The sequence below is a fragment of the Gracilibacillus ureilyticus genome (assembly GCF_900111195.1).
Lineage (GTDB): Bacteria > Bacillota > Bacilli > Bacillales > Amphibacillaceae > Gracilibacillus > Gracilibacillus ureilyticus.
Map to the genome: position 1 here is coordinate 57672 of NZ_FOGL01000004.1, position 57671 is coordinate 115342.

41 protein-coding genes (2 of these 41 cut by a window edge) are annotated in these 57671 nt (G+C 37.2%); 7 read left to right on the forward strand and 34 right to left on the reverse strand.

Features of this window, described 5'->3' with window-relative positions:
• From narH to BMW36_RS06090, 12 genes are all read right to left on the reverse strand, one after another.
• On the reverse strand, positions 1-1411 hold the 5' portion of the coding sequence (narH, locus tag BMW36_RS06035; protein ID WP_089739963.1) for a nitrate reductase subunit beta. It extends 65 nt beyond the left edge of the window; the window shows 1411 of its 1476 coding nt (coding positions 1-1411); it begins with the start codon at positions 1409-1411; the stop codon falls past the left edge of the window.
• Entirely contained in the window at positions 1401-5084 is a 3684-nt protein-coding gene (locus BMW36_RS06040) for a nitrate reductase subunit alpha (protein ID WP_089739964.1), read from the reverse strand. The genes narH and BMW36_RS06040 overlap by 11 nt, the downstream gene beginning before the upstream one ends.
• Before the next feature lie 158 nt (positions 5085-5242).
• On the reverse strand, positions 5243-7594 hold the full coding sequence (locus tag BMW36_RS06045; protein ID WP_089739965.1) for a bifunctional diguanylate cyclase/phosphodiesterase: 2352 nt from the start codon (positions 7592-7594) through the stop codon (positions 5243-5245).
• Between the two features lie 263 nt (positions 7595-7857).
• Positions 7858-10407, reverse strand: coding sequence for a PEP/pyruvate-binding domain-containing protein (locus BMW36_RS06050; RefSeq protein WP_089739966.1), 2550 nt, complete (start codon positions 10405-10407; stop codon positions 7858-7860).
• Between the two features lie 142 nt (positions 10408-10549).
• On the reverse strand, positions 10550-11824 hold the full coding sequence (locus BMW36_RS06055) for an ABC transporter substrate-binding protein (protein ID WP_089739967.1): 1275 nt from the start codon (positions 11822-11824) through the stop codon (positions 10550-10552).
• Entirely contained in the window at positions 11821-13677 is a 1857-nt protein-coding gene (locus tag BMW36_RS06060; protein ID WP_089739968.1) for a GGDEF domain-containing protein, read from the reverse strand. Before BMW36_RS06060 ends, BMW36_RS06055 begins: the two co-directional genes overlap by 4 nt.
• A 126-nt stretch (positions 13678-13803) precedes the next feature.
• Positions 13804-16584, reverse strand: coding sequence for an EAL domain-containing protein (locus BMW36_RS06065; RefSeq protein WP_089739969.1), 2781 nt, complete (start codon positions 16582-16584; stop codon positions 13804-13806).
• 102 nt (positions 16585-16686) lie between these two features.
• A complete protein-coding gene (locus BMW36_RS06070; protein WP_089739970.1) occupies positions 16687-18342 on the reverse strand; it encodes a PAS domain S-box protein in 1656 nt (551 codons plus the stop codon).
• Between the two features lie 288 nt (positions 18343-18630).
• Complete coding sequence (locus BMW36_RS06075; RefSeq protein WP_089739971.1) at positions 18631-19047, reverse strand: universal stress protein; 417 nt, start codon at positions 19045-19047, stop codon at positions 18631-18633.
• Positions 19048-19065: 18 nt separating this feature from the next.
• Complete coding sequence (locus BMW36_RS06080; RefSeq protein ID WP_089739972.1) at positions 19066-20526, reverse strand: SulP family inorganic anion transporter; 1461 nt, start codon at positions 20524-20526, stop codon at positions 19066-19068.
• A 302-nt stretch (positions 20527-20828) separates the two neighbouring features.
• A complete protein-coding gene (locus tag BMW36_RS06085; protein ID WP_089739973.1) occupies positions 20829-21710 on the reverse strand; it encodes a peptidoglycan-binding protein in 882 nt (293 codons plus the stop codon).
• Positions 21711-21722: 12 nt separating this feature from the next.
• Positions 21723-21989: a phage holin family protein gene (locus BMW36_RS06090; protein ID WP_089739974.1), complete on the reverse strand. Its 267-nt coding sequence runs from the start codon at positions 21987-21989 to the stop codon at positions 21723-21725.
• A gap of 312 nt (positions 21990-22301) precedes the next feature.
• On the opposite strand from BMW36_RS06090, the gene BMW36_RS06095 reads away from it, so the two are divergent.
• From BMW36_RS06095 to BMW36_RS06105, 3 genes are all read left to right on the forward strand, one after another.
• Positions 22302-24044, forward strand: coding sequence for a BCCT family transporter (locus BMW36_RS06095; RefSeq protein WP_089739975.1), 1743 nt, complete (start codon positions 22302-22304; stop codon positions 24042-24044).
• Between the two features lie 91 nt (positions 24045-24135).
• Positions 24136-24837 carry a DsbA family oxidoreductase gene (locus tag BMW36_RS06100; protein WP_089739976.1) on the forward strand — a complete coding sequence of 234 codons (702 nt, stop codon included), beginning with the start codon at positions 24136-24138 and terminating at the stop codon, positions 24835-24837.
• 231 nt (positions 24838-25068) lie between these two features.
• Positions 25069-27213, forward strand: coding sequence for a methyl-accepting chemotaxis protein (locus BMW36_RS06105; RefSeq protein ID WP_089739977.1), 2145 nt, complete (start codon positions 25069-25071; stop codon positions 27211-27213).
• 861 nt (positions 27214-28074) lie between these two features.
• On the opposite strand, the gene BMW36_RS06115 is transcribed toward BMW36_RS06105, so the two are convergent.
• From BMW36_RS06115 to BMW36_RS06175, 13 genes are all read right to left on the reverse strand, one after another.
• Entirely contained in the window at positions 28075-29343 is a 1269-nt protein-coding gene (locus tag BMW36_RS06115) for a PQQ-binding-like beta-propeller repeat protein (protein WP_089739979.1), read from the reverse strand.
• A 45-nt stretch (positions 29344-29388) separates the two neighbouring features.
• Positions 29389-30030, reverse strand: coding sequence for a YesL family protein (locus BMW36_RS06120; protein WP_089739980.1), 642 nt, complete (start codon positions 30028-30030; stop codon positions 29389-29391).
• Between the two features lie 18 nt (positions 30031-30048).
• Positions 30049-30741 (reverse strand): DUF1961 family protein, encoded by a 693-nt coding sequence (locus BMW36_RS06125; protein ID WP_089739981.1) that lies wholly within the window; start codon positions 30739-30741, stop codon positions 30049-30051.
• A gap of 170 nt (positions 30742-30911) precedes the next feature.
• Entirely contained in the window at positions 30912-31790 is an 879-nt protein-coding gene (locus tag BMW36_RS06130) for a carbohydrate ABC transporter permease (RefSeq protein WP_089739982.1), read from the reverse strand.
• 37 nt (positions 31791-31827) lie between these two features.
• The gene (locus tag BMW36_RS06135; RefSeq protein ID WP_089739983.1) at positions 31828-32781 is read right to left on the reverse strand and encodes an ABC transporter permease; all 954 of its coding nucleotides are present in this window, start codon (positions 32779-32781) and stop codon (positions 31828-31830) included.
• Between the two features lie 162 nt (positions 32782-32943).
• Positions 32944-34479 carry an extracellular solute-binding protein gene (locus BMW36_RS06140; RefSeq protein WP_089739984.1) on the reverse strand — a complete coding sequence of 512 codons (1536 nt, stop codon included), beginning with the start codon at positions 34477-34479 and terminating at the stop codon, positions 32944-32946.
• Between the two features lie 241 nt (positions 34480-34720).
• The gene (locus tag BMW36_RS06145; protein ID WP_089739985.1) at positions 34721-37291 is read right to left on the reverse strand and encodes an exo-rhamnogalacturonan lyase family protein; all 2571 of its coding nucleotides are present in this window, start codon (positions 37289-37291) and stop codon (positions 34721-34723) included.
• A 100-nt stretch (positions 37292-37391) separates the two neighbouring features.
• Entirely contained in the window at positions 37392-38012 is a 621-nt protein-coding gene (locus tag BMW36_RS06150; protein WP_089739986.1) for a rhamnogalacturonan acetylesterase, read from the reverse strand.
• A gap of 15 nt (positions 38013-38027) precedes the next feature.
• The gene (locus BMW36_RS06155) at positions 38028-40547 is read right to left on the reverse strand and encodes a hypothetical protein (protein ID WP_089739987.1); all 2520 of its coding nucleotides are present in this window, start codon (positions 40545-40547) and stop codon (positions 38028-38030) included.
• A gap of 15 nt (positions 40548-40562) precedes the next feature.
• Positions 40563-42908 carry a helix-turn-helix domain-containing protein gene (locus tag BMW36_RS06160; RefSeq protein WP_089739988.1) on the reverse strand — a complete coding sequence of 782 codons (2346 nt, stop codon included), beginning with the start codon at positions 42906-42908 and terminating at the stop codon, positions 40563-40565.
• A gap of 304 nt (positions 42909-43212) precedes the next feature.
• Positions 43213-44376 carry a Gfo/Idh/MocA family protein gene (locus BMW36_RS06165; RefSeq protein ID WP_089739989.1) on the reverse strand — a complete coding sequence of 388 codons (1164 nt, stop codon included), beginning with the start codon at positions 44374-44376 and terminating at the stop codon, positions 43213-43215.
• A gap of 19 nt (positions 44377-44395) precedes the next feature.
• Entirely contained in the window at positions 44396-45181 is a 786-nt protein-coding gene (locus BMW36_RS06170; RefSeq protein ID WP_089739990.1) for a sugar phosphate isomerase/epimerase family protein, read from the reverse strand.
• A 223-nt stretch (positions 45182-45404) separates the two neighbouring features.
• Positions 45405-46250 carry an AraC family transcriptional regulator gene (locus BMW36_RS06175; RefSeq protein ID WP_139180295.1) on the reverse strand — a complete coding sequence of 282 codons (846 nt, stop codon included), beginning with the start codon at positions 46248-46250 and terminating at the stop codon, positions 45405-45407.
• Between the two features lie 203 nt (positions 46251-46453).
• Here BMW36_RS06175 and BMW36_RS20285 point away from each other — a divergent pair, with 203 nt between their 5' ends.
• Complete coding sequence (locus tag BMW36_RS20285; protein ID WP_017186665.1) at positions 46454-46603, forward strand: hypothetical protein; 150 nt, start codon at positions 46454-46456, stop codon at positions 46601-46603.
• A 1-nt stretch (position 46604) separates the two neighbouring features.
• Positions 46605-47918 carry an ISL3 family transposase gene (locus tag BMW36_RS06180; protein WP_089739992.1) on the forward strand — a complete coding sequence of 438 codons (1314 nt, stop codon included), beginning with the start codon at positions 46605-46607 and terminating at the stop codon, positions 47916-47918.
• Between the two features lie 86 nt (positions 47919-48004).
• On the opposite strand, the gene BMW36_RS06185 is transcribed toward BMW36_RS06180, so the two are convergent.
• The 9 genes from BMW36_RS06185 to BMW36_RS06225 all read right to left on the reverse strand — a co-directional run bounded on the left by BMW36_RS06185 (position 48005) and on the right by BMW36_RS06225 (position 56765).
• Complete coding sequence (locus BMW36_RS06185; RefSeq protein WP_054789290.1) at positions 48005-48730, reverse strand: hypothetical protein; 726 nt, start codon at positions 48728-48730, stop codon at positions 48005-48007.
• Positions 48731-49675: 945 nt separating this feature from the next.
• Entirely contained in the window at positions 49676-50893 is a 1218-nt protein-coding gene (locus BMW36_RS06190) for an EAL domain-containing protein (RefSeq protein ID WP_089739993.1), read from the reverse strand.
• 137 nt (positions 50894-51030) lie between these two features.
• Positions 51031-52401 carry a type I glutamate--ammonia ligase gene (gene glnA / locus BMW36_RS06195; RefSeq protein ID WP_089739994.1) on the reverse strand — a complete coding sequence of 457 codons (1371 nt, stop codon included), beginning with the start codon at positions 52399-52401 and terminating at the stop codon, positions 51031-51033.
• Positions 52402-52590: 189 nt separating this feature from the next.
• Complete coding sequence (locus tag BMW36_RS06200) at positions 52591-52806, reverse strand: YdbC family protein (RefSeq protein ID WP_089739995.1); 216 nt, start codon at positions 52804-52806, stop codon at positions 52591-52593.
• Positions 52807-52974: 168 nt separating this feature from the next.
• Positions 52975-54435, reverse strand: a complete 1461-nt coding sequence (locus BMW36_RS06205; RefSeq protein ID WP_089739996.1) for a sodium:solute symporter family protein — start codon at positions 54433-54435, stop codon at positions 52975-52977.
• A complete protein-coding gene (locus tag BMW36_RS06210; protein WP_089739997.1) occupies positions 54432-54620 on the reverse strand; it encodes a hypothetical protein in 189 nt (62 codons plus the stop codon). Before BMW36_RS06210 ends, BMW36_RS06205 begins: the two co-directional genes overlap by 4 nt.
• 203 nt (positions 54621-54823) lie before the next feature.
• Positions 54824-55003 carry a hypothetical protein gene (locus BMW36_RS06215; protein ID WP_089739998.1) on the reverse strand — a complete coding sequence of 60 codons (180 nt, stop codon included), beginning with the start codon at positions 55001-55003 and terminating at the stop codon, positions 54824-54826.
• 223 nt (positions 55004-55226) lie between these two features.
• Positions 55227-56249, reverse strand: a complete 1023-nt coding sequence (locus BMW36_RS06220; protein WP_089739999.1) for an LLM class flavin-dependent oxidoreductase — start codon at positions 56247-56249, stop codon at positions 55227-55229.
• A 120-nt stretch (positions 56250-56369) separates the two neighbouring features.
• Positions 56370-56765, reverse strand: a complete 396-nt coding sequence (locus BMW36_RS06225) for a cupredoxin domain-containing protein (protein WP_089740000.1) — start codon at positions 56763-56765, stop codon at positions 56370-56372.
• 248 nt (positions 56766-57013) lie between these two features.
• Here BMW36_RS06225 and BMW36_RS06230 point away from each other — a divergent pair, with 248 nt between their 5' ends.
• Both BMW36_RS06230 and BMW36_RS06235 read left to right on the forward strand, forming a co-directional pair.
• Entirely contained in the window at positions 57014-57124 is a 111-nt protein-coding gene (locus BMW36_RS06230) for a cytochrome c oxidase subunit 2A (protein WP_089740001.1), read from the forward strand.
• Positions 57125-57221: 97 nt separating this feature from the next.
• Positions 57222-57671, forward strand: partial view of a cytochrome c oxidase subunit II gene (locus BMW36_RS06235; RefSeq protein ID WP_089740002.1) — the 5' portion only. The gene runs 12 nt beyond the window's last position; 450 of the gene's 462 nt are visible here — the first part of the coding sequence; the start codon lies at positions 57222-57224; its stop codon lies beyond the right edge, outside the window.

The window sequence follows — 57671 nt, forward strand, 5'->3', positions numbered from 1 at the left end:
CATACAGATCTCTAACTTCTTCACGGTGACTTTTCGGTATAACAAAACGGTCATCGTATTTAGCGATTGCGAGCAAGCGGTACATTTTCCTGATCTCCTCTTTATTTAGACCAAGTTCATGAATGATTTCTTCATCATAAGATTTTCCAGTTGTCTCTGCACGCATAAAACTTCTCATTACTGCCATTTTCTTTAACACTGTTCGAATGTGATCCTTATTTCCTGCTGTCAGCAAATTTGCAAGATATTCAACAGGTATCCTCATATCATCAATCGCAGGAAAAATATCGTCAACATCTGCATTGCTGCCTTTTCCTTCAATCATATTCATCACAGGACTTAGTGGCGGTATATACCACACCATTGGCATTGTGCGGTATTCCGGGTGTAATGGCAACGCGATCTTCCAGTCAATGATCATCCGGTAAATAGGTGATTGCTGAGCTGCTTCAATCCAGTCATCATGGATGCCGTCTTTTTTAGCCTGTTTAATTACTTCAGGGTCCTTTGGATCAAGGAATATTTTTAATTGCTCTTCATATAATTTATCCTCATCTTCTACTGAGGCAGCCTCAAGTACACGATCAGCATCATATAGCATGACACCAATATAACGAATCCGGCCGACACATGTTTCCGAACAGATTGTCGGTTGGCCATTTTCTATCCTTGGATAACACATGGTACACTTTTCTGCTTTATTTGTTTTCCAGTTAAAATATACTTTTTTGTATGGGCATGATGTGACACAATGGCGCCATGCCCGACATGCATTTTGATCAACTAGTACAATACCGTCTTCGTCCCGTTTGTACATTGCCCCAGATGGACAAGAAGAAACACATGGAGCATTTATACAATGTTCACAAATTCTCGGCAAGTACATCATAAACACTTCTTCAAATTCTGTCTTGATCGATTCTTCCATCTGCTCCACATTTGGATCTCTTAATCCTGTAATATGACCGCCCGCTAAGTCATCTTCCCAGTTTGGACCCCACTCCAGATCCATAAAATCTCCGGTAATAGCTGATTTTGCTCTTGCGACAGGCTGATGTTTTCTTTCTTCACTGTTTGTCAGCTTTTCATAATCATAATTCCATGGCTCATAATAATCTTCCAGTGTCGGCTGATAAGGGTTATAAAACAGATTCATTAATCGCTTCATTTTGGATCCGGATTTCAGTTTTAATTTCCCGTTGCTGTCAAGTTCCCAGCCGCCTTTATAATGTTCCTGATCTTCCCACCGTTTCGGATAACCGATACCTGGTTTAGTTTCCACGTTGTTAAAATACATATATTCGGCACCCGGACGGTTTGTCCAGGTGTTTTTACAAGTAACACTGCATGTATGACAGCCAATACATTTATCCAAGTTCATGACCATTCCGATCTGTGCTTTAATCTTCAAGCCAATCAACCTCCTCTAGTTTGCGGATAACAACATGTAAGTCCCGTTGATTTCCTGTTGGTCCATAATAGTTAAAACCATAGCTTAACTGCGCATAACCGCCGATCATATGGGTTGGTTTCATATGAATTCTTGTTGGACTGTTATGTGTCCCGCCGCGATTTTTCGTTAGGTTTGTTCCAGGCACATGGATATGCCGATCCTGTGCATGATGCATAAATGCCATTGTTCTTGGAATCCGGTGAGATACCACTGCTCTTGCAACGACCACTCCATTACGGTTAAAGCACTCAATCCAGTCATTATCTTCAATTCCAGCCTCTGCAGCATCATCTTTGTTTAACCAGATTGTCGGACCACCACGGAAAAGTGTCAACATCGGCTGTGCATCATAATACATACTGTGAATGGACCATTTGTTATGTGGGGTCAGGTAATTTAATGTTATTTCCTTCCCTTCCACTGGCGGCCGGTCTTTTTTGAATGGTGTGTGATGCAACATTGGCTTGAATGTCGCCATTTCTTCACCAAACTCTTTCATCATTTCATGATCCAGGAAATAAGATTGTCTTCCTGTAATTGTCCGGAATGGGATAAGGCGTTCAATATTTGTTGTAAACGGCGAATACCTTCTGCCACCTTTTTCTGAGCCGCTGAATGCCGGTGAAGTAATTACCGTTTTCGGCTGTGCATTTATTTGTTCAAAGGTAAACAATTCCTCTTCTCTCTCTTCCGCTAAATCTCTTAATTCAAGGTTTGTTTGTTTTTCCAGTGCCTCCCATGCTTTTACAGCAATTTTCCCATTGGTTGTTGAAGACAATCTTAAAATTGCTTCACAGGCACTTTTAGCATCTGTAATATTTGGCATTCCTTTAGAAATACCTTCCTCTTCCACCTGACCAATTGCATGCTTTGTTTGTTCATATTCTTTTTCCATTGACCAGCTGATACCTTTACCGCCATATGGATTTGTCGCAATGTTAGGTCCAAGTGATGTGAATTTCTTGTACAGTTGCTTATAGTCTCTTGTAACAACGTGAACATTCGGCATCGTTTTACCAGGCACAGGCTCACATTCCCCTTTTGACCAATCCTTTATCTCACCAAGAGGTTGAGCAATTTCCTGTGGTGTGTCATGTTGCAGGGGCGTTGTGACAACTTCTTTGATCTCATCTAAATCAATCTGTTCTGCCAGATCAGAAATCCCTTTCGCTAATGCTTTAAAAATATCCCAATCCGACTTGGCTTCCCATGGTGAGGAGATTGCCGGATTAAACGGATGGACAAACGGGTGCATATCTGTACTGGACAGATCATGTTTTTCATACCATGTGGAAGCAGGCAAGATTACATCAGAGTATAATCCTGTTCCTGCCATTCGAAAGTCCAGGTCTACTAATAAATCAAGCTTCCCTTCAGGGGCTTTATCCCGCCATTTAATTTCTGCTGGGCGAATACTGTCAGTATCATCATTTAACAATCCATGGCTTGCACCAAGTAAATGTTTTAAGAAGTACTCATGCCCTTTTCCGGAACTTGAGATTAAGTTTGCACGCCAGACAAACAGAGTTCTAGGATAATTTACAGGGTTATCTGGATCCTCAATTGAAAACTCCAGCTTTTTATCTTTTAATTGATTGGCAACATATTTACCGATTTCATCCACAGACTGGTTACCTGCCTGAACTGCTTCCTTGTAAACATCGATACCGTTTTTACTAAAAGTTGGGTATGATGGCAGCCAGCCTAATCGTGCTGCCATGACATTATAATCTGCCGGATGCTCATATCTTGCTTTATCTACCGTCTTCGCAGTTAGCTCATTAATCGATGTTTCTTCATAACGCCATTGGTCTGTAGCAAAATAGAAGAACGATGTCCCATTTTGTAATTTAGGCGGTCCTTGCCAGTCTTTTGCAGTAGCGATTGTATTCCAGCCTTCTGCAGGGCGGAGTTTTTCCTGTCCTACATAGTGAGCCCATCCGCCACCGTTAACACCCTGGGCACCTACCATGATTACTAGATTGACTACTGCACGGTAAATTGCATCAGAGTGGAACCAGTGATTAATTCCTGCTCCAACAATAATCATGGAACGTCCATTTGTATCAATTGCATTCTGCGCAAATTCTCTCGCAATTTTTATAACAAGACTGCGGTCCACTCCTGTAATCTGTTCCTGCCATGCTGGTGTAAATGCTTCGATTTCATCATAAGATTTCGCTACATCCCCGCCAATTCCTCTGTCAATACCATAATTAGCAAGCATTAAATCATACACTGTTGTTACATATTCTGTTTTTCCATTGATTTCGATTTTTTTCGCCGGAACGGCACGCTTCATCGTTGCACGGGTAGTTGCATCAAAATAAGCAATATCGACTGTTTTCACCACATCTTCCATTCCTAAAAATCCAAGTACTGGTTCGATTTTCTCCCCTGTTTGTTCATCTATTAATTTCAAATTCCATTTACCTTGTTTATCCCACCGCGAACCCATTGTACCTTGCGGAATTGCAAACTTCTGGGTTATTGCATTGTACATTAACGGTTTCCATTCACTGTTCGTTGTTTCCATCCCCAGATCTTTTGCCTGTAAGAATCGATCTGCTACCAGTTGATCACCTTTTTGTTTCAGTAATACAGTAAACGGAAAGTCCGTATACGTTTTGGCATATTGTTCAAAGTAAGCAGTTGACTGTTTTTGATAAAATTCGTTTAGTATAACATGTCCCATTGCCATTGCAACTGCTCCATCCGTACCTTGTTTGACAGACATCCAATCATCCGAAAACTTGGTTGATTCAGCATAATCGGGACTGACTGAGACAACTTTCGTTCCCTTGTATCTTGCTTCTGCCAAAAAATGAGCATCAGGGGTACGAGTTAGCGGTACATTGGATCCCCATGTCATGATATAGCCCGAATTGTACCAGTCTGAACTTTCCGGTACATCCGTCTGATCTCCCCATATTTGCGGGGATGCCGGAGGCAAATCTGCATACCAGTCATAGAAACTTAGCATTGGACCACCTAGTAGTGACATAAACCGGCTTCCTGCTGCATGACTGACCATCGACATTGCAGGAATTGGTGAAAAGCCAATATTACGGTCTGACCCATATTTCATTGTTGTGTAGAGAACAGAGGCTGCTACTAGTTGTGTAACCTCCTGCCAATCAGAACGAACAAGGCCGCCTTTTCCTCTTGCTTGTTTATAGCTCCGTGCTTTTTCCGGATCTTCGACAATGCTTTTCCATGCTTCCATAGGATTTGAATAATGCTTTAATGCTTCACGCCACAGATACAGCAGTTTTTTTCTTACATATGGGTACTTCACGCGGAGCGGGCTGTAGATATACCATGAAAAACTCGCACCTCTCGGACAGCCTCTCGGTTCAAAATCCGGCATATCCGGGCCTGTAGAAGGATAGTCCAATGATTGACCTTCCCATGTTACTATTCCGTCCTTCACATATATATTCCAGCTGCATGAACCGGTACAGTTTACGCCATGTGTAGAGCGGATTACCTTATCATGCTGCCACCTTCTTCTGTACACATTTTCCCAATCACGGTCCCCTTCCTGCAGCTGACTGTGATTGTTCGAATATTTTTCTTTTGGTTTCAAGTAATTCATTCTTTGCCATAATGGAGATTTTTTCTTTGGCATGTGTCATCCCTCCATGTTCCCAATCTGATTTCTTATGTTCATTAAATCACGAACTGCAAAAGTTTGTTGTGAACTAAATCACACATACCATTACATGACTCCATCCAAAAATGAAACATAATATGCAACATAAAAAAACCGCTAATCCATTGTATTGATTAGCGGTTCTGATTTGATACATATTCGGTTAATTTCTTTGGTTCCAACGGTTTGGAATAATAATAACCCTGAATCAGATCACACTGATTTTGTTCCAGCCACCCCAGCTGCTCTTCCTGTTCTACTCCCTCCATCAGTACTTTCATATTGAGGTTATGACCTAACTGAATAATAGAACGCAGAATTGCCTGCTGATTCGAATCACTTAATAAGTCATTAATAAAAGAACGGTCAATTTTCAGCTTATTAACAGGCAATTCTTTTAAATGCTCAAAAGAGGAATACCCTGTGCCGAAGTCATCCAAAGATAAACTGATTCCCATTTCAGACAATGTATCAAGTTTATCTTTAAGCGATTTATGATAATTTAGTGACGAAGATTCCGTTATTTCCAGTTCCAGATAATGTGCATTCATCTCTGTTTCGGAAAGTATCTTTTTAACTGTAGAAATAAAAAGGTCATGAGCTAATTGGACGGCAGAAACGTTGATAGCGATTCTTGTCAATGGTTGATCATTCTCTTTCCATTCTCCCCATTGCAGACATGCTTCTCGCACAACCCAAGCTCCCAGTTCATTGATAAAACCAGTTTCCTCAGCAATCGGGATAAACTCTGCCGGGGAAATAAACCCATACTTCTTGCTATTCCAGCGTATTAATGTCTCAACACTGGCCACCTTGCCGGTTTGAACGCAAATAATTGGTTGATAAACCAGGTAAAATTCTTGATCTTTCATTGCTTGCATCATTGCATTTTCGAGCAGAATTTTTCGATTCGTATTTTCGAGCATCGATTTTTCGAAGATGGTATATTGATTTTTGCTTCTTTGACTAGATTCCAGCATCGCTAAGTTTGCAAAATAAACCAGTGTTCCCATCCTGTCTGTATGAACCGGATAGTTACTGATCCCTATATTTACGGCAAGACTAAAGGTTCCCTGCCTCATTTGAAAAGGTAAGGTTAGCCGATGCAGCAGACTTTCAGCTAGTTCGAGTATATCATTTTTTTTCGCATGAAGAACAAATACAAGAAAACTGCGATTTTCATAATGGATGATAGTGTTCTGTGCCGAACACTCCATCTTTATTCTGTTTGCGATTAGGCGAATAAAGTTATCTCCCTCAAATGCACCCGAATCTCCTGCAGAAAACCGCAAACGGTGTGTATGCACATATAGGCAGGTAATATTACTCTGCTGCTCGTTTTTCCATTGTTTCATTTGATCTTCCAGTATATTCCTGTTTGGCAGGTTCGTTATCTGATTATAATAAGCCATTTTATGTATAAGCAGCTCTGCCTCTTTCTTTTCCGTATTATTCCGGAAATACCATAGATACTGTATTTCATCATCTAGTTGAACAAGCACTTTGCTTACCTCAATAAAATACTTTTTATATTCAAATTCACGGACTTCAAAAGACTCCATCTGATCCAGCGGGAAAGGGAAGTTTTTATGCAGCTGTTTATTACTGACAGTCAATTGCAATAAGTCAACTAACTTTTTAAAAGTCAGATTTGCCTTTATTATATTGTTATAAGGATCTGTTAAGACGATGCCGACAATGCTCGAATGAATCAAGGTTTCCTGTAGATTCAATGTCTTGCGGATAGCTTTCTGATAGAAGATAAAAACGAATACAATAAAGAATAGGATAAAGGTAAATATGATAACGAACCATTGAAAAACATCAATGTTTACTAAACTATCATTATCCGTAAGTACATTAGAAGAGTCATAGTGAAAAGTTGCCGCTGCCATGCCAGTATAGTGCATACTTGTTATTGCCACTGCCATTAAAATGGAGAACCCCCATCGTCTCCTGTTGATGACAGTTGCTGACACGTCCGGTATAATAAAACCAGTCAATAATGCGAAGATCGAAGCAGTAATCGCAATAACTGCCGAAAAGCTCACAAAAAGCGGATCATAAGTGATATGAACTAATTTCAATGCCTCCATACCGATATAGTGCATCCCCGCAATTCCCGCACCCATCAGTATTCCAGCAGAAAACAGTGCTGCAATTCTTACCTTCATAAAAGTAATCAGATAAAAACCGGCTATACAGGAAGCAATGGCAATAATAACTGAATAAAATACAATCCATGTATCGTAATATACTGGCTCTGCAAATTGATAGGAAATCATGGCAATAAAGTGCATGGACCAGATTCCAATACCTAATACCGCCCCGCCCGTCAGTAACCAGACATGTTTGATAAAACCGGTTGTTGATTTAATCTGTTGTGCCAGATCAATAGAAGCAAAAGATGCTATAAATGCAATAAGAAATGATAGAACAACAAAAAATATATTATGATCTGTATGAAAGAAATGAGCTATATTCATACTCTCCCCACCTGTTAATTAATTTAAAAAGGTTAATAGACCCGTAAATCCGGAATGCGGACTTTCTAATATATGTTAGACTTTAGCTCAGTGAGGATTTACGATTCCGCAAAAAGCATTAGCGAAACTTATAAGAGATGAACATACCTGCTTTAGACAGGATCCAAAAGGGTCTTTTCTACTATATTACATAATTAATTTTTTGTCGAATTTGATAGAGAAATAGCAGACAGTCCCGATTTTTGATGAACTGTCTGCCAATGTTATTTACATAACAATCTTTGATTGACTATTTCTGATAATAATTCCATATCCGGCGTTTTACATATATGGATCGTTTCACTCCAGTTTTCTGTGTTAACGGCAAAATTCCCCAATAAATTTTCGTTGTTCATAATATAATCAGGATGGAACCTGACATTTTTATCCCCATCAAATAATGCAGCATAGAATATATCAGACTCAACAATATCCTGAAAGAAGTGGCTGCCATAAGATAGCTCCGGCATGAACCCTTTTGCCTGGGAGGCTATTTCACAGATGGCACTAACATGCTGGATTTCCGAGAAGTGAACCGGAACACCTAATGAAGGAGTAGATGTTCCCCATCTGCCAGGTCCGACAAGGAAAATATTCTTATCTTTCAGCTGTCTTGTGACTTTACCAATTATTCTTGCAACACTATATTTATTCTTCTCGTTTAATGCTAAATATTGATCCATATCCACATAGATAACATAATCAACTGGTAATCGAATGTTGCCACCCATAAAGTTTCCATTCGTTTGAATAAAACACGGTTCCTCTTTTGGCAGTATGGGAATATCCACTGATTTACCAAGACCCTTTGTTTGCAATGGACGGCATTGTACGATGTTAATCTTAAAATCATCCTTCGAGCGAAAATTAGCAGTAAATTCCACATCGACCGGATAATCATACACTCTGGAAATTTCAGCAAGCATATCTTTCATCACTTTCGGAAAAGCAGTATGTTTCAATAAATTTTTAAAATCAAGAATATATGGTGTCGGCATATTCCGGTAACCAAGCTCCTTTAATCGAAAGGCGGTTTCCGTATCAATTGACGCAAACAGATTTCGTTCAACGTCCCAAACATGCGAAATGGCTTCATCAAGCTTTACACTTGTTAATTTGTTTGCAGAAATCGATAAAACATCCACTCCATGCTGGGAGAATTTTTTCTCATCTTCCATATGCATTAATGGCTTTCTTGTCGGCTGATCTAATGTAATGATTTTTGCATAATCATCCACTGTTCTGTCTACAGCTCTTGTACCTAACCCAAAAACTAAACGAATCATTCCAGCATCCATATCCACATTTTTATCCCATACATACAAATTAGAAGAATTCCCCACACCTGCAACGTGTGGAAAGAAATTATCAGAATAATGGTCACCAGAAACCCGCTGAATTAATATTGCCATTTGCTCATCTTTCTCAAACAGTCCTCTGTTCATTCTGTATTCCAGTGCATCCTCATTCATTGTACTTGCATAAACCGTACGAATGGCATTCTCCAATTGTTCATACCGCTCCTCAGGACTTCCCTGGTTGACACAAAAAACACTATCATACTTACCAGCAAATGCATTACCAAAGTTATCTTCTAACAAAGAACTCGACCTGACAATAATTGGCGATTGACCGAAATATTCCAATACCTGAATAAACTGTTCTTTAATATTGGCTGGAAATTTCCCTGTTAAAATCTTTTCTTTTAATTCTTTTGCATACTGGTAATACCCTTCCTTAGTTTTTTGCTTCACCCGTAATTTCCACCAGCCATTTTGAACAATATATGTGTAGAAAATATCTGACCCTATATAAAAAGAATCGTGGGTCTCCATATACTTACTGAACCGGTTGCCTCTATCACAACTTAATATCTTTCTAGCTAGCAGCATTCCAACACTTTTCCCACCGATAAAACCAGTTCCAACTTCCCTTGAGGCAATTCTTAGAATATCTTCCAAAGTAAAATACTGGTTACACAGGTCATACATTTTAGATTTTTCGCCTATAAGAAGTGACATTAGTTTCTGTTTAATATCTTCCTGTTCTTCGATACTTTCGTTTAATGCATCTTTTGCTTTTGCAAAAATAACATCCCAATTGTCCATTCTTTCTTCTACAAGATTAACATTTGCAAAAAGGCTGGATGCTTCCGAACTGGCGGTTATACTCTTTACATTGCTACCTTCAATCAAATGTGGAAAAAACATTGTCGGGGAATATCGCTGCCATACTTTTAATGGGTGAATATACCTTTTCCCTTCCACTTCATATAAATCAAGCAACACCTGTGTTGTTTCCCGAATTCCAGCAATGGTACTGTATGTATGAACATTGCGAGTAATAGCAAAATAGGCTACCGTGTCCAGCTCGAACAAATACGGACAGCAAACTTTGAAAAAGTTACCGATCATTAAATCTGAATTCCAACTTGATAAAAGATCTGTTAAGTTATCGAAAATATAGAATGTTTTATAACCTTCCTTTTCAATCAGACGATGGATCTCAGTTGCAAAGCTTTCAAATCCCTTCTTTGCATCAACTTCGTAAACCTTAATATTGTTGTTAGTTTCGATGAGTTTTCTATGCTGCCCAAAACGGACATATATAATCTTCCGGTTGTCTTTTATTGCTTTATTTACGAATGGGGTAATAATTCCCTTGTAGGAATCCACATCTTCGACTTGCCACACGACATTATCACCTAAACGCAGTGAATCGATCGTTTCATCAAATCCGCTCATACCTGTCGAGACTTTCAGTTGCATCTCCATTTGAATCACCAGCCTAAAGGAATAGTATATATATAATTATAACATCATTTATTGATAAACCTATTCCATTTTGATATTGTTGTTATATTTCATTGACATAAAAAACAGCACAACGGAAAATTCCGTCATGCTGGTGATCTTCTTAATTATCAGCAATATAATTTTGTAATGCTTTTTGATCTTGCCTTATTTGTTCGATAACATTCTCATGAACAGATTGGACGGAATAGTCAGTAATTTTCTCACCGTTTTGAAAATTTTTCAGTGCTAATTCCCATAATTGACGGATTTCCTGATCAATCATGCTTGGTTTACCCGGGATTTCTTTTTCTACCTGATTCCATAATACTGGCTGTAAATCATCATTAGCAAAAAACGGATCATTTAATGGATACTGATACATGCCCAGCATATCATTTGAAACCTGTTTTGCAAATTCCCACGCAATTTCTTTATTAGTACTGTATGAAGAAACAGCAATAGACATACTTGACTTACGATCAATACCGGTTAAATTAAATGGTAAAGCTGCTACAGCCCACTTTCCTTTTTGTTCAGGTACCCAATTTGCCAGCTGTTCACTTAAATAACTAGCATGATATATCATAACCAATTCATTATTTCGAAGTGCTTCTTTTCCACGCTCATCCCAAATATTTAAGTATGGACTTAAGTTTTCTTCAGAAATACTAACTGCTGCTGAAATAACATCATCAAAAGGCGGCTGTTCACCAATATAATTATATTCTTCGTTAACAAAATTAGATGTTCTTAAAGCAAGCTCAACCAGCATTGGATCAGATTCAGCAATATAATGTCCTTCATTTGCTAATGTTCTCGCCATTCTCAGCCAATGTTCAGGCTTTTTCATATAATTGCTTAATGACGCCGGTTCAGACGGATAGCCATGTTGACTCAATATGTCACTACGGTAATAGGTTACATATGGAAAAAACAAAAGCGGTACTGCGTGCATTTTGTCCTCATGGATATATTCATTTATTAATCCTTCCGGCCTTTTCGAAAGAAAATCTTCATCGAAATAAGGCTCATCAAGTAAGTTCTCCAGACCGCCAATTCCCTGGAATGCTCCTAACTGGTCATCAGGTATCACGAACAAATCGGGCGTTTTTTCAGCAATAAGGCTATCAAGATACATACTGACAGCTCGATTTTTATCAATAACCTCTATCTCAATCTCAATGTCTGGATATTTCTCCTGAAATGCTGGTAAAGAATTTTGAAAAATATCACTTACTGTCCATATGACTAATTGATCACTTGCTTTGCCCGGCTCCTCATTTATAACAGGTTCTTTATATAAATCGGATTCATCTAACAACTGAATATCAGGAGAAGCGCAGCTTACCAGTAAAAATATGCTAATAAAGAGAGGTATATAATATATTTTTTTCATTCTTTTTCCCCCTCATAGACAGTAGTACTTTGGCTCTGGTGGTGACTGCTTTTTTGATTATACATTAATGTATCTGCCTGATGGAGTAATGTATCAATCGTTTTCCCATCTTCCGGAAATACACTAACTCCCATACTTGCACTAAACTCTACCGTTTTATTCTGAATTTTGATTGGATAATTTATAACTTCCAGTAATTTCTGGCGTACATCATTAATCTCGTTACAGGATGCTAAGTCTACAATAGAGACAAACTCGTCACCAGCAAGCCGGAACATTTTTGCATAAGGATTTTCTATCTCGAAATTACGTAAACGTTCGGCAAATGTACGAAGCAAATCGTCCCCGCCACTGTGACCAAATGTATCATTAATATGTTTGAAGTTATCCAGGTCCAGAAATATTACAGCAAACTTAGTTGGTGTATTTACTCTTTTCTCTAACTGTTCTTCCATAGTCTTGTAGAAATAATGTCTGTTTGGTAAGTTAGTCAATACATCATAATGTGCCAGATGAAATAATTTCGCTTCAGATTCCATTAACCTGTTTGTTCGCTCTATCAACAACTGATTTTGGACTTCTGTCTGATAGAACATGGAACGGAGCTTTTCCGCAACAATTCTCACATTACCGATCAATTGTGAGAATTCCATTATACTAGTATCTTTCCAATCAATGGTTTGTTCGTTTCCAACTTTATTTGGAATATCGCTAGTAATATTTGTTAATGTACCTAATGCTCTTGATAATATCTGGTTTGTAACTAATCCGAAAAATAAAGAGACAAATAAAACTATCAGACAAAGGAACAAATAAATCTTTAGATTTGATACTACTTCTGCAATCCCTTCCTCTAACGGGATTACGAGGTAAACTTCTTTCTCAAGAAATTTTGTTTTCCCTATATAATTAGCATTCGTCCAGTCCAACAGAACCGGTTTTTCTGTGGGAAACCAGATATAGTCATTCTGTTCAATTTTCATGATAGAACCTGTGCTGAACCGTTTGATATCATGTGCTCCTGCTGATAAAGAACCTGCCTCAATCCAAAAACCAAGATCCTCATTAAGTACATAAATACCCGCATTCTCATTTTCTGTGAACCTGTCCAGCTCCACTTTTAATCTGGCTTTTTCAATTTCAGAATCTAATGCATAATTCTTCAATTCAATTGAATCCATTTCTTCCGCTTTCGTTTGAAGGGTTTCTTCCAATTGAACTGTTTTTTGTTCCCATTGTTGAAACAAATCTTCTTCCAATGTTCTTGCATGAAAGAAGATGATCACTAGTATGGGAAGGATCGCTGCGAATATGAGTAAATAGGAAATGATTTGCCCAAAATGCAGTGGTTTTCGTTCTGTTACAAAACGATTGATAAACGGGATATATGGATAATAATCGCAAAACATATCCGCAACTAGTGCCGCAAATATAATGCTGATCATTCCGATAAATATATTAAGTACTAGAATCTTACCAGAGATTTCAGTAAACGATCCAAAAGAAATTGCAAGCAGCATAATAATTATTAATAAAAAGGAATAGACAAAACTCCATGTAAACAGGTCTTTGCCTTTCTTTTTATACAAGCTTCCAATAACTAATACTTCTAATACACTCAGGAACACCCACATATCATGCTGATAAAAGATATATGTCACAACAGACATAAAAACAGTCGCAAATAAAGATGCCCTCAGCCCAAATAATCTTATCATTGCCAAATATAAAAATGGCGCAAGGCTAACTGTTATTCCGAAAACAATTGTAAGTGGATAGAATTCCAACATTGAGATTAATAAAAGAAAGATGATATAACACAGATATTTATATTTGCTGCTCGCTTTAACCATGATCTCCCCACCTAATCGTACATGACTGTACGCTTATCATTTCTAGTTTTTTTATCTATATTTGTATAAGGAAAATTTTATCAATATTTAACTCAGGAAAAAAGTTACATTAAAGGATTTTTCCTGTCAGTTTGTCTCCGAAACCTCTAGCAGTTTGTATCGTATTGCGGGCAGAATCTGGTCAATGTCTTTCTTCTTTAATGGCTTGCTGAACCAGTATCCCTGATATACTGTACAGCCTAGAGCCTGTAATAACTGGATTTGTTTTTTATTTTCCACGCCTTCCGCAATCACTTCTAATCCAAGCGCTCTGCTCATTTCCATTATCGCCTGGACGATTGCCAGCTCTTTTGAATCTTTATGAATATTTTGAACGAATGAGCGGTCAATCTTCAGAACGTCCAGAGGGAATTTCCGCAAATAAGAAAGGGAAGAATATCCTACACCGAAGTCATCTACCTCTATTTGTATTCCCAGCTCATGCAGCTGCTTCAATACACCGATCGATAAGTCAATATCCTCAACAAGCAGACTCTCAGTAATTTCAAAACTTAGCCTGTTTCCTGGGCAATTCGACTCATTCAATGCTTGCTTTATTTTTTTCACAAAATCAGCTTCCATTAATTGTTTATAAGATATATTTACCGCTACGTGAAAAGGAGAGCCCGTCCCTTCCCAATGAAGAACATCTTTAATTACCTGACCGATTACATACTCCCCGATCGGTATAATCCAGCCGGTTTCTTCAGCAATAGGAATAAATTCTCCTGGGGGAACATTACCTAATTGATTGTTCTGCCAACGCACCAATGCTTCAAATCCAATTACTTTTTGATTTTTCGTGTCTACTTTTGGCTGATAGACTACCTCTAATTCATCACGATCCAGTGCCATAAACAGGTTCTTTCTAATTAGTGCATACCTGTCCAGTCTGCTGTCATTGTTAGTGTCCTGAAAAAATAAGAAATCTGCCCCCGAATGTCTTGCTTGCTGCAGCGCATCCTGTGCCTGTGCTATCATCCTGTCAGCTGTCTGTTTATTATGAGCAATGATCCCAATACTAGGAGTGAGAATTAACTCCTGTTGCCCAAATTTCCAAGGCTTCTGCAGTTTGCGGAAAAATTGCTCCAATAATTCCTGTAAGGAGGCTTTAGTATCTGCCGCTGGTATAAAACAAAATTCATCCTCACCACTTCGAGAAAGGTAAACAGGTTCAAAAAGGTCTATTATCAATTTCTTCATCTTCAGAAGACTGTTATCCCATATTTCCAATTCATATGACCGGCTAATTTTTTTCAAATGATCAAAATCAAGAATCACTAAATAAAATGACTGGTCTGACTGAACATATTCTTCCAGATCTTTTCTCAATTTATATCTGTTCGGTAATTGTGTTAATGAGTCGATATATAAAATATTATCAAGTGACTGCTGATATTGTTTCCTGGCAGTAATATCCCGTGCTACAATAAGAATATTGTCACGTCCGTCTTTATCATTTATTTTCTTCCCTTTTAAGTCCAGCCAGTGAATTTCGCCATTTGTATCCATCACTTCAATTTCGGCGGTTTCCGCATCATCGACCTGTATTAAATAACTAATAAATCTAGTTATACGATTAATCATTTTCCTTGAAAGAATCTTATCCCATACAAGATCCAGATCATTTTTCCCTATCAGCTGCTGGACTGCCGGTGAAATATATATGATTCTATTGTTTTCATCCAATAAACAAATAATATCAGTTACATTTTCTGCAATTAACCGGTAGCGCTGTTCACTTTCATGTAATTGTTTCTCATACTCAAGATTCTCCATTACTAAACTGATAATATAAGCATATGTTTCCAATGTCTGAAGTTCACTTTTAGATGGGTGATATGGCAACTTTTTGTACATAGTCAACGCACCAAGGATTTTGCCATCTGCTGTAATAATCGGTGTAGACCAAATGGACTGGATGTTAAAAGTATCCGCAATCCTCCTGAACTTCCCGCTTTGCAGCTTTTCTTTTACATTATCTATAATAATGGTTCTCCGTTTGAATATCGCTTCACCTGTAACACCTTCGTCAGGCTTTACGGGATAATCACTTATTTCATCAAGGAATGCCTGTGGTAAAGAAGCGGAAGCCAATGCAATTAAACGCTCTTTCTTCTGATCATATCTATAGATCAAACATTGATAGTCCATGTGATTTTCAATGATTTGGCAGATCTCCTTAAAAGCACTTTGCTGGTTTTTCATGGTTAATAGTACTTTTACTATTTTAAACTGATTTTCTATCAGTATCGACTGTTTCTTCTCTTCAGTAATATCATGCTGAATGGCAATATAATGTGTCAGCCGGCCGATTTCATCCAATACCGGTGAAATCTTTAAACTGCTCCAGAAAAACTGCCCGTTCTTTTTATAATTTTCTGTCTCTATTCGTAAAGGTTCTTTCTTCTCTATGGCATTTTTTATTTCCGCTATACTTATCTCATTTGCCGCTTCTTCCTGTAGAAAAAGGAGACTTCTTCCAGCAGCCTCTTCTCTTGAATATCCAGTCAGTTTCTCAAACCCTTTATTTACATAAATAATGGGGTTTTCTTTTTGTAGTGCATCTGAAATAACTAAACCTGAGTTAATATAATCAAGAAGTTCGCCAAAACGCTTGTTTTCTTCTAATTTCTCTGTCACCTGTTCTTCTGTTTTTTTTCTTTTTAACAATTCTCTTTCATAACGATCTGTCAGTTTTTTCACCATGGAAAATAGAAGAATACCTGTTAGCAGCATATATATTAAACCTTTATATGTTTGAAAGAAACTATCCAGGTGCATATATTCTATTAACATATCAGAAAATATAATCCAGACAATACCAAGAACGGTGTATAAGATAGATATCCGCAAAGCATATTTCAATCAATTCACCCCTAAGAAAAAAAAATAAGTATAGGACTTTTGACTATCATACCATATTCTCATAAATAGTATAATGATAAGTTCACTTTCTTAGGTCCTTAATTACACTGAATGGAAGATGCAAAATCCATCTTTCCCTTTCTTTTTTGCTTCGTATAAAGCTACATCTGCCTGTTTCATTAATTGCAACTCACTTTCCCGATTGTTTTCAACAAATGTTATTCCAATGCTTGTCGTCACATTAAGGTTCTCTGCAATAATGTCCCATTCATGATGCATCTGCTTCTTTATTTCTTCTGCGAGCTGTATTACTTCCTGTTCAGATCTGTTTACTATAAGTAAAATAAATTCATCCCCGCCCATGCGTGCAACCGTATCTTTATCATTTAAGCTTGATTGTATTCTCATACCAAATTCCACGATCACTGCATCGCCAGCATCGTGGCCGTATGTGTCATTAATATGCTTGAAATTGTCGATATCAAGCATAAAAATAGCTAAATGATTATCACTATGGAGCACATCATTTAATTTGCTCCGAAGCAGTCTGCGATTCGGTAACCCTGTTAAATGATCATGCAGAGCATCATATTCCAGTTTCTCCTGCTGGCTTTTCTGTTCTGATATATCTCGGGAAAGCACTACCATATGCTTCAACTGTTTATTTTTATCAAAAACAGGGGTTCCTTTGGATTCAAGCCAAATATACTCTCCGCTTTCTGTAAGATGCCTGTTCTCTATTGTAAAAGGTTTCCCGTCTTTAATAGATGTTGTTACAATTTCATTATAACTTTCCCTGTCATCTGGATGAATATGGTAAAGGAAGATTTTATTAACATAATCCTCTTCTGTAAACCCGACAATTCGTTTATAGGATGGGGAAGCATACAAAATTTTCCCCTGGTGGTTCAGCAATGTTATCAGGTCATTGGCATTCTCTGCAATAACACGGAACCTTTCTTCACTCTCATATAACTTTCTTTCAGATTCTATCTGGTCAGTCAAATCATGAAAAATGACGTAAATGCCCTCTACTTCATGGTTCATCATAATTGGACTTATTTTTACTGATACAGGAATAAAATAACCTTCCTTATGCTTTAATGATAAACGGGCAAATTTAGATGCTCCATGTAAAACCCATTCATAATTTTCACTGAAATTTTCCAGCGACTCTTCTTCAAACAGCTCGGATACCGGTCTCCCTTTTATCTCAACGGATGTATAACCAATCAACTCTGTCACTTGAGGGTTGCAATTTAATATATAACCAGATAAGTCACATGACAACACCGCATCAGGGTTATCTCTAAATAGAGACTCGTACCTTTTCTTGTTTTTAAATAATTCTGTCCATATTTGCTTCAGTTCCTGCTCTGCTTTTAACTGATCTGTTACATCCTTTACTGCAGCAACAATTAAATAAATACCATCTTTCTCATCAAATAAAGGGGTTAGCGTTGTCTCAGAATGAAAAGTTTCCTTATTTTTCTCGTATGAATCTCTGTAGACAACCACTTTCTTTGTTGCAAGCACCTGGTTATATTTTTCTGTTAGAAGTTCAGCGTGCTCCTGCGCAAGTGCCTCTTGAATGGTTTTCCCTATTACATCTTCTGTCAATTCTGTTTTTCTGCATGCTGCCTTATTAAAGAAGACATAAACAAATTGACCTTCACCGATTGGACGGACTGCATAAACCTGATCTGATAAACCTTCTGTTAATATATCAAAGAATGAGCTCCCGAACTCTTTAACCAAATGATAACCTTCTTTCTAAAACAAGCTTCACTCTATGTTTAAAATATAATTTGTCGAAATAGATCGAATAATATCTAATTTAATTATATTATACAATAGTTTAGTGAGTTATTACATATAAATAAGTTGTTTTATTTACTAATTCTCTCCTCATTTTAAACTTTTCGATTTGCGTTTGTAAATGAGCGGGGGGATAATCAGATGAAGTAATAAAAAAAAAAAAACGCCTGGTTATTCTTATCCAGACGTTTCATGCTTAATAACTATTCGATTAATTATCTTATAACTTCACTTTACAATGAGTACAGGGCAAAAGACACGTTTTGCGATTTTGTGACTGACACTGCCGAGAATCATTGTCTGTACCTTATTCAATCCTCTGCTGCCAACAACCACACAATCATAATTATCATTATTGGCATATTCAACAATCGCAGGTCCAGGTTCCCCATGCAGAAATTTAGTCGTATAAGCTATATGCTTCTCTTCCAGCAAATCCACAATAGGTTTTAACTTTGTCTCTCGTTCTTTTTTGACTTCATATTTATCGATTCCATGGAGAACATCCTCTTTGGAGGTTTTTCCGTCTACTGCATACACCACATCAATCTGTCCATCATTCAATTTTGCCAGATTAATAGCATGTGATGCAGCTCTTATAGAGTGATCTGAACCATCAGCTGCAAGTAATATTTTTTTATACATGCCTCTCACCTCTTCACATTAATGACCCGATGCTTTCGATAAACCGCCAATCTTATCTTTTAAACTCTTACTATCTCGATTTAATCCTTTATATTTAACTGTAACATTATTTTGCTCAAATTTCATTTCTATTTTATCCAGCGCACCGATTGCCGAGTCATCCCAGAGATGGGCATTTGTAAGATCAATTTCTACTTCTTCAACATCCTCATTGAAAGTAAATTGGGAAACAAGATCACTGACTGATGCAAAGAAAATTTGTCCATCGACTTTATATATTTTTTTCTTCCCATTAACCGCTACTATTTGTGTTACTTTTACTTTCGAAATTTTTGCTGCAAAGAAAATCGCACTTAACAGTACACCTGCCAGAACACCGATAGATAAATTGTGTGTAACAACAACTGTGACCACTGTTGTTACCATTACTGCGGCATCAGTCCGCGGAATTTTATGCAAATTTTTTACTGAAGACCAATCAAATGTACTAATCGATACCATAATCATGACACCAGCCAGAGCAGCCATTGGTATCTTTACAACTACACTTCCAAGTACGAAAATTAAAATCATTAAGAACCCGCCGGCAACAAGGGCAGATAACCTGCCTCGTCCGCCAGATTTCACATTAATAACAGATTGTCCGATCATCGCACATCCTGCCATCCCGCCGAAAAAGCCTGCAACGATATTTGCTATTCCTTGTCCACGGCTTTCTTTATTTTTGTCACTCTCAGTATCTGTCATATCATCCACAATGTTTGCTGTAAGAAGAGATTCCAGCAACCCTACTAAAGCAAGTGATAGGGAATAAGGAAAAATAATCGCCAATGTTTCAAAATTCAGAGGTATATCCGGAATTAAAAATACCGGCAGATCTGAACTAAGATTGCCTAAGTCTCCTACAGCGCGAATGTCAAACCCGGCATACACAGCGATTGCTGTAACTACGATTATCGCAACTAATGTAGAAGGGACTGCTTTTGTGACCATCGGAAATAGATAAATAATGGCTAATGTTAAAGCAACCAAAGCGTACATAATCCAACCTTCACCTTCAAAATGCGGAAGCTGTGCCGTGAAAATTAGTATAGCCAATGCGTTAACGAAGCCGATCATAACCGAGCGTGGTACGAATTTCATCACCGATGCCAGTCTGAATACTCCAAACAGAATTTGCAGCACCCCTGTCAGAATAGTTGCTGCTAATAGATACTGCAGCCCATGATCTGCAACCAATGTAACCATTAATAATGCCATGGCTCCTGTTGCAGCAGATATCATTCCAGGTCTGCCTCCAACAAATGCAATGACAACAGCAATACAAAAGGAAGCATAGAGCCCAACCATTGGATCTACCTGAGCAATGATAGAGAAAGCTATTGCTTCCGGAATTAGTGCAAGTGCCACAACTATCCCCGCTAAAATATCCCCTTTGACATTACCAAACCATTCCTCTTTCATTTTTGTTACGTTCATGAAGCACCTCTTTCCTATTATTTTTGCTCCTCTGATCCCCTCAGAGAAAATTCCGAACTGAACGGATAGCATCATATCATATTTTGCCAAAACGGCAAAGTCTTATGAAAACGCAAACACTGCCTTTTTTCTTTCTATTACGCCATATTACTTTCAGTTAACGGCTTTTTTATAACTATAGAAATATACAATAATGTATAAATGCAAAAAAGACTCATCACCATTTCATGTGACAAGCCTTATTCTTCAGATGGTATGTTTTTTAAAAGAACGACAAACAGAGCGGGATTCGCTTAAATCAGTTAAAACATTGCCCTCCAGGTTTTAGAGCCGACTATTCCATCTACTCCCAGACTGTTCCTCCGCTGAAATTGTTTTACCGCTTGTTCTGTTTGAGGACCGAAGATTCCATCAACATTAATTGCCAGTTTTCTTTGAATGATTTTGACTAACTCACCAGTGCTGCCTTTCTTAATGTATTTTCCTGGATACTTTGATATAAGACGAATCGCTGCCAACCAGCTATTTCTTGTTCGAGGTCCTACTATCCCATCAACCCCTAAACCTTTATCTCTTTGAAATCTCTTTACAGCTGATACTGTCTCATCTCCATATATTCCATCTGCTCCATACTTGGTAAGAGAATAACCAAGTTTAATAAGATCCTGTTGCAGTCGTAATACTTCCTTTCCCCTTGATCCTCTTTTCAAAATGAGAGAATTTGAAACACTTTCTGTTGTATCAAACTGACTTAGATATGTGACAGGATTCAATGTAGAAGTTTGCTTGTTTGGGCGGTAACCATAGGGAGCAGCAGTCTCCGAAAATTTCCGCACTTCATAATGGAGGTGTGAACCTGTAACATTTCCTGTGCTTCCCTGATAACCAATTATCTGATTCCTACCAACTGACTGCCCCCTGCTAACTGCTACCCGATCAAGATGCGCGTATAATTGGCCGCGGTTATTCTTGTCTTTCATTAATACAACATTCCCATAGCCGCCTAAGCCTGTACCATTATTCCCGAAACCTGCATAAATGACTATCCCTGAAGTAAATGCATAAATTGGTGCCCTGTGCTGTTTTACTAAATCGATCCCGGCATGGAATTCTCTTGTCCCCCGTATCGGGTGTGTCCTGAATCCATAAGAACTAGTTATACGGTATCCTTTAAAATCTGCCACCTTTTACCTCCTCTATTTGCTTTCATCTTTGCACCATGTCTGCTTAACCATTTGATGACTTAACACAGATATCCCAACCGCAACCACACCATCAATTGCTGCACGAAAATTCCACCCAAAAATACTGCATGATGCGACTATCCCGAATCCCAACATGACCCAAACGATTAACCAATCAGGAATGTATGGTGTTCTTTTACAAGCGTATCCTACTATCCAGAGTGCCGGAACAATATAATAGAAGTCCTCGAGCATCACAGACTGTAATTCTTGTAACATAACGAACACCTCCTCTGATTTCATAAATTCCTTCAAATAAATAAAAGGATTTACAATTAATTTATGCATTAAGGTGAAAAGTGTTTTGGCTATTGGATAGGAATCTTCATATCTATAATCAATTACGCTTATTAAAAAGTAGCTAACTGTTTGAAATTTTCTTTTCGTGGATTGATACAAGATAAATTTGGGAATAAATAAAAAGACTTCACTTATTAACTTGTAAACAAAGTGAAACTTTTATCAGCAGGACAAGAAAGTCCGTCAACGCAGTAATGAATTGAATGTACTGAAAGGGGGAACATCATTTTTATGAAGAATAATAATGTAGGAAAAATTGGAATCGTTTTTATTGTTTCTACTATAACTGTTACTTTATTTGTTCTATGGGGTGCAATTTCTCCAAATAGTTTAAACGAAGCAGCAAGTGCGGGATTGTCATGGATGATTACAAATTTCGGCTGGTTTTACATGTTAATTACCGCTTTGTTTGTAGCATTTGTCATTGTATTAGCATTAAGCCCTTATGGAAAGATACGATTAGGAAAACCTGATGATAAGCCGGAATATTCCTGGTTTTCATGGATCGGCATGTTATTCGCTGCAGGTATCGGGGTTGGTTTTGTATTTTGGGGTGTAGCTGAACCTGTTCTCTACTATATGGATCCGCCTTTAGGCTATGAATCCGCTACCCGGGAATCTGCCTTAGCAGGTATACGTTACGGAGCTTATCACTGGGCACTTCATCCCTGGGCAATATTTTCTATTGTTGGGATGACTCTAGCATATGTCCAATACAGAAAAGATCGACCTGCACTTATCAGTTCTGCTTTTTATCCAATTTTAGGAGACCGTGTAAATGGGTGGGCAGGAAAAACAATTGATACATTAGCAGTTATTGCAACATGTACAGGGGTCGCAACAACGTTTGGGTTAAGTGCCATGCAAATAACTGGCGGACTTTCACATATTACTCCTATACCTAATACTCCATGGGTACAAATGATCATCATTGCAGTGGTAACTGTGCTTTTTATGTTTTCTGCTGTGAGAGGACTTGATCGCGGGATTAAGATACTAAGTAACATAAATTTAGTTGTCGCAGGACTTCTGTTAATATTTGTGCTGATTGTAGGTCCAACTTTATTTATTGCCGAGAATTTTGTAACAACACTTGGCGGCTATGTTACTAATATCATTCCAATGGCATTGACATTAACACCTTTTTCTGAAAGTGAATGGCTCGGAACTAATACGATTTTCTTTTGGGCATGGCATATTTCCTGGGCCCCTTTTATGGGGATATTTATTGCCCGTATATCAAAAGGCCGCACTATTAGGGAATTTATGGCAGGTGTTCTCATTGTTCCGTCGCTTTTAGCCATAATCTGGTTCACTACCTTTGGCGGGACAGGACTTCATATAGAAATGTATGGTGCTGGAGGATTAGCAGAATTAATTAATTCACAGGTAGAATTGGCGTTATTTGCAATGTTAGCTGAATTGCCACTAAGCTTTATTACTAATACACTTGCGATCATTCTTATCCTGATCTTTTTTATTACTTCAGCGGATTCCGCTTCTTTTGTGTTAGGATCAATGACTTCAAATGGAGACCTGGAACCAGGTAATATGGTGAAAATAATATGGGGATTATTGATTGCCGGTGCTGCAAGTGTGCTGTTGTTTAGTGGCGGTGGTGGATTAGACGCATTACAAACAGCATCAATCATAGCAGCCCTTCCATTTGCCATTGTCATGATTTTAATGATTGTTTCTGTAATTATCACTTTAAGTAAAGACTGGAAAATTGACCGGAAGTTACACCGGAGAAAAAGGGTGAATCGTGTAAAAGGGGAATTTAAAGAGGAATTGACTGAAGATATTAAAGAAGATGTATATGAAGAAGTAAAAAATGACTTGTATGATGATATGAAAACAGAATTGTATGATGAATTTAAAGACAAAATTTATGAGGAAATGAAAGAAGAAATGAAGGAAGAAATTATAGAGGATGTTTACGAAGAAGTGAATGATACAGACAAGAAAAAATGACACTTCTCTTCCTGCCTCCATTTAAGCAGATTACTTTATACCTATTCTTATTTATGTAAGAATAGGTGTAATCAATAAGTGAGGTGTGAAAATGAAGATAGAGATATGGTCAGATTTTGTATGTCCATTTTGTTATATAGGGAAAAGGCGTTTAGAACAAGCCATTGAGAGATTTCCAGAAGAAATTGAAGTAGAGCTTCATTACAAAAGTTTTCAATTAGATCCTAATGCCCCAACCTATAACGGTGAGAGTATTCATGCCGCATTAGCGAAAAAGTACAATATGAGTGTGGAAAGAGCAAAACAGATGAATCAGCAAGTTGGCGACCAGGCGAAATCAGTTGGACTGGAATTTGTTTTTGATACGATGAAACCGACAAATACTTTTCATACCCATCGCTTAAGTAAGTTTGCTAAATCTGCCGGTAAAGAGTCCGAGTTTGTTGATGAAATGCTTTACCAGTATTTCACATTATCAGCTGACCTAAGCGATAGAGAAACGCTTATAACGATATGCGGAAAGTTGGGATTAGACAAGGAAAAAGTTAAGCAAGTGCTCGATGACGATAAAATGTTTGCAGACGAAGTGTACACTGATCAGGATGAAGCACAGAAATTAGGAATAACTGGTGTGCCATTTTTCGTATTTAACGGAAAATATGCGATATCTGGTGCACAGCCGATAGAAACATTTATGAATGCATTGGAGAAGATTGTCGAAGATATGAGAGAACCACTACAGGATATTTCGCATAAAAAAGGAAGTTTTTGTGACGGAGACAATTGCAACTGATTAAGTGAGAGGTATTTATGACTAAATACCTCTCACTTTTTTATTTAAGAAAATTTTAAAATTACCTATCGTTATTTTGAATCAGTCATGTTATAATTATTTTGAACTATAAATACAGACCATTTTTACTATTTCAGTTTATAAATTGATTTAGTCAAACGGAAAATATAATTCTATAGTTCTAATATTTTATGAAAACCTTTTCAGAAAAAACATAAATGGAGGTCTATCATGGCTAAGAAGTTTTTTAACAACAAAAAAAAGACAAAGATCAAACCGCCAAAGAAGAAGCTCAATTTCAAAGGAATTCAAAGTGCTATACATAATTTAAAGGCTGGAAAAAAGAAAGAAGACAAAACGGCCTATCAGTCTGCAGTTTCTAAAAAACATTCTATTAGTACAAGAATTCTGCTGAGTATTCTTTTCACTGTATTAGTAAGCGTCATCATTGTAGGTGTTCTGTCTTATACTATCTCAAATAATATTATTAAAAATAAAGTAACTGACGCTACTGAGCAAACAATTGTCCAATCAGGAGATAAATTAGACTACTTAATGCAGCAATATAGAGACCGGGTCACAGAAATCCTGATGGCTCCTAATTTCAATAACACTATTATGGAACTGAATACTTTTGAAGAAACAAATAACTTTGATTATTTCACTCTCAAAAGTACGGTAGATGATGCCCTGACTCAAGTGACAATGATTGACGGGAATATTAACCTTTATTTAATTCATACAGAAAAAGAACGGATGATCTCTTCATCGCAAACCATTGCTGAAGAGAAAGTTTTCGAAAGTGAATGGTATCAGGCTGCACAGGAATCTAGTGATTCCACTTACTGGATTGGAGGTTTATCAGGCGGTATATCTACAACAAGTGAAGATCCTACAGTGAGTTTTGCACAAAAACTCAGAATTGGCGGTGACATGTATTTAATGTTAGTAGAACTTGAGCCGGCAGTTTTTGAAGAAGCATTACAAGATGTAACGATTGGGGAAGATGGTACAGCTTATATTGTGAATAAAGAAAATGAAATAGTATTCTCTTTCGATAAGGAAGAGATTACCGGAGCATATCCTTATGATATCGAAGCGGATTCTGAGAGCCGGTTAACAGAAGAAGATGGCCAGTTAATAATAAAAAATCCATCTGAAGTAACTGACTGGTTTATTGTCGGCTCAATGGCAGAGTCGGAATTGACAAAAGATACACGGATTATCTTTTTCGTTACAACTGCTGTTATTATACTTTCTCTAATTATTTCGGTCCTTATTGCAAACGGTATCGTTAAAACGGTTGCTCGGCCGTTAGCAAAAGTATCCAGCTTAATGTCACAGGCGGAGGAAGGTAATTTAACTGTACGTTCTGCTGACATCCATAGAAAAGATGAAATTGGAGAACTTGCAAAAAGCTTTAATACAATGCTGGAGAATATTTCCGGAATGATGCAGCAGACAACCAATTCAGCAAACATGGTTCTTGATGCTGTAACAAAATTAACCGATATTTCCCAAACTCAGTCCCAGTCGGCAAAAGAAGTAGCAGCAGCTTCTGAGGAAATCGCAAGTGGTGCTACAGGTTTAACCGATGAAGCAGAACGAGGGAACACACTCGCACTGACCATTCATGAAGAGGTAGAAAGAGTATTTGAAAATAATACGGAAATGGAAACACATGCAATAGGAGTACTGGAAAGAAGTCATGAAGGTTTAGAAAAAATGAATGAGCTCGTTCAAACAACTAAAGACGGCGAGCAGATGACTAATGCACTTGTTGAAAAGGTTGATACATTAAAATCCAGTACGGAACAAATTACAGACGTTATGGTTATGCTGACAAATATTGTTCAGCAAACAAATTTATTATCATTAAATGCAGCAATTGAGGCTGCCAGAGCTGGGGAAGCAGGAAAAGGGTTTGCTGTGGTTGCTGATGAAATTAGAAAACTCTCTGAACAGTCGAAACAGTCTATTGACCGTGTTGAAGAAATTACAAACGGGATTGTCGGTGAAGTAAATGACACATTACTCGTTCTGGAAGAAGCTAATCCTAGGTTTCAAGCCCAAGTTTTACAGGCAGAAGAAACACAAGGCCTGCTAAACGGTGTTGGAGAAAGTATGGGAACATTTACAGGCAAAATCCAGCAAGTTTCCGAGTCCATTCAGCAATTAAGAGATTCACAGGAAGTATTGACTTCCACTATTCACCAGGTAAGTGCAACTGCAGAACAGTCTTCTGCTATTAGTGAAGAAGTATCCGCTACGACAGTGGAACAGCTAAAAGTAAGTGAAACACTTGTCACAACTTCTGATGAATTGAAACAGCTTGCAGAAGAGCTACAGGAAATGATGAAAAAATTCCAAGTATAAAAAGTGGAGAGTGGGACATGACGATCATGTCCCACACAAAACACGAATAAAAGAAAAAAGTTAATGCACATTATAGGGATACTGTGCATTAAACCTAAGAGAGTAACTTTGAAATATTTAGAGTGAAATACCACCGCTTCGTCCGATTGCTTCGCTTTCACCCAAGGGCATAAGTGCGACATCTACTCAAGCAAAATGCGCTTTCGCAGTGTCTTCTTTACCATGGGGACGGCTTCAGCTAACTTGCTGAAGAAACCCACTTCATCAAGTGGATCTTCAGCTCGTCCTGTTCCCATAGGAGTCTCCGCAATCGGACTACGCTGAAGTATTACTCTACAATTTTTATAGGAAGTTGTAATTATAGAAACATTATAAAATTCCCATGAACATTCTATGCTTGAATTGTTCATGGGAATTTTTATTTTAACGTATGTTCACTCAATACAGGATATCCAACATCTTCACTGGGTGATTCAAACAGTTTTTTTGTCACAAACATTGTGGAATAACACCAAAGCGGAGGTCGGCCACGCAAACTCCTGTGGGACAGCGAGATCTGAAGATCCACTTTGCAAAGTGTTCTTCTTTGCAAAGTTAGCTGAAGACGAGCCCCGCGGCAAAGAAAACACTACGAAAGTGATCTTTGCTTGAGTAGATGTTGCACTTGTGCCCTTGGGTGAAAGCGAAGTGGCCGGCTGTAGCGTAAGTATGGCACTCAGCATAAATACACCTTTACTGCACAGTATCCCTATTATGCGCAGTAAAATTGGAAGATATAGTTCTGAGGAATGAATTCTATATACAGAATTCACGTCATCGTTCGGATTTTATTATAACTAATATGTTATTTGTCCTTTACCGTTATTTCACATATTCTCCTCCGGGATACAGTGTAACGGAATAGGACCGCTTATCCTGTGGCAGTGCAGTTAGCTTATTCTGAGACAAATCAATAAATTCATTAGCATAAATATAGGCCGTTGTCTGATCATAAACGATCACTTGTTTTCTCCCGCTTCCAACTAGATCATCAAATGAAACATATCCATCAACCGGGAACGTTGCTACAACTTGTTGATAACCGTCATAGATAGTTGGCAGCACATTCCCTCCACGTCGATAGGCGAGAATATAATCTAAACCGCTGTCATCCCAATCACTAATCGTATCTATAATGGTAAGCCAGCCACCTGTCTCTCTATTCTCCTTCCATATCTCCTGTCCATCCGCATCAAGAAGGAAAATTCCGTCCCTTCCATCAGAATAGCTGGTGCCGCGTATGATGCGATCCAATCCAGCAATCTGAAGTCCAGGCAAATCACTTCTAAACTTACCTAAACAAACATGCTGGGATTCAATCGATCCATTGTAACGCCAAATTTCCTCTCCTTTCCAATCATAAAGGACGGTTACGCTGCCGCCAATAACAAGCTGGTTGTGTTCCGTTTGCTGCTGTACTTTCCCTACCCAGATACAATCAGCATGATCATCCAGTTCACTGCATGACCACAACAGTTGGCCATCAGCATTGAGGAAATCATAGCCTGCCATTACTTCGTCTCTACCATCCCCATTAAAATCAAATACCCATGGAAAATGACCAACATTTCCCTTATGGGTCCACAACAATTCAAACTTATGATTTAATGCCCATAGCTGATGGTATCTATCTTTTAAAATAATATCCCGGGGATAGGAATTACCTGTCAGATTTGCTATAACAATACAGTCATGAGCAAATTCATTTGGCAGTTCGTATTGCTTTTTCACTTCTCCCGTTTTCCCATCAATGATAAAAAATGCCTTATCCATTACACATAAAACTTCATTATAACCATCACCATCAATATCATATATTTGTACTGGATAGTCACTCCCCGGACCTCCTGGATCATCACTAGGAGTACCTGTTTGCCATAAAAGATTCCCTTCTATATCAAATGCAGTCATTGCTTCTACTTGGTGAGGTATATATCGATCATCAATACCACCATCCGGCTGAACCAATAGTAAATCCTTTCTTCCATTGCCTGTTAAGTCCCCAAGGTACATTTTGCAATTTCTCCCGGCTTTAGATAAATCAATCTTTCCTAACAAAACTGGCTTAGTCTGTTCAGCAGTATCATTCATTCCAAACCCTCCTTCTTCTCTATTTATGCACTTATCGAAAGTAGCTTACGCTTCTGTTTCCTGTAATTTTTCTTGTCTTATCTCTAAACGTTGGAAGGTGCGATACGCAATCCACATGATAACAAGACTCGACAAACTTGCTCCAAAGAAAAACAAAAATACTGGTAAAACAAAATATAAATAATATAATGTCAGACAAGCTGCGATAAGATAAATAGTCCTAATCGGTGAATAAACTGCGACAAGTATAGCATTTTTGAAATATGCAAACATTTTATTATCATAATGAACATACATCGGAAAAATGTATATAACCATAATTCCATATACTACCGCTGCAATAATAAGTAAAAACCTGCTTAGCTGCTGAAGCCAGTCAATTTCTGCCTGGAAAAAGTTAAAATTCATATAAAGCATGTAACCAAATAACATGAGGAAAAGTCCCAGGCCATTGGCACGCAGGAATTCCTTTTTATAGGTTTGCCAGAATATTTTAAAGGCAGGAAGGTCATCTTCCCCCATCGACCATTTTCTAAAAACAGTAAACATAGCAACAGTACTTGGACCGACCCCGAAAAAGATAAGACCAGCTAATGTAAAACAAACCCACAACAAATTCACATATAATAATAGTATGACGGTTTCACCGAAGAAATAGAACTTACCTAAAAATCCATCACCTAACATATTGCTACCTCCATTTCGTTAACATAGTATGGCACGTTTGACAGAGAAATTGGCATATGCTGCAACCATTGGAGCCATCTGCCGAAATCCTATCTTTCCTCCTTGCAGTATCGGACCGTATTCCGTTCCATCATCTTCCCACTCAAGAATAGGCAAATCATTAATAGAAAATTGCACAAATTGTTTATATTTAATTAATTTCATATGATATGGTGAAATGGCATCCTCTGCTGGCGGTAAAGGATCAGCAGCCTGTGTAACAAGGTGGAAACCGTAACTTTTACGCAGATTGCATGTTCGAAAAGCTCTCTCATTAGCATGTTTATGCCGGAAATAAGACAGATGTAATGCATTGATTGCACCTGAATGATAATCCGGATAATACCCTGTCCGTTCCGGTAAGGATGGATCAAATAAATCTTCTCCGTTCCGCCCTGTTGCTGCGAAGAATAACATGCAAAGGCCTGGCTCCTGTAATGGATAGAAGTCCCACTCTATTATAATCTGATCAGGAAATTCCACAGGGCACCACAATAGCCAATGGGCATTATCCCCATACTGCTCGGGATCCAACTTGTTTTCCAGTAAAAGTTTATTTTTCCATATCCCGGTTTTCACTTCTCCTTCCGTTATCCAATCCTCAATGGATTCCAAGTTTGTGAGAGGATTTTCGTAAATAGTTTCACCTTGTTGAAAATTCATCTGTTTCATATTTTTTCATCCTCCATGTGAACAAAATTATGAATCATAGTCTAAAAAAGATTCAAACAAATAATTACCAATAAGAGATAATCATTTGTTTTTACCTTTTATCATCTTAGGCAGAAGATTTTTCATGCTTTACATTTTCTTCTGCCTAAGAACATATCTGTCCATATTTTCTACCCTTTCACGGAACCTAACATGACACCTTTGGCAAAGTGCTTTTGCAGAAACGGATAGAACAACAGGATTGGAACTGTTGCAATCACGATAACTGCTAATTTAACTGATTCTTCCGGCGGCTCATATAATTGTGCCTCCTGTAAATCTCCTATACCTGAATTGGCAACCATCACTAACTGTTGCAGCAACAATTGAATGGGCCATTTTGTTGTATCTGTCAGGTATAACAATGCCTGGAAAAAGTCGTTCCAGTAGAAAACGGCATAAAATAACGTAAATGTAGCTATTACAGGTTTTGACAATGGCAGCATTACTCTCCAGAACGTCTGAAATTCTGTACAGCCATCTATTTTAGAAGCATCTTCTAATTCTTTCGGTAACTGCTGGAAAAATGTTTTGACGATAATTAAATTAAATGGATTAATCGCCATTGGTAATATTAACGCCCAAATTGAATCTAACAGTCCCAAACTTTTTACAAGCAAGTATGTCGGAATCATTCCGCCGCCAAAAAGCATAGAGAAAAGGATTAAATTCAAAATAAAGTTTCTGCCGACCATACTGGATCTTGAAAGTGGATAAGCCATAGTAAGAGTTAATATCATACTGACAATGGTACCTAATACTGTTACAAGAATCGAAACACCAAGACTTCGAATTACAGCATTAGTAGAGAATATATAATCATAAGCAGTTGTAGTAAAATCATTCGGTATTAGAAAAAAGGATCTTGTAGCTAACTCTGTATCTGACGCGAATGAACCAGCTATCACGTATAAAAACGGGATAACAGTGATCAATCCGACAGCCGTTAAAAAAACATGATTAAAAACATCAAATACTCGACCAGGTCCAGTATTATGCATGCGATGCATTTGAAAAACCTCCTTTTGTGCTGACCATCTTAACAGATTAGAATAATCCGCCCTGACCTAATTTTTTGGCTAACCTGTCTGCACCGACAATTAATACAATACCAACAATTGACTTAAATAAACCGACAGCTGTACTGTAACTGAACGCCCCTTCGGTTATACCGACAAAGTATACATACGTATCAAATACGTCTGCGACGCTACGGTTCAGTGAATTAGACATTAAATAAATTTGCTGGAAGCCTGTATCAAGAAAATTACCTAATCTTAGGATTAATAGAATGACTATTGTGCTGCGAAGTGCCGGTAAAGTAACGTGCCATAATCTGCGGAATCGGCCTGCCCCATCCACTATTGCAGCTTCATACTGTTCCTGGTCAACACTTGCAAGTGCCGCAAGGAAAATAACCGTACCCCAACCAGTCTCTTTCCACATAATTTGTCCAATAATCATCGGTCTGAACCAATCAGGACTTGATAAAAAGTTAATCTCTTGTCCTATTAATTTAGCTAATAATTCGTTCACAACCCCACCGCTTGTTGTTAAGAATACATAACTGATACTCGCAATGATTACCCATGACATAAAGTGCGGTACATATACTAAAGTCTGGAGTGTACGTTTATAGAAACTTAGCCTGATTTCATTTAGCATTAGGGAAAGAATAATTGGTGCCGGAAAGAAAAACACCAGATCGTATAAAGCTAAAATGAAGGTGTTCCTTAATAAACGTAAAAAGTCAGGATTGGTAAAAAAGTAGTGAAAGTGTTCAAACCCCACCCAATCGCTTCGAAAAACTCCCAAAAATGGTGAATAGTCCTGAAATGCGATCACAATGCCCCACATAGGAATATACTTAAAGATAATAAAATATGCTAAACCTGGTAAAACCATAAAGTATAGCCATTTTTCTTTTAATATCTGATTCCATTTACTCTTCTTTTTCTTATTAACTGCATTTTTCAGTCTGCCTTCATGTACATTTTCCATCGAATCCCCTCTTAACTTAAATGATGTGAATCCTTCTCAAAAAAATCAGCAACCATATTTAACGGAAAAGAATTACTGTTACTCTGATTCTTTCTGCCGTAATCTAACGGGAATAGGTTTTGGTAGTAAAAAGCAGGTTTGAACCTGCTTTTTACTAATTTATTATTGTGCTTCCTGATGTAACTGATTGATCTCTTCAATATAATCTGTACCACCAGATTGCTTCCAAAGTTCTACAGCTTCTTCCAGTCCCGCTTCATCAATTTGTCCAACAATGTATTTAATTCGGGCATCGATAATAATGTTGTCTAATTGCTGACCTTTTTTCGAGTAAATTTCAGAAATATACGACTCAGCTGGATTCGCTACAACGATTTCTTCATTCTCTACTTTTAATTTTTCCTCTAATTGACGTAAAGGTGAAGAAGTTGCTGATAATGATTTTGCTTCAGGGATATACATTAACATTTGATTAAATCCTGCTATTTCGGACTTAAGTGCTGCATCATCTTCTAATTTAGATTGATATTCCCCATCGACGATCTCATAATGTGTACCTTCGAAACCATTTTCTGCTGTAATCTGCATTTCTTCATCATTCATTTTGTCAAGGAAATCCAGTGCGCGCTTCAATTCTTCTTCCGATTTAACGGATGTTTTGGAAACTGCAAGCATACCTGAATAACCTGATGTCGGTAAATTGTGTAATCCTGTTGGACCTTCAACCGCTTTAATAACCGTAATAGGATCTGCATTTTCTGGTTCTGCATCTATTATTTTTTCCTGGATTCTGTGACCTTCATCCAATACGTTTACCTGTACACCAGCTTCACCATTAATTACAGGCTCTGACCATTTTGCTGGGTCCATTACTGCGAAGTCCTCGTTTACAAGACCTTCGTCATACAACTTCTTAAAGAAATTTAGTGCTTCTAAATAATTGTCATCCATGAAGTATGGATATAATTCACCGTTTTCATCTTCGCCCCACTTATTCGGTACACCAAACCATGTTTGCATTACATCCCATGGACCTTCATATTTTGATACAACAATTCCGTAAGTATCGTCTTGTCCATTTCCATCAGGATCTTGTTCTTTAAATGCTTTTAACATGTTATAAAACTCATCAATGGTTGTTGGTTCTTCCATCCCTAAATTCTCCAGCCAGTCTTTACGGATAATCACACCGTTTCGCCCAAGATCACGTGAACGGTAAACTCCATAAATTTCTCCATTGATAGAACTGTTATTTAAAATAATTTCGTTTGCCTGGCTTAAGTTCGGGTAATCTTTTAAATAAGGGCCCACTTCCCAGAATGCCCCATCTTCCACTGCACTAATAAAACTTGGAGATTTACTTGGAACATACATGATATGAGGCAAGTCACCTGATGATAAAGTAATGTTAAATTTATCTTCCAGGTTACTATTTGGAGCCCACTCCATTGTGATGTCTGTGTTTGTATAATCTTCGATCGCTTTTAAGACAGGGCTGTCATCTGTTGGCGGCTCAGTTTCAAATGTTGGTACAAAAACACGCAATTCCATTCTGTCTTCTGAATCACCTGAATCTCCCCCAGATTCACCATCACTTTCATTACTAGCCGAATCACTATCACTACTACAACCAGCAACTGCAATTATACCTATTACCAATAATGCCATTAATAAATAACGAAGAAATTTTGTTTTCATCTTGACCCTCCTTAAAATATCTTTCAATAAAATGACAAACACTTGCTCCTTTTCCAAAAGGTATAGTCTTTAATTATCTGCCTCCTTCTATTCCATCTTTCAAGCTATCTGAAAAGTCACCATCGTGCTGTCGGTAAATCAAATATAAAACGCTTACATTTTTCCTTCAATATTCAATTTTTGTTGCCTTACCAATCATTCGCTTACATGCATACCCGTAAAGGTTTTTTCTCCTTATTTATCATTTTATTATCTTACTAATACTTTTTTGCAAAACCTGTCCTGCCGGTAAATCCTTTAATAATTCCAGGCATACTATCACATTTAGTGACCATTGCGAAATAGTGTTAGTTGTGATCCACGGAATTTCATTTAACACCTTCCAACTTGTCACTGTTTGTTCTTCTATTGGAAGAGGTGTGTAACTGAATGTTGGATCAAGTAACAAATTCCATGCTTTTTCTGCCAGCTCTTGATCATTTTTCTTCATTGCTGCATATGCTACCATCCCTGCAGAGAACATTGGCCAGTTAAACATGCGATCATTTAGTTTTCCATTGGTTCTTCTACGTTTTTCCTGATCAGATAAAGTATAAAATTCGCCAAATTCGGCAATCATCTCTTCCCACTCTTTATCATTTATTAATTCAGCAAGTTCCATCCATACCTGGGGTGCACCAAAAGCGATAATCATATGATAACCACCACTATTTCCATCCCCCATGTGATAAAGATGAGAAGTTTGCGGATCATATCCATAAGTTGGACCAGACAATAAACGGTACGGCATTTTTTTCAGGTCATTTACTCCTGTCAATATCTTTTCTAAATATTGGCTATTTTCTGTTCGTTCCCAGTTACATAACCAATTCGAACTGAATGCAGCCCAATCTGGACCAACTCTTGTATGGGTAGGATATTCATCTTTCGGATAGAATTCCCGCATTGGATCAAGATTTACCGTTGATTGATCAGCATCTTTAAAGTTACTGAGAATTTCTCCCGTTCGCTCATCAGCCGTCAAATAATAATAGATCTTGTAAAGGTTGGCCATACTTATCCGCACTTCTTTACATCCACAACCCCAATGGGAAACATTATGTCTCGAGCCTAATCCTTTGTATTCTCCTTCATGATAACAATCCACTTCACTTGTATGTCTTGTCATTGCTTCTGCCATTTCAAAAACCTTGCTGTTCCCTGACCGAAGAAAGGCATACCAAAACCATATGTTTGGTACTAATTCAGTATTTTGCCACGCAAAGCCACCCATATCATAGCGCCATTGATGGCGGACCGGGTCGTATGTATGCATAACATCCCCGTAATTCCAGAAACCGTACCAGCTTCTTTGATCGATTTCCATCTGATAAAATTGGAGAGCTTTTCCCAGCTGGTCCTCCAGAAAACTGGTTAACTTATTAGATCTGTCTGGTAAGCTCCACATTCCGGCAGCTCGAGTGGAATGATAGTAAGCAGGATTACAGATTAGTAAATTAGTATTTTGCCAATCCTCAGCTTTTTTGAATAAATCATCAGCAGTTGGGGCGGATTGATAAAAAGATAGAAATAATTCATTCGTGTTGCCAATACCTACTGGGGTTGCCCGCATTTCCTCAAACCCTTCATAAGCACTTGGCACATGTGTATCATCACTGTAATGGCGAAGATCCATTGCTTCACAGTCAGGTGACCAGAGCCATACGGTTAATGAAGAAGACTCCTCATTTAATCCTTCTACTTCCAGAGAACTCGGGAACTTTTGCCAAAATTTCTTTTGCCCAATTGCTACACCTCCATCTGCTCCTCCAGCATAAAGAAGGCCATTCGCTCGTTTACCATGTAACACCTCTATCCATGCATTATTTCTTCCCCTTCGTTTCACTACTTTGTAATGATCAGCACTATCCTGAATAATTTTAAAGTCATTCCATGTCGCATTTCCTTGTACCTGTTTTTTGAATTCTGGCATATCGTCCAAATTTATGTTTTTGTTCTCTATTTGGTCATTATATAATCCATCTGCATTCCGATATCTCCTTGTCAAAATTAATTGGCCTGGTTCACTGTATACTCCTTTGTCGCCGGCAATTTGAACATGTCTGTTCCAAGCTTCTCCTCTGTAGCTTGTTTTTAACTTTAAACCCATCCCTTTTATGAAATACTGATCTGGAGGAGTATCATTAATCATTGTATGGACTATTTTCACATCAGATATCTGATCATAGAAATAAATTCTTAAAATAAATGGCAAAAATCGCTGGCCATCCTGATTATAGTGTGCGCCTTCCAGTCTGACAACTGCACGGATATCTCCTTTACTTTCAATCACTGCATTTTCAACTTTTCCTGTTGCAGCAATTTGGGTAAAAACTCTTTTGTCATTAATTTCTACTCTTTCCTCCATAATGGTCTCTAAAGTGGCATCGTATATTTGGTTCTCTTTTTTAAAATTAAATATGTTCTCTCCATGTTTTTGAATGGTACACTCTATTGTTTCATTATTAATCTTAATCTTGTCTTTTCTTTCTTCAATAACTAGCTTCCCTTGATTTTCGGAGAGATCTTGCTCGTCATTAGAGATAAATAAGTCTTGTTCTTCACATAAGTTAGCGGAATGTGCTGTCCATTTCACACTCCCGTCAGGCCAGTATGCAAGAGGCCAGGTTTGAACGGGGATGGACTGATTTTCCGCATTCCATAATGAAACATCACTTCGCCGATCTAATTCCCCTTTTTTCCAAGGTATTCCCCATGTAATATTCGTCAGATAATTCGGCTTTGATGTTAACCAATTAAGGTCTATTTTCATTTCCTTCACCCTTTCTGTATGTATAGAAAACTCCCCATACGACAGAATGTATGGGGAGTTTTCTGATTTCCCGGCATAACGTAAAAAATTTGATAAGTCATTATTTCACAATTCTTTTTAAAGGTTCGGCTAACAGTTTTGCCATTTGCTTTGCACCTGTTTCAGTAAAATGGGTATGATCTTTTCCGTTCACATCAACCATATAATAAGTAGTGGCTTCTTTAATCCCTACATTCGTTAAATGTATGATGGACAGTGTCATGAAGTCAATTACAGGACAATTCTCTTCTTCACCAACCTCTTTCATTGCATTACAATAGTCACCAAAGTCTGCCAGAAATTCACCAGAAACATAATGCAGACGTGCAACAGGTGTAACTAATATGGGATTGGCTTGTTTTTCCCTCGCTGTCATTACATACTGTTTCAAAAACTGTTTATAATCATTATACGGTTCGGTATACCTTTCAGGTTTTTCTTTCGTCGAATCATTATGACCCATTTGAACTAAAAGGTAATCACCTTCTTCTAATAATATTTCGATTTCCTTTAATCTGCCTTCTTCGATAAATGATTTTGAACTTCTTCCACCTATTGCATGGTTAAAAATCTTACAGTCTTTCATAAAGTTCTGGATAAATTGCCCCCATCCCGCCTGTGGTGCATTATCATTCTCATATCTCTGACATGTAGAATCACTTGCTAAAAATATTCTTGTCATTCTCTCATTCCTTTACTAATTGGAGTGAACCGATCCGATCACCTTAACTGGACCAATTAATCCAGAAGGCAGCGACTGTTTATCCATCTGATTTGCACTGTTATTCGTTATCCTTACTGTGAGAGCGTTCTCCCCTTCAATTAATTTTTCACCAGGAAATTGGAGCATGTACGGTGACCACATTTTCACTTCTGATTCTCCCTGGTTAAGCGAAACTTCAGCAATTTCATAAACGTCACCTAAATCTACCATCACTTCATCTACCTTTTCTCCATGATAGTTAAAAGAAAAATGGTAGGTTATAGTACCGGAATAGTACTGATACTCCTCACACATACTCCAATCAACAAGAGAATCACGGCTCCATTCATGCTTGGATAAATTCGACGGTTGCAATATTGGGTCTATTTCTATGAGTTTGGCAGAACCCGGACGATCGTCATTCTTCAAATTTTCACTTGCTTCCACTGACCAGATAATTGATTCACGATAAGGTAAATGCAAGAAGTATTGTCCATTATCGTTCTGTACCAGCCTTTTACGGGAGCCTGCCCACGGATTCCATTCCTCTGAAGGCATATCATTAAAAAATTTCACTGTTCCTTTATAATTTGTTTCGCCTTCATTTGTGAAGAAATAATATATTTTCCCGGATTTTTTAAGTTTTGTTAAACGAATATTACTACTTTCCCCGGTTAATTCGGCATAACGAGATGCTAAAAAATGTTTCTTAAATGAAGACATATCATCTGGCGGAAGATACGTCACACCTTCTAATTCTTCCATTTCTCTGTTCGATGAAATAATATATACTTTACCATCATTTTTAATAAATTCAGTTAACAGCTGTTTCACCACTTGGTCGAATTCAGATATTTCTATTTCATCAATTACCAGGATACGATATGATTGATCTCCCGCAATGATACAGTTATCTTTAAGTTGCAGCTGACCGTCAACGAACAGCGCCTCATGTAAATAATTGAATTCTATCTGATTTTGATAAAAATATTTAGCTGTTTTCCACGGCAAGTAGTTATTTAGGGCCAATACTCCGATTTCCGCCTGATTAATGCTATCTGTCATTAACCAGCTCAATCTCTTAATATAAGTACTAAAATGGTTATAATGTGGCCACCATACATTATTTGGCCCAACATCTGGCGGACGTTCATGGCTTCTCACCTTACCATTAACAGAATAATAGAATGCGTGTGGGCAAAACAGATTGACACCCCTTACAGCAAGCCAATCAGTATACCACTTCATATCTGAAGCAGATAAATTCCAGCTATTATCAATGCCACAGACGCCTAAATATTCATTTAAATTCCGTTGCCGCTGGTAATGCCTTGCAGCATCTGCTCCGCATTTTCCTGCAGTCGAGTGTTCCCCTGTCACTCCTTTTTCATCTTCCGGTGCTACCCATCTCCAGACAACATCCTGGCCAGGTAAAGTAAAAGGTTCAAGCAAGCCGATATCATCGCTTTTTGCCGGGTGTCCTGTTAAATAAAGCTGATTAGCTTGACACCATTCCGCAATTGGTATGTAATATGTCTCCCGCATTCGCTTGTTAATTACTTTTTGATAGGTTTGGCGAATATGTGCAGTTTTCTCACCAATATGAAAGAAGAGTCCAGGAAGATCTTCAACATGCAAACCTGCCTGATAAATAAATCGTTCAAAATGACCGGTCCATGCTATACAGCCCGGATCAGCGTTTCGTCCGGTTATGTCAGGTTCATCTGTGAACATGGCAAATATAGTATTGCCGAAATATTGGCCAACCACTTCCCTGTACCTTTCATGTGTCAGTTCTATAAAAGTTCGGACCGCTTCAGGGTTCAGCAAATCCGCAGAACGCGGTGCATTTTTCTCTCCATCATCCTGTTCCGCATGTACCCCTCTAATCGTTCCATTTGTGTAACTTTCCTTTAAAATAATACAGCAGTATTCTTCCTTCTGGCGATCTTTCACTTCGAAGAAACGATCAATCTCTTCTTGAAGAATAGATGCTTTTTTATCTGTCATCCGGATAATTTGAGCATTTAATGGAAAAATACAACTTATCCTTTCTGCATTAACAGTATTATTTTCTTTGCCCTTTTCTGCCAGATAAACAGCAACTAAGCGATCATCTTCATCATTAAATGGTATTTCTATCACATCCGGTAGTTCGTCTATCTTAGTGGCAAATAAACCTCTGCTGGCAAACTTCGGATTTTTTTTTACTACTTTTCCATTTGCAGCTCCAGAGGGATACATCGCTTCATCATATAAGATGACATGCATCTTTCGTTGATGAGCTTCTTCCACCGCGAATTTTACAAAATCCATAAATTTATCAGATAAATATTCTGTTTCTTTCGGGATACCCATTCTTGGGTGTAATACAAAACCCTCTACCCCTTTTTCCTGAAAATCTTCTATTTGGGCTCTTAATATTTTTTTATCAAGTCTGTCATTCCAAAACCAGAACGGCATTGGTGAAAATTCAGATCCAGGATTAAGAAACTTCTCATAGACAGCCTCCACTTTTTACATTCCTCCTTAAGAACTGCTTGCTCTCATTTTTCGATACTGACTAGGAGGCAGACCTACATGCTTTTTAAAAATTCGATTGAAATAGCTATGTCTGTAGCCAACCTGTTCTGAGATTTCATTAATTTTCATATTTGTTTGTAATAATAATTCTTTTGCCTTATCCATTCGAATCGTTGTTAAATAGTCGATGAAGTTTATGCCATGAATCTTCTTAAACGCTTTACTTAAGGTATATGGCGTAATATCAACAAATTCCGCACAACTTTCCAGTGAAATATCCTCCATATAATGTTCCTCAATATACGAGACCACTTTATCTACTGCCAATTTCATCTCCATATTCATATTTTCTTCCAGGAATTTAATATATGGTTCTATTACTTGGGAAATTAACCATTTGACTACCCACTCAATTTCCCGCAATTGTGATAACTCTTCATACATATTGCGGCCATTATACAATACTACGGGGTCAACCCCTGACAACAGAATCTCATGCTGAATAGTGCTGTATAACTGCATCATCCCGGCATGAACACTAACTTCTTTTGTACTGTCAGTAAGCAATTCGTCAAAGAACTGCCGTAACAACTCCTCAGATTCATTCATTCTGCCTCTTCTAATACTCTGAACAATCTCCTTCTCTGTCTCAAAAGGATAGAAGAGTTTCTGTCCGGTTACCTCTGTCTTTACTTCATTTAACATAAGTACCTGATTTTGATTGTTAAAATCCCTGTATCTCTTCGCTCTGCCTATTTCTTCAAAAAGACTGTATATATCCTTGATTTTAGGCGTATTAGAACTAATGGTTATCGTCACATAGCTTGATAATATACGGTTAATCGCTGTCGTAATATCCTCTGCTAATTGATTCAGGAGATTTGCCAAATCACCAATCTCTTTTGGTACAATTAGAAAAATACTTGCCGTCATGTCATATTGATTGAGAACAGTATATTGATCGAGGTATTTTTTTGTTACATCCTCTGCAATATTCGCCATCGCGAATGCGACCAAACTGTCGTCCTCATACGTTCTTTCACTGTTATTTACACCACCAGTTAATTGAATATCCAAAAGCACAAAGGAATGGTCATTTACTTTCCACCTGTAATTCTCCATCCTTCGTTTTAATGCCTGTTCGTCAAAGTCATATAAATAACCCTTTGTTAACTGGATGAGAAAGTTCTGTCTAAGCTGCGGTATCTGGTTGCTTATCCGTTTCTCTAATTGTTCTCTTTCAAAAGTTAATGAATCGAGCTGATCACGAATTTGCTTAAATTCATCAGTGGTCCCTTTTGTCGGTGCACTGTCTGCAGGAATAAAACTGCTCGCAAGATTTTTCACAGGCTTATATAAACGGTTCGACGCAAACCACGTCAATAAAAATGCCAAGCCTAATACAAGCAAACTAGCAATTAATATTACTTTAGAAATGGTAAGAATCGGTGTGGTTATTGCCGATATTGGCGCTGCTGATACATATGTCCATTTAGATCCCACCCTGTCAAAAGAACCATAGGAAACAGAGTATGTTTTATCATCCCAATCCATTTGAAATGACCTCTCTGCCTTATTATTATTTGAAAAGACTGACAATAATTCTTTCGTAAATTCCCTATCTTTGTTGTTTTCTGTTGAAAGAAGCAATTCATTATTCTCATCCAACAGTAAAGTGACACCATTACTGTACGGTGTTAATGTTTCAAGTGTACTACCGAGACTATCCTGGTCAATTGTTACAACAATCGCTCCAAAGGGATTATTAATAACACCGGGTATTTGATGACTAAGAATTAAATTACTGGAAAAGTTCGTATTATTATGGAACTCATCCGAATGATCCCAGGAAATATGCTTCGGATTTTCAATTAAAGTGTGAAACCCTGCCTGTTCATTTTCATCATTTATATATTCCAGGTATGGGGAAAACAATATCGGACCATTTTGTGTTTCTACATATAAGTCAACTCCTTTGATAAGCGGCTGACTTCCTTCAAGAATTAATAATTTTTGCATAATATCCCTGGTTTTTGTAAATTCATAGACAAAATCAGTTGAAATCAGCTGATAATTAAATGTGGGTTCATACGCCCAATAAGTCAGTGACTCCTCCAGGTAACTAAATTGCACGTCAATATTATGAGCGCGGTCATCAATCTCTTCGATATGAACTTTATGCAGTTCATTTTCTGTAGAACTTAATCCAATCGTATAAATAGCAATACCTGATATGATACCGGGAATAGATGTTATAAATAGGATTAATAAGAAACTTTTTCTAAAATAATTACTCTGCCAACGAAAAGAAAACCAATTCTTTATAGTGGTAATTATTTGCTTAGTTTTCATATTCTTCACCCCCCAAGAACCATTTTACCACAAATGTAAGCACTTTCACAATTTGCGAGGAAAAGAATTGAAAAGCTAAAAGATGCTTAATCACCTCCAGACTATACTGGTACTATATATTCTGTGAACCTTTCCTGCAATTATAAATTTTTGTATTTACTTTTTTCTTAATTTTCTTGATCACGTACTTTTATGCACACTTAATACTTTTTTGCATACTGAGGAATACATAATTCCCCTAAGGATAATAAAGCCCAGAACAGTCATCAGTGAAGGAATGACTGTCCTGAGCTTTTATCCAGATTTAATGAGAATTTTCTACATTAAGTGTCACATTGGCAGCTTCTTTTTTTTGAAAAGTTGATTGATCAATTTTCTCTTGTAATTTTTGATAATATAATTCTGCATCTATTGGTAGTTCCACTGTCTGATCCAGCCATGCAGATAAATAAATAGCATTGGAAATCTCCAGTCCTTTTATCCCTTCAGTCCCTGGTGCTAGTAGTGGTGACCCATTTAAAATAGCATTTATCCAGTTCTGCAGTACACCTAAATGCCCGGTATAATCCCCTTTAACCGGAATTTCAATTTCCCAGCATTCCGGACGTCCAAAACCTGTGGTAGAGGTTGCATTAAATTCCCGCTCTGACTCTGTCAAACGGTAGAAAACCAGTTTATTATTCTCTACAACGATTTTGCCTCTGTCTCCTGTAATTTCAAATCGGTTCGTTCCTGGCGCTTCACCTGTTGATGTAATAAACACTCCTGTTGCACCATTTTCGTATTCAACATATGCCGTAACATCGTCTTCGACTTCAATATCGTGATATTTTCCATAGCTAATAAAAGCACGTACTTTTTTAGGCATTAAGCCTGTGGTCCACTGCCATAAATCCAATTGATGGGGTGCCTGATTTAACAACACACCACCCCCTTCCCCTTTCCAGGTTGCTCTCCATTCACTGGAATCATAGTAACTTTGTGAACGATACCAGTCAGTTATAATCCAATTAGTTCGTTTAATTTCACCTAGTTCCCCCGAAAGAATCATATCACGTAATTTTTGATATAGCGGATTTGTACGCTGATTATACATCATACTAAAAATAAGGCCGCTTTTTTCTGCTGCTTCATTCATTTCCTGAACATTTTTAGTATAAGTTCCTGCTGGTTTCTCCAGCATGACATGAAGTCCTTTTTCAAAAGCTTTCATAGCCGTTGGCGGATGGAAATAATGTGGAGTAGCAATGACAATCGCATCAATATCCGCATTATTTAGAAAATCATCCTCATCTTGAAAAAGCTGAATTTCTTCCGGTAAATTAGTTCGAATCCAGTCAAGCTTCTCCACAGAGGCGTCACAAACTGCTGTTAATACAGCTCCATTTACTTCACCATTGCTTAACTTATGCGCATGAGAGCGCCCCATATTGCCAACACCAATTATGCCGATTTTTACTTTTTCCATTTAAGGTCACCTCTTCCTTTTATTTTCCGGCTTCACTTTTGTGATGACTCATTTGTTTTGCTAATCTCTTTAAATTATTTAAACTTGTTTGTAAGCAGTCGAAAGGGCTTCGCTCACAAACATCCTGCTCTACTGCATACCATTCTATCCCATTAGCTTCTCCCCATTTTAAAATGGATAGAAAGTCAATCACACCTTCTCCAACTTCTGCAAAAGTTTGACGGTCATCCTTTGTCATATCTTTTAAATGGATGATTGGCATGCGATCGGAGTATGGAGAAATAAATTCAACAGGATCGTAACCTCCCTTTTTCACCCAGAAGACATCTATTTCAGCTAAAATTTTGTTATCGTTTTGAGGATTAAGTATAAAGCTTAGAGCATCCTGCCCGTCAATTTCGCTATTAAATTCGAAGTCATGGTTATGATAACTGATTCGGTAACCTTGTGCTTGTTTAGCCACATTATTTAAAGTTTCCTTAACCTCTCGATAGCCAGTTTCATTTCGTAACTCATCAGATAAAAAAGGGCAGATAATATCTTTCGTTCCATATAAATTGGCTTCTTTTAACACACTATTCAAATCTTCCTGTAGGCGTTTTAATCCGATATGCATCCCTGCCGCTTTTAAATTATTTTCTTCCAGTGCAAGCGCCACTTCTTCAGGATCATAATCTTTTGGTAATGCAGAGATTTGCACACCCGTCCAGCCCATTTCCTTCAATTTTTTAAATACCGGTCGTATTCCCTCTTCTTTTAACTCATTACGTAAGGTGTAAAGTTGTGCAGCAAACTTCTTTTCCATAAAAATCTCTCCTTTTTAAAAGACACACAGATAAATCATTGCCTACTGCGTTTGCATTATTCTGCCACACCCGTTTTAATAAGTAACCGATTTCAAAACAGGTGTGGCTAATCTGAAGTTAATTCAATTATATTAGGAATTTGAATAAAAATCATTGCATGACATTATGGAGTTTAATCAGTAAATTATCTGAGAGTGCTTTTGGGCTTTGTGGTTTATTTCTCTATTTATTGTTTAACCTGATTTGACGATACTGCTTTGCTGTTACCCCAACCTTTTCCCGGAAATACCGGCTAAAGTGCGAAACGCTTTCAAAACCGCACTCATATGCTATGTCCTTTAAAGCTTTTTCAGGTTCCATTTCCAATAAATATTTAACTTGAGTCAGACGGCAGCCCATCACATACTCCATGACAGTAAATCCTGTCATTTCTTTAAATACATGTGAAACATATGACTTACTTAAGTTAAGTGCTTTTGCGATTCCATTTAATGATAACTTGTACATATACATATTCTGTATGTATTCAGCAATTTTTTCTGAGTGCTCGAGCTTATCACTTTTTTGCTGTGGCAATTTAATAGAATCGATTTGACCAAGGTGATACACACTCAATAAAACTTGCATTAGGAGGATTTTTAATTCTGCTTCCGTAACATCTTCCTGGTTATTTGCTTTTATTTTTCTCTTATAAAGCCGATGAATAACCTCTTCTAAATATTTTGATTCATCACTTTCCCTTGTGCGAATCAAGCAATGACGCAATTTTTCAAATACTTCTAATAGATGCATGCAATCTATTTCATTTAGAACATTTTTAATCCATTGTGGAGAAAAATGAATCACACTCCGAATGTATTCTTTGTTTGGATTTACATTCGGCTTGTGCAGAGTCATACCGTCCATAAGTAATAGATCGCCTGGTTCTAAATCAAATATTTGATTATGAATTAAGTAACGGCAAGACCCTGAATGAAAAAAATAAATTTCATAATGATCCGGATGGGAATGATAGTCAAACTCACCAAATTCACTTGTCCTGTATCCAACTCGCAAATGTTCATTCAATTGACCCAATCCTTTCACTGTTTTACTAATAGTATAGCTAGTTAGAAAATGAAATGCATTTGTTTTATTGGGTCTTCGGAATATATAGTGGAAAACCCAGTTTAATAGTTTAACAACAATTTAATCATAAATCGGATTATTTAGTGGAATATCATTATCCTTTATTGGTATAATTAATCTATCAAATGATAGGAGTGATGGTAATGAGAGAGTTTAAGTTTCGTGCTTGGATAAATTTGTACTCACATTGGCATATGACAAATGAAGTACAATATGTGGATGATAAGACACTTGAATGCAATTTAAAAATTATTGGTAATATCTATCAAAATCCAGAGTTGGTTCAGGTGTAATATGAACGACTTATTATTCCTCCCAGATCTTACAGCAATCGAACCACCACAAGAGAATGAAACCGATATGATGTTTAAAGTGGAAGCAATCTATCCTCCAGAACGTTGTCCAGAATGTGGTTTTGACAAGTTATATAAGCACAGCTCACGAAAACAATTGATTATGGATTTGCCCATTCGTTTAAAGCGAGTTGGCTTACAATTGAACCGTAGACGTTATAAGTGTCGTGAGTGTGACTCGACCTTTTGGGAACGTCTTATATCCATTGACGAAAAGCGTAGTATGACCAGAAGGCTGTTAGAATCCATTGAAGAGCAATCAATGTCTAAGACCTTTGTAGAAGTCGCAGAAAGCGTTGGTGTTGACGAGAAGACCGTTAGGAACGTCTTTAAGGACTATGCGGCATTTAAAGAAAGAGAATACCAATTTGAGACTCCTAAATGGCTTGGGATAGATGAAATACACATCATTCGTAAACCTCGTCTGGTACTTACCAACGTCGAACGGAGAACTATCTATGACATCAAAAAGGATCGTAACAAGGATACAGTCATTAAACGCCTTTTAGAGATTGAAGATAGGTCTTATATCGAATACGTCACAATGGATATGTGGAAACCTTACAAAGATGCAGTGAATATCGTCCTTCCACACGCTAAAGTGGTGGTAGATAAGTTTCATGTAGTCCGTATGGCAAATCAAGCCTTGGATAGTGTTAGGAAATCTTTAAGAACTAATATGACACCAAAAGGAAGAAGAACACTTATGCGTGATAGGTTTATACTTCTCAAACGCAGGCACGATCTAATCGACCGTGAATTGCTACTTTTAGAAACTTGGCTTGGAAATATTCCTGATTTGAAGGAAGCCTATGAACTCAAAGAAGAATTCTATAAGATATGGGATACGCCAAGTTCACAAGAAGGTGAAAAACGATATATAAATTGGCGTCAGCGTTGTGTATCCAGTAATGTTAAAGATGCTTATAAAGACCTTGTTAGAGCCGTAGACAATTGGAATGAAGAAATATTCAATCACTTTGATAAAAGACTTACTAACGCATATACAGAGTCTATAAATAGCATTATACGTCATATTGAACGACTGGGAAAAGGATATTCTTTCGATTCTTTAAGGGCAAAAATTTTATTCAACGAAAAGCTTCATAAAAAGCGGAAACCTCGTTTTAATAAAAATGCTTTTTACGATGCTTTACCAAATATGTTTGACCACGTTACAGATCACAACGTTTCAGATAACTTTGGTATCGACTTCACCACATTTATTAAGGAGTTGGAAAAGGGAGAGCTATAAGTTCCGTTCCACCATAAATCCGAAAATCCAAGAAAAAAGCACCCTATATAAATTTCAGGGTGCTAGAAATATTATGTTACTGAACATTATTTATTAATAATTTGTACTTGCTCATGTTTATGGACATAATCTTCTGGTAAAGGAAGTTGACCATTCTCGTCCATTTTGTACTCTTTACCTTGAATTATAAATATAGTATTTTCATCATGTCCAAACTTTCTCCAGTCCTTCTCTTTCATTCCTCTACTCTCAAGATCAACTTCATGAATAACACCAGAAGGATCGATCCTATATCTTGTCGGTTTATTATTTATAGTGAAAGGCTCTTCGGTATTGATTCCCAATCTATTAAATCCTTCTAGTACTTCACTAGCTTCTCTTGCAGTATACATAATATTAATTCTTCCAGTCTCTGCAAACGTCTGTAAATGAGTTAAAAATTGCCTGTTTTTCTCTAGATGGACACGTTTCTCATCACTAATTTGATTATCGTAATGCAGTGTTTGAACGTAACTTGAATTTGAATCATTATTAAATTGATAGTTTATCAATCCATAATCTGTATCCACACTGTATACTTTGTTTTCTTCAATAGTTAAATTGTAATTTCTGTCAACCTGTAACCGTGGTGAAATAGATTTATCATTGTATTTCACTTTATTAGTTTTGGGATTATATATTTCTACATTCTTATTAGAATGAACACCATCAGTTCTCTCTATTGATTGTGAAACTGTGTTACGGAAATTTTGTTGTTGGACATTACTTTTATCAAAATAATTATTTAGTAATCTTTGAATACTAGAGACCATAAGTAAGTAATATCCCTCCTTAAAAAGATATTATTTTTAATATCGGAAAAAATCCCATTAATTTAATAGATATAATGTACTATTTTTTATTTATTTTTTATTCAAATTTTCAATTTATATTTAGATTCGCAGTAATTATACATTGCATTAGGTATTGCAACAGAACGCTTTTGAACTAAAACTTTACTATAACTATATGGGTAGATGAATAGAAAAGTAAATTAAATGCTTTTTTTATAGTTTTTTAACTTCTAAAGTATATTGGATATTTTTTTCATAATTCATCTATAACGAAAGAGCATCTTTATGGAATTTAGTTAACTTTGGTATTCGTTTTTCCATATTTCTAAAGAAATTGAAGAAGGGTGAATTATAAGCCCTTTTCCACTATATATTCCGAAGACCCGTTTTATTTAATGAAAATAACAAAATAAGATGAATGGATTAATAAATGAGGAATAGCAAAAAGCCTGCAGGTGAAATTAGAGAAGCATCATCTAACTTCATTTATAAATCAGGCAGAAGCACAGTCTGGAAAACATATTGACAGGGAATAGCACGAGTTCTTATCCCATAAGCAAAAGCATTGGAAAACGACTAAGAAAGCATAAAGGGCCAAAAAAATATTAGTTATACTAAAATCCGAGCGGTGAAGTGAATTCGTTATAGAATTCGTCACTCAGAACTCTATTTTCCAATTTCTTAATACGCATAATAGGGATACTGTGCAGTAAAGGTGTATTTATGCTGAGTGCCATACTTACGCTACAGCCGGCCCCGCGGCAAAGAAAACACTACGAAAGTGATCTTTGCTTGAGTAGATGTTGCACTTGTGCCCTTGGGTGAAAGCGAAGCAATCGGACGAAGCGGTGGTATTTCACTCTAAATATTTCAAAGTTACTCTCTTAGGTTTAATGCACAGTATCCCTATACTGTGCAAGTTCCTCACCATAGAAGGTACGGGTTATCATCCATATACATTTGCGAAATATCCATAAATAAATATAAATCAGCTGCCATTGGATAGGAAAATGTTCGAATCATTTCACCTGTCTCAATATCACTGTATAAATCGGATAAAATTCCGACTTTCTCTTCATTCATTCGAATCACATTTTCGATGAAATAAGGTCTCCAGCTCCAATTCTTACTTTTTACAGATTGGTCTGCCACCCAATTACTTTCTTTATATTCGATATTCACAGTTTTCTGGAAACCTTCTCCATCTGTCACGTACATTCTAAAACAGATCGCCTGAAACTCTTCTGCTATTAATTCTAACCGGCTGTCCAGCTCCTTAACTCTTTTCGTCTGAATTAATACATCATGGAATTGTTGATTTAATTGAGCTGTCAACTGATATTTTGCCGTTAAGTTTGACCTTTCAATAGCAATAAATTGCCCGATATCCTGTTTGAATTTATCCTTCCAAACCGTATTTTCTACAAAATGACTTTTTGCGCCACTGAAAAATTCACCTTGGTAGTACCTTCCGTTTCTTCTCCAGGCATAATGAAACTGGTAACTGGAATGAATTCCGTCAAACAATAATTCTGCTCCAACCTTACGTGCTAACAGAGATAAGGAGTATATAATATTCTGGTAATTGTCTATGAATGACTGACTCTGTAATGAAGCTAAATTTATCTTGATAATATCAGGCTCTAATGTACTTATCCTGTCTAAATTATTCGCCCCTTTCAAAGCGTCATTTATTGCAAATTTCACCCCGAAGGTTTTTAAATATTTTACCGAGTTTGCCAGCACACTAACTTTCTTAATATCATCCTGTTCCACAATTTCAATCACAACCTGTGAAAGGTCCAGTCCTCTTTCTTCATATGACAGGATTTCCTGAATAAAGTCATCCTCTTCGCTGCTCATTAAATAATCCTGATGAACAATTAAATAAATTGATGTTTTTAAATCTGCTTCAATAAATTGTTCCAAAGCTTGCTTATGTAAATGACGATCCATTTCAATTTTAAAATCTTCCGGCACATTGTCGTCCTGGAAAAACTCACTCAAACTTTTATTTCCAGTTTCCGTTTCTATGTACCCCAACACTTGATAACCAGTAACTTCATGACTATCCGCACTGAAAATCGCCTGATAATATGGCTTGGCTTTTTCTAAATCCAGCATAATTTCCAAAGGATCCATCTCTTGCACCTCACTTATTAGCCCGGTTATCTATTATTATATCGAAAATCAATCGGAAAGCGAATGTTATTTCTCATGTGAACTATGAAGGAAAGCCTGAATTCTCGACCGAATTCAGGCTTGACAGTTGTTATCTATTAGAATTTTGCTTGATATTTTTCTAATTCCCAACCCGTTACAGCAATCCTATAGCTGTTCCATTCATCTTGTTTTAAAGATACATATTCTTTTAATGCATATTCCCCTAAAACTTTTTTACCAATCTCACCATTTTTTAATGCATCAATAGATTCACCAAGTGTTGTTGGAAGGTTTTGAATTCCTCTCTCTTCACGTTCTTCATCAGACATGCTAAAAATGTCATCAACTGTTTCCACAGGTACTTCTAAACCTTTCTCTACCCCATCAATTCCTGCCTGTGCAATTGCTGCAAATGCATAATAAGGATTAGCTGATGGATCCGGGCAGCGGATTTCCACACGAGTTCCCGCACCGCGAGTTGCAGGAATACGAACTAAAGCAGAACGATTTGATGCAGACCATGCAATGTAACATGGTGCCTCATATCCAGGAACTAGCCTTTTATATGAATTTACTAAAGGATTAGTTAATGCAGCGAATGACGATACGTGAGTTAACAATCCTGCGATAAATTGGTAGGCAGTCTCAGATAATTGGCGGGAATCAGACTCATCAAAGAAGGCATTTTTCCCTGCAGTTTCATCATACAAAGACATATTTACGTGCATCCCATTCCCGTTTTCTCCAAAAATAGGTTTTGGCATAAATGTTGCACGCAGTCCGAATTGTTGGGCTACCGTTTTTACTACCCATTTAAATGTCGTTGCATTATCGGCTGTTGTTAAAGCGTCACCAAACTTAAAATTAATTTCATGCTGTCCAACTGCTACTTCGTGGTGAGAAGCTTCAATGGTAAATCCCATCTTTTTTAATGTCCGGTAAATTTCCAAACGTACTCTTTCTCCAAGGTCATATGGAGCTGGTTCAAAATATCCGCCCTGGTCTGCTACCTGGTTAGTCGGTTCTCCTTTCTCATCCGTTTCAAATAAAAAGAACTCTAATTCTGGTCCCACATTGATTGAGTATCCTTTTTCCTTTGCCTGATCCACTGTATTTTTCAATATATTACGCGGATCTCCATTAAATAACGTACCATCAGGATTTGTTACACTACACAGGAACCTTGCTTCTGAATATCCTTCTTCTTCTGTCCAAGGCAATACAGCAAATGTATTTAAATCAGGTAACAAGTATAAGTCAGATTTATTAATTGGGGTGAATCCAGTGATTGAAGATCCATCAAACATCGTTTTACCCTCTACAACATCCGTTAGCTGCTCAGTTGTCACTGTTACTTGCTTTAATGACCCCTCAATGTCTACAAATTGCAAATGTAACAATTCTACACATTTTTTCTTGATTTCTTCTTGAATCATCTCTAAAGTTAATTGAGTGCCCACTGTTTTTTCAGGTGCTAAAGTTGCCATAAATCATATCCCCTTTTTCCCTTTATTGTGTTAATTTATTTAACATGTTTTGTTATAAACAATCCTACTATCTTTTTGTTAACATCGTCATGAGTTTTGTCAGATTATCTGACAAACTTTTTCATCTTTATTTTCAATTAAAAAAGCTCAGAAAACTGCGGTTAAGCAGATTTCCAAGCTATCACTCTGTTAATTATTTAAAAAGAATTTTTTTAGTGTTTGCCATTCTTCTAGAGTCAGTGTAACACCCTTCCCCATTTTTTCATGATCTGGTGACCAGTCTCTAATATCGTATTTAGGTTCACGGTCGTTCCAGCTAACAAGATTAACTTCTTTCTTCCAGCCTTTTTCAGACTCAGACAATGTGGCGATGTGTTCCACAATCTCATATTTAATTCCTGCCATAATATCACCTCTATGAATTGATTTATCCTTAATTGTAGCGGATCATAAAGGCAGTTACAAAGATAAAAATTGTGAAAGTTATACTTTAAAAGTAACTGTATATGTTGGACAAAGGCAGTAACTAAATTTCCTGTTTTTTGTTTTCTTTACCATATTCCAAATTCCGAGCTATTTTAATCTTGTTTTTATATAGCCAAGAAATTCTTCTGCTTTCTCTGCCGGAGCTTTAGTTAATAGGCTAATAATAATAAACAATAAGCTTGATACAATGATCCCCCATATACCGGACTTTAATCCAAAAGGTAATATCTTGAAGAATTCAAGTATTATTACAAGTATACTGCTAACTGCCACACTAACTATTACCCCGGCAGCAGTTCCTCTTTTCCAGAAAAAGGTGCCAATAATTGCGGGGACAACCACGATTAGACCTGCGGATGAAGCCACGGAAAGTACAGCTATTAAATCAAGTTGCAGCTGTGCAAATAAGAAAGCAAGGGTGGCAATGACTGGAATAACAATTTTACCAATTTTCAGCTGTTTTTTATCATCTGTTTGCTGTTTAAAATTACCGTAAACATCCCGGGAAAATAAGGAGGAAAGTGTTAACAAAATGGAATCAATTGTTGAGATCGCTGCTGCCATGATTCCTACCATAACAATGACTCCTAACACTGGCGGTACTAAATCGGATGATAATAACATCGGTGTTGCCAAATCGGCATTTTCTAAATCAGGAAATAAGATCGACGCAGAAAATCCCCACACTACAGATACTATTGTATAAATTAGTCCAAAAACTAAAAAGCCCATTAACATATGACGTAAACTTTTTAAAGAAGCTGGCATAAATAAACGCTGACTAACCTGTGGATTAGATATACTGAAAAAGAACCACGGAATTGTCAGTCCTAAAAAAGTCCAAAAACTAAAGTAGCCGTTCCCTGGGACAGTTAAGTCCTCGGCCTGATTTGTTTCAAGAGTTTCAAAGAAGCCCGTTATCCCACCTAATCCATTAATGATTAGTATAACAACAATTGTAGACGTGATAATCATCATTAAAGCTTGTAAAGAATCCGTCCATGCAACTGATCTGATACCTGCAATATAAGAAAAAATTAATGCTAACGCAGTAGCAATGATTACACCGGTCGTATAAGGAATAGCATTGTTCGTTACACCTTGAAGCAAGTATCCAATCCCTGTAAGCTGAACAGCACTATAAGGAATTAAAAAAAGACAGCTCGAAATTGCTGTTACAATGGCTACCCATTTGTTCTGGTATCTGTCACCAAGCATCTCAGATGGCGTGACATAACCATATTTTTTCCCAACAACCCAGAACCGCGGCCCAAAAATTGCTACCAATGAGACACCCATAAAATAGATGATTTCAAATCCATATGCTCCGATTCCACCATTATATGTAAGACCGGCTAATCCGACTAGCATAAAAGCACTATAAGTCGTGGCACTGTAACTTAATGCAGAGACAAATCCATTTAATTTACGATCACCCAGAAAATAACCCGCCATACTGTCCTGTTTCCCGTTACGAGAAAGATATGCAATAGCAAGTGCAAGAACTACATAGATCGCTATCATCACCCAGACGAGTGTAGTACTCATTCCTCCTCACTCCAATCTTTCGTTAAGAAGTAATTTGCCAAAATGATAAGCACTGCCAGTATAGTCCATAGTAAAAAGCTTCCATACCATTTGGTAACATTACTCAGTATAGTATAAGGAAGAAGGTATCCAAGAAATACTAATACAAAGATAATAAGTCCCCATAATTTCTCTTTTCTATTCACTTTTTCCACCTATCCTTTCTTTTCATGAATACTATTATACACAATTAAACACACCTGTAAAGACACCCGGCGAAAACTTACGATAACTTTATCAGAGAAATTATTACTGACTACACTGGAATATTTAATTTTTGCGGCTGGTTTTGATTCTGGTCATAAAAAAAGAAGCACTGCTTCCAGGCTCCTTAGAACGTTAAATATTATTAATCTTTCTTCCTGTGATGATTTGCCGCATTTTTTCTAATATAGATATTATACGCGAGCAAAGCAAACGCTATAATAAAGATTACAATCGGTGGTACATAAATAACACCACTTAAATCCAAAATCATCATAGTTACAATTATTATTAGTAAAGGTATCCGTATTTTGTTATAGTACATAGAAATCCCCCTCTTAAACGCTTTCAATATATACTTATCGTACCATAATGTAATTAAATAGACTAGAATAACTTATACGTTACTCGTGTTTCGATCAATTATTCCATAAAATGTCAAAAAGTAAATATTACCTGGGAAATAATACGAAATTTCCATTCAATAAGTAAGAATTGTAAACATGTTAAATCGGTCTATTTTCCACACTTTAAGATATTTTGTTCAGCTATTTATTAATCTGTGGCTTTACCTTCGTTGCCAGCAATTCTATCGTTTTCTTTACTGATTCAGCGCTTTGCCCACCAAAATCCACTTGGCCATTAAAACGATGATGGCCAAATAACTCATACTGATACATGATTTTTTCAATTATTTGTTTTGGAGTTCCAACGAAGAGAGTTGATTCCTTTGATGTTAAATATTCTAAATCAGACCTTGCTGCACCCATTGATCCACCAATACCTTGTCTTGTTAAATGTTTCCAGTAATTAGAATAATACTGGTAAAACTCTTCTTCTAATTCTTTTTCTGTTTCACGAATAAACGCGTGTCCTGAAATAGCAATAAATGGTTGTGAACCTGTATAACTATTTTTATACGCCTGTACAAGAGACTGGTATTTCTTTGCAACCCCACCTATCATTACAACTGTCAGATCACAATTGTATTTCCCCGCACGGATAGCACTTTCTATTGTACCGCCAACACCAATCGATACAGGCAATTTCTTTTGAAATGGCCTTGGAGCGATCTCGGCATTTTCCAATCCAGGTCGAAATGTTCCATTCCAGCTGACCGTTTCTGAGTGATTCAGTTGAATAAATAACTGTAAATGTTCTTCAAATAATTCATCATAATAGTGTTCATTATAGCCAAACAGCGGGAATGACTCTACAAAGGCTCCTCTTCCTGCTGTGAATTCAATTCTTCCTTTTGATAGCAAATCAAGTGTGGAGAAATCTTCGAATAATCGAACAGGATCGGAAGTATTCAATAAAGACGTCAGTGCAGTTAAGCGGATGTTCTCTGTTTTTTGGGCTATTGCTGATAACACTACTTGGGGAGATGATACCGCATAATCTAAACGATGGTGCTCACCAACACCAAATAAGTCAAGTCCAAGCTTGTCTGCATATGCTGCCATTTCCACAATCTGATCAAGTCTCTCACCTGGCGAAACTGTTTTCTTCCCGATCGGATCTTCCATTAATTCTGATAAAGTATAAATACCAAATTCAAGATTTTTCATTTCATACTTCCTTTTTTCATAATTTTCTCTATCATAACAAATAAATGATAGTATTTGTTCACTTTTACCATTCAAAATAGAAAAGAAGACTTCCTGCTAAATAGGAAGTCTTCTGACTATTTATTGAACAATTAATGTTGCTACCATTTCATTATGGCCTGTTCCGCAAGGGATATTACAACGGATAGTGTATTCTCCTGGTTCTAATGTTGCTGTAGCACTGCCATCTGATTCAATCTCAATATCTGTGTTTTCTACTTCTATTCCATGGTACCCTTCTTCACTTGACAGATTTACTGTCACTTCACCAGCCGGGGCAGTATATTCTTCCTGATCAAATTCCCAGTTCGTTGCAGTAATGTTAACAGTGGAATCGTCATTCCCTGCTTCTTCTGCTGTATTATTCGCCGATTCTTCTGAATCCTCACCAGTGCTTTCATTATCTCCGCTACCGCCACAAGCCGCAAGCAATACAAGTAATGAAACTGCCAATAATGTTACTAACCATTTTTTCATTTGTAAATTACTCCTTTCAATATTAGAAAAACCGACTTCTCGTCAGTTAGTTCTCTCAATGATGTCCTCTTATACTATAAAAATTATATCCATTCTTATAGTATTTAAAACTATTTCTTTATTAATCATAACCTTTTCGCAACAATTTAGCATTGATTTAAATCACATCAAACTCGTGATGAAACTCACTTACCTTAAATCGCAATTAAGGTAAAGTGTAAGAAACATACAATAAAGGAGGATTAATAATGGATAAAAATACAACCCTCTCTGGTACGATTGCTTCTGTAATACTTGTCGCTCTCATCATTATTATCATGTGGGCGGGCGTATTCGCTCTCTATATGTCCCGGGTTTGATAACTATGTTTTCATTATAACGAGAAGTGTGTTTTCTTTTCTAGCAAAAGCAATCTTCTTCACAAAAATTTCACAAAGCATTAAGGGAGGCAGTTCTATGGGGAAAGTAGAAGAAATATGGATGATTGCAAGTGTTAGCTTTCTTATTATCTTTATGGTTATAGTAGGCTATCAAACATTCGCACTGAGTATGGGACCACCGAGTAATAAAGAGATAATAGATCCACAGAAAGTAGATCAGACTGAACCATTTAAAGACCCTGGTCTGGTCGATTTAGGTAACAACAAATTCGAAGTTGTCATGACCTTAGAAACATTTAATTTTAATCCTGGTGATATAGAAGTGCCAGTTGGTTCAGAGGTGGAATTTATCATGACATCCAAAGACGTATCACACGGTATTCAAATTCCTGGAACCAATGTAAATGCAATGGTACTGCCTGGTCATATCCAAAAGATCAGCCAAACATTCAATGAATCAGGGGAGTATTTGATTCTATGCAATGAGTATTGTGGTATTGGCCACCAGGCAATGTATACGACCATT

What these genes read in the sequence shown, in the direction of transcription:
- BMW36_RS06230 (WP_089740001.1), top strand. Translation starts at nt 57,014, where the DNA reads ATGGATAAAAATACAACCCTCTCTGGTACGATTGCTTCTGTAATACTT.
- BMW36_RS06115 (WP_089739979.1), bottom strand. Translation starts at nt 29,343, where the DNA reads ATGAATGATACTGCTGAACAGACTAAGCCAGTTTTGTTAGGAAAGATT.
- BMW36_RS06040 (WP_089739964.1), bottom strand. Translation starts at nt 5,084, where the DNA reads ATGCCAAAGAAAAAATCTCCATTATGGCAAAGAATGAATTACTTGAAA.
- BMW36_RS06090 (WP_089739974.1), bottom strand. Translation starts at nt 21,989, where the DNA reads ATGTTACAAGAATTACAGTCTGTGATGCTCGAGGACTTCTATTATATT.
- BMW36_RS06045 (WP_089739965.1), bottom strand. Translation starts at nt 7,594, where the DNA reads ATGAATATAGCTCATTTCTTTCATACAGATCATAATATATTTTTTGTT.
- BMW36_RS06080 (WP_089739972.1), bottom strand. Translation starts at nt 20,526, where the DNA reads ATGAACGTAACAAAAATGAAAGAGGAATGGTTTGGTAATGTCAAAGGG.
- BMW36_RS06050 (WP_089739966.1), bottom strand. Translation starts at nt 10,407, where the DNA reads ATGGAGATGCAACTGAAAGTCTCGACAGGTATGAGCGGATTTGATGAA.
- BMW36_RS06200 (WP_089739995.1), bottom strand. Translation starts at nt 52,806, where the DNA reads ATGGCAGGAATTAAATATGAGATTGTGGAACACATCGCCACATTGTCT.
- BMW36_RS20285 (WP_017186665.1), top strand. Translation starts at nt 46,454, where the DNA reads ATGAGAGAGTTTAAGTTTCGTGCTTGGATAAATTTGTACTCACATTGG.
- BMW36_RS06185 (WP_054789290.1), bottom strand. Translation starts at nt 48,730, where the DNA reads ATGGTCTCTAGTATTCAAAGATTACTAAATAATTATTTTGATAAAAGT.
- BMW36_RS06220 (WP_089739999.1), bottom strand. Translation starts at nt 56,249, where the DNA reads ATGAAAAATCTTGAATTTGGTATTTATACTTTATCAGAATTAATGGAA.
- BMW36_RS06055 (WP_089739967.1), bottom strand. Translation starts at nt 11,824, where the DNA reads ATGAAAAAAATATATTATATACCTCTCTTTATTAGCATATTTTTACTG.
- BMW36_RS06190 (WP_089739993.1), bottom strand. Translation starts at nt 50,893, where the DNA reads ATGGATCCTTTGGAAATTATGCTGGATTTAGAAAAAGCCAAGCCATAT.
- BMW36_RS06180 (WP_089739992.1), top strand. Translation starts at nt 46,605, where the DNA reads ATGAACGACTTATTATTCCTCCCAGATCTTACAGCAATCGAACCACCA.
- BMW36_RS06100 (WP_089739976.1), top strand. Translation starts at nt 24,136, where the DNA reads ATGAAGATAGAGATATGGTCAGATTTTGTATGTCCATTTTGTTATATA.
- BMW36_RS06130 (WP_089739982.1), bottom strand. Translation starts at nt 31,790, where the DNA reads ATGCATCGCATGCATAATACTGGACCTGGTCGAGTATTTGATGTTTTT.
- BMW36_RS06095 (WP_089739975.1), top strand. Translation starts at nt 22,302, where the DNA reads ATGAAGAATAATAATGTAGGAAAAATTGGAATCGTTTTTATTGTTTCT.
- BMW36_RS06125 (WP_089739981.1), bottom strand. Translation starts at nt 30,741, where the DNA reads ATGAAACAGATGAATTTTCAACAAGGTGAAACTATTTACGAAAATCCT.
- BMW36_RS06165 (WP_089739989.1), bottom strand. Translation starts at nt 44,376, where the DNA reads ATGGAAAAAGTAAAAATCGGCATAATTGGTGTTGGCAATATGGGGCGC.
- BMW36_RS06120 (WP_089739980.1), bottom strand. Translation starts at nt 30,030, where the DNA reads ATGTTAGGTGATGGATTTTTAGGTAAGTTCTATTTCTTCGGTGAAACC.
- BMW36_RS06140 (WP_089739984.1), bottom strand. Translation starts at nt 34,479, where the DNA reads ATGAAAACAAAATTTCTTCGTTATTTATTAATGGCATTATTGGTAATA.
- BMW36_RS06225 (WP_089740000.1), bottom strand. Translation starts at nt 56,765, where the DNA reads ATGAAAAAATGGTTAGTAACATTATTGGCAGTTTCATTACTTGTATTG.
- glnA (WP_089739994.1), bottom strand. Translation starts at nt 52,401, where the DNA reads ATGGCAACTTTAGCACCTGAAAAAACAGTGGGCACTCAATTAACTTTA.
- BMW36_RS06075 (WP_089739971.1), bottom strand. Translation starts at nt 19,047, where the DNA reads ATGTATAAAAAAATATTACTTGCAGCTGATGGTTCAGATCACTCTATA.
- BMW36_RS06160 (WP_089739988.1), bottom strand. Translation starts at nt 42,908, where the DNA reads ATGAAAACTAAGCAAATAATTACCACTATAAAGAATTGGTTTTCTTTT.
- BMW36_RS06170 (WP_089739990.1), bottom strand. Translation starts at nt 45,181, where the DNA reads ATGGAAAAGAAGTTTGCTGCACAACTTTACACCTTACGTAATGAGTTA.
- BMW36_RS06135 (WP_089739983.1), bottom strand. Translation starts at nt 32,781, where the DNA reads ATGGAAAATGTACATGAAGGCAGACTGAAAAATGCAGTTAATAAGAAA.
- BMW36_RS06215 (WP_089739998.1), bottom strand. Translation starts at nt 55,003, where the DNA reads ATGTACTATAACAAAATACGGATACCTTTACTAATAATAATTGTAACT.
- BMW36_RS06145 (WP_089739985.1), bottom strand. Translation starts at nt 37,291, where the DNA reads ATGAAAATAGACCTTAATTGGTTAACATCAAAGCCGAATTATCTGACG.
- BMW36_RS06105 (WP_089739977.1), top strand. Translation starts at nt 25,069, where the DNA reads ATGGCTAAGAAGTTTTTTAACAACAAAAAAAAGACAAAGATCAAACCG.
- BMW36_RS06060 (WP_089739968.1), bottom strand. Translation starts at nt 13,677, where the DNA reads ATGGTTAAAGCGAGCAGCAAATATAAATATCTGTGTTATATCATCTTT.
- BMW36_RS06205 (WP_089739996.1), bottom strand. Translation starts at nt 54,435, where the DNA reads ATGAGTACTACACTCGTCTGGGTGATGATAGCGATCTATGTAGTTCTT.
- BMW36_RS06150 (WP_089739986.1), bottom strand. Translation starts at nt 38,012, where the DNA reads ATGACAAGAATATTTTTAGCAAGTGATTCTACATGTCAGAGATATGAG.